The 56614-nt window shown below is 62.7% G+C and carries 50 protein-coding genes and 2 pseudogenes (1 of these 52 cut by a window edge); 23 read left to right on the top strand and 29 right to left on the bottom strand.

From position 1 onward, the window contains the following. Positions 1 to 2388, bottom strand: partial view of a bifunctional proline dehydrogenase/L-glutamate gamma-semialdehyde dehydrogenase PutA gene (putA, locus tag IVB48_RS24135; RefSeq protein ID WP_247403623.1) — the 5' portion only. It extends 624 nt beyond the left edge of the window; only the first 2388 of its 3012 coding nucleotides appear in the window; it begins with the start codon at positions 2386 to 2388; its stop codon lies beyond the left edge, outside the window. Positions 2389 to 2502: 114 nt separating this feature from the next. Between putA and IVB48_RS24130 the strand changes: the two genes are divergently transcribed. Continuing rightward, on the top strand, positions 2503 to 2964 hold the full coding sequence (locus IVB48_RS24130) for an Lrp/AsnC ligand binding domain-containing protein (protein ID WP_007596520.1): 462 nt from the start codon (positions 2503 to 2505) through the stop codon (positions 2962 to 2964). 171 nt (positions 2965 to 3135) lie between these two features. On the opposite strand, the gene IVB48_RS24125 is transcribed toward IVB48_RS24130, so the two are convergent. From IVB48_RS24125 to IVB48_RS24110, 4 genes are all read right to left on the bottom strand, one after another. Continuing rightward, positions 3136 to 3336 carry a cold shock domain-containing protein gene (locus tag IVB48_RS24125; protein ID WP_007596519.1) on the bottom strand — a complete coding sequence of 67 codons (201 nt, stop codon included), beginning with the start codon at positions 3334 to 3336 and terminating at the stop codon, positions 3136 to 3138. A gap of 208 nt (positions 3337 to 3544) precedes the next feature. Next, positions 3545 to 3853: a sulfite:cytochrome C oxidoreductase subunit B gene (locus IVB48_RS24120; RefSeq protein ID WP_027565235.1), complete on the bottom strand. Its 309-nt coding sequence runs from the start codon at positions 3851 to 3853 to the stop codon at positions 3545 to 3547. 11 nt (positions 3854 to 3864) lie between these two features. Then, positions 3865 to 5064, bottom strand: a complete 1200-nt coding sequence (locus tag IVB48_RS24115; protein WP_247403621.1) for a molybdopterin-dependent oxidoreductase — start codon at positions 5062 to 5064, stop codon at positions 3865 to 3867. Between the two features lie 135 nt (positions 5065 to 5199). Continuing rightward, positions 5200 to 6933 carry an adenylate/guanylate cyclase domain-containing protein gene (locus IVB48_RS24110; protein ID WP_247403619.1) on the bottom strand — a complete coding sequence of 578 codons (1734 nt, stop codon included), beginning with the start codon at positions 6931 to 6933 and terminating at the stop codon, positions 5200 to 5202. Between the two features lie 298 nt (positions 6934 to 7231). Here IVB48_RS24110 and IVB48_RS24105 point away from each other — a divergent pair, with 298 nt between their 5' ends. Beyond that, positions 7232 to 8896 (top strand): glycosyltransferase family 39 protein, encoded by a 1665-nt coding sequence (locus IVB48_RS24105; protein WP_247404356.1) that lies wholly within the window; start codon positions 7232 to 7234, stop codon positions 8894 to 8896. Here IVB48_RS24105 and IVB48_RS24100 read toward each other — a convergent pair. Further along, complete coding sequence (locus IVB48_RS24100; protein ID WP_247403618.1) at positions 8805 to 9833, bottom strand: TIGR01620 family protein; 1029 nt, start codon at positions 9831 to 9833, stop codon at positions 8805 to 8807. The two genes, IVB48_RS24105 and IVB48_RS24100, sit on opposite strands and share 92 nt — an antisense overlap. Continuing rightward, positions 9830 to 11299 (bottom strand): YcjX family protein, encoded by a 1470-nt coding sequence (locus IVB48_RS24095; protein WP_027565230.1) that lies wholly within the window; start codon positions 11297 to 11299, stop codon positions 9830 to 9832. Before IVB48_RS24095 ends, IVB48_RS24100 begins: the two co-directional genes overlap by 4 nt. A 178-nt stretch (positions 11300 to 11477) precedes the next feature. Here IVB48_RS24095 and IVB48_RS24090 point away from each other — a divergent pair, with 178 nt between their 5' ends. Further along, positions 11478 to 12173, top strand: a complete 696-nt coding sequence (locus tag IVB48_RS24090) for a hemolysin III family protein (RefSeq protein ID WP_027565229.1) — start codon at positions 11478 to 11480, stop codon at positions 12171 to 12173. Between the two features lie 53 nt (positions 12174 to 12226). Then, positions 12227 to 13021 (top strand): SDR family oxidoreductase, encoded by a 795-nt coding sequence (locus tag IVB48_RS24085; protein WP_247358072.1) that lies wholly within the window; start codon positions 12227 to 12229, stop codon positions 13019 to 13021. 175 nt (positions 13022 to 13196) lie between these two features. On the opposite strand, the gene mdlC is transcribed toward IVB48_RS24085, so the two are convergent. From mdlC to IVB48_RS24065, 4 genes are all read right to left on the bottom strand, one after another. Beyond that, complete coding sequence (gene mdlC / locus IVB48_RS24080) at positions 13197 to 14819, bottom strand: benzoylformate decarboxylase (protein ID WP_247403616.1); 1623 nt, start codon at positions 14817 to 14819, stop codon at positions 13197 to 13199. 138 nt (positions 14820 to 14957) lie between these two features. Next, positions 14958 to 15806, bottom strand: coding sequence for a MaoC family dehydratase N-terminal domain-containing protein (locus tag IVB48_RS24075; RefSeq protein ID WP_247403614.1), 849 nt, complete (start codon positions 15804 to 15806; stop codon positions 14958 to 14960). Then, positions 15803 to 16924, bottom strand: a complete 1122-nt coding sequence (locus IVB48_RS24070) for a CaiB/BaiF CoA-transferase family protein (RefSeq protein WP_247403612.1) — start codon at positions 16922 to 16924, stop codon at positions 15803 to 15805. The genes IVB48_RS24075 and IVB48_RS24070 overlap by 4 nt, the downstream gene beginning before the upstream one ends. Before the next feature lie 9 nt (positions 16925 to 16933). After that, positions 16934 to 18103 (bottom strand): acyl-CoA dehydrogenase family protein, encoded by a 1170-nt coding sequence (locus IVB48_RS24065; protein WP_247403607.1) that lies wholly within the window; start codon positions 18101 to 18103, stop codon positions 16934 to 16936. A 124-nt stretch (positions 18104 to 18227) separates the two neighbouring features. On the opposite strand from IVB48_RS24065, the gene IVB48_RS24060 reads away from it, so the two are divergent. Beyond that, a complete protein-coding gene (locus IVB48_RS24060; protein WP_027565224.1) occupies positions 18228 to 19148 on the top strand; it encodes a LysR substrate-binding domain-containing protein in 921 nt (306 codons plus the stop codon). Between the two features lie 226 nt (positions 19149 to 19374). Here IVB48_RS24060 and IVB48_RS24055 read toward each other — a convergent pair whose 3' ends face one another. Both IVB48_RS24055 and IVB48_RS24050 read right to left on the bottom strand, forming a co-directional pair. Next, on the bottom strand, positions 19375 to 20649 hold the full coding sequence (locus tag IVB48_RS24055) for a cytochrome P450 (protein WP_247403605.1): 1275 nt from the start codon (positions 20647 to 20649) through the stop codon (positions 19375 to 19377). Between the two features lie 92 nt (positions 20650 to 20741). Next, the gene (locus tag IVB48_RS24050; RefSeq protein WP_247403604.1) at positions 20742 to 22007 is read right to left on the bottom strand and encodes a cytochrome P450; all 1266 of its coding nucleotides are present in this window, start codon (positions 22005 to 22007) and stop codon (positions 20742 to 20744) included. Positions 22008 to 22377: 370 nt separating this feature from the next. Between IVB48_RS24050 and IVB48_RS24045 the strand changes: the two genes are divergently transcribed. From IVB48_RS24045 to IVB48_RS24035, 3 genes are all read left to right on the top strand, one after another. Then, positions 22378 to 23532 (top strand): YjgN family protein, encoded by a 1155-nt coding sequence (locus IVB48_RS24045; protein ID WP_247358077.1) that lies wholly within the window; start codon positions 22378 to 22380, stop codon positions 23530 to 23532. A gap of 3 nt (positions 23533 to 23535) precedes the next feature. Beyond that, positions 23536 to 24642, top strand: coding sequence for a M48 family metallopeptidase (locus IVB48_RS24040; protein WP_247403602.1), 1107 nt, complete (start codon positions 23536 to 23538; stop codon positions 24640 to 24642). 101 nt (positions 24643 to 24743) lie between these two features. After that, positions 24744 to 25235, top strand: a complete 492-nt coding sequence (locus IVB48_RS24035; RefSeq protein WP_247403599.1) for a DUF305 domain-containing protein — start codon at positions 24744 to 24746, stop codon at positions 25233 to 25235. A gap of 15 nt (positions 25236 to 25250) precedes the next feature. On the opposite strand, the gene IVB48_RS24030 is transcribed toward IVB48_RS24035, so the two are convergent. The 4 genes from IVB48_RS24030 to IVB48_RS24015 all read right to left on the bottom strand — a co-directional run bounded on the left by IVB48_RS24030 (position 25251) and on the right by IVB48_RS24015 (position 28725). Continuing rightward, positions 25251 to 25460, bottom strand: coding sequence for a hypothetical protein (locus tag IVB48_RS24030; RefSeq protein ID WP_027565218.1), 210 nt, complete (start codon positions 25458 to 25460; stop codon positions 25251 to 25253). A 78-nt stretch (positions 25461 to 25538) separates the two neighbouring features. Beyond that, positions 25539 to 26168: a uracil phosphoribosyltransferase gene (gene upp / locus IVB48_RS24025; protein ID WP_027520210.1), complete on the bottom strand. Its 630-nt coding sequence runs from the start codon at positions 26166 to 26168 to the stop codon at positions 25539 to 25541. A 54-nt stretch (positions 26169 to 26222) separates the two neighbouring features. Further along, the gene (locus IVB48_RS24020; RefSeq protein ID WP_247403596.1) at positions 26223 to 27461 is read right to left on the bottom strand and encodes a URC4/urg3 family protein; all 1239 of its coding nucleotides are present in this window, start codon (positions 27459 to 27461) and stop codon (positions 26223 to 26225) included. A 7-nt stretch (positions 27462 to 27468) separates the two neighbouring features. Continuing rightward, entirely contained in the window at positions 27469 to 28725 is a 1257-nt protein-coding gene (locus IVB48_RS24015) for a GTP cyclohydrolase II (RefSeq protein ID WP_007614497.1), read from the bottom strand. 387 nt (positions 28726 to 29112) lie between these two features. On the opposite strand from IVB48_RS24015, the gene IVB48_RS24010 reads away from it, so the two are divergent. Together IVB48_RS24010 and IVB48_RS24005 are read left to right on the top strand one after the other, a co-directional pair. After that, positions 29113 to 30240, top strand: coding sequence for a threonine synthase (locus tag IVB48_RS24010; protein WP_247403591.1), 1128 nt, complete (start codon positions 29113 to 29115; stop codon positions 30238 to 30240). Between the two features lie 103 nt (positions 30241 to 30343). Next, a complete protein-coding gene (locus IVB48_RS24005) occupies positions 30344 to 31150 on the top strand; it encodes a class I SAM-dependent methyltransferase (protein ID WP_247403588.1) in 807 nt (268 codons plus the stop codon). Positions 31151 to 31185: 35 nt separating this feature from the next. On the opposite strand, the gene IVB48_RS24000 is transcribed toward IVB48_RS24005, so the two are convergent. Together IVB48_RS24000 and IVB48_RS23995 are read right to left on the bottom strand one after the other, a co-directional pair. Then, positions 31186 to 32001 (bottom strand): DUF2927 domain-containing protein, encoded by an 816-nt coding sequence (locus tag IVB48_RS24000; RefSeq protein ID WP_247403585.1) that lies wholly within the window; start codon positions 31999 to 32001, stop codon positions 31186 to 31188. Between the two features lie 69 nt (positions 32002 to 32070). Next, positions 32071 to 32649, bottom strand: a complete 579-nt coding sequence (locus tag IVB48_RS23995) for a L,D-transpeptidase (RefSeq protein WP_027565212.1) — start codon at positions 32647 to 32649, stop codon at positions 32071 to 32073. 257 nt (positions 32650 to 32906) lie between these two features. Between IVB48_RS23995 and IVB48_RS23990 the strand changes: the two genes are divergently transcribed. Both IVB48_RS23990 and IVB48_RS23985 read left to right on the top strand, forming a co-directional pair. Then, positions 32907 to 34454 (top strand): acetolactate synthase large subunit, encoded by a 1548-nt coding sequence (locus IVB48_RS23990; RefSeq protein ID WP_247282446.1) that lies wholly within the window; start codon positions 32907 to 32909, stop codon positions 34452 to 34454. A 37-nt stretch (positions 34455 to 34491) separates the two neighbouring features. Next, the gene (locus IVB48_RS23985; protein WP_247403582.1) at positions 34492 to 35010 is read left to right on the top strand and encodes a hypothetical protein; all 519 of its coding nucleotides are present in this window, start codon (positions 34492 to 34494) and stop codon (positions 35008 to 35010) included. Positions 35011 to 35055: 45 nt separating this feature from the next. Here the strand turns inward: IVB48_RS23985 and IVB48_RS23980 are convergent, their stop codons facing one another. From IVB48_RS23980 to IVB48_RS23965, 4 genes are all read right to left on the bottom strand, one after another. Further along, positions 35056 to 35622 (bottom strand): hypothetical protein, encoded by a 567-nt coding sequence (locus IVB48_RS23980; RefSeq protein WP_247403579.1) that lies wholly within the window; start codon positions 35620 to 35622, stop codon positions 35056 to 35058. Between the two features lie 22 nt (positions 35623 to 35644). Next, positions 35645 to 37246: a hypothetical protein gene (locus tag IVB48_RS23975; RefSeq protein ID WP_247403576.1), complete on the bottom strand. Its 1602-nt coding sequence runs from the start codon at positions 37244 to 37246 to the stop codon at positions 35645 to 35647. A 263-nt stretch (positions 37247 to 37509) separates the two neighbouring features. Beyond that, a complete protein-coding gene (locus IVB48_RS23970; RefSeq protein WP_247403573.1) occupies positions 37510 to 39045 on the bottom strand; it encodes a heme peroxidase family protein in 1536 nt (511 codons plus the stop codon). Between the two features lie 323 nt (positions 39046 to 39368). After that, a complete protein-coding gene (locus tag IVB48_RS23965) occupies positions 39369 to 39602 on the bottom strand; it encodes a DUF3551 domain-containing protein (RefSeq protein ID WP_247403568.1) in 234 nt (77 codons plus the stop codon). A gap of 270 nt (positions 39603 to 39872) precedes the next feature. Between IVB48_RS23965 and IVB48_RS23960 the strand changes: the two genes are divergently transcribed. The 5 genes from IVB48_RS23960 to IVB48_RS23940 all read left to right on the top strand — a co-directional run bounded on the left by IVB48_RS23960 (position 39873) and on the right by IVB48_RS23940 (position 44228). Beyond that, positions 39873 to 40229: a hypothetical protein gene (locus tag IVB48_RS23960; RefSeq protein WP_247403565.1), complete on the top strand. Its 357-nt coding sequence runs from the start codon at positions 39873 to 39875 to the stop codon at positions 40227 to 40229. A 168-nt stretch (positions 40230 to 40397) separates the two neighbouring features. Next, entirely contained in the window at positions 40398 to 40913 is a 516-nt protein-coding gene (locus IVB48_RS23955; RefSeq protein ID WP_247403562.1) for a hypothetical protein, read from the top strand. A gap of 40 nt (positions 40914 to 40953) precedes the next feature. After that, complete coding sequence (gene greA, locus IVB48_RS23950; RefSeq protein ID WP_247403559.1) at positions 40954 to 41436, top strand: transcription elongation factor GreA; 483 nt, start codon at positions 40954 to 40956, stop codon at positions 41434 to 41436. Between the two features lie 54 nt (positions 41437 to 41490). Further along, positions 41491 to 42168: a hypothetical protein gene (locus IVB48_RS23945; protein ID WP_247403558.1), complete on the top strand. Its 678-nt coding sequence runs from the start codon at positions 41491 to 41493 to the stop codon at positions 42166 to 42168. Positions 42169 to 42869: 701 nt separating this feature from the next. Beyond that, positions 42870 to 44228, top strand: coding sequence for an integrase arm-type DNA-binding domain-containing protein (locus IVB48_RS23940; RefSeq protein WP_247348859.1), 1359 nt, complete (start codon positions 42870 to 42872; stop codon positions 44226 to 44228). Here the strand turns inward: IVB48_RS23940 and IVB48_RS23935 are convergent. Beyond that, the gene (locus IVB48_RS23935; protein WP_247348817.1) at positions 44173 to 44499 is read right to left on the bottom strand and encodes a hypothetical protein; all 327 of its coding nucleotides are present in this window, start codon (positions 44497 to 44499) and stop codon (positions 44173 to 44175) included. The genes IVB48_RS23940 and IVB48_RS23935 overlap by 56 nt on opposite strands. An 827-nt stretch (positions 44500 to 45326) precedes the next feature. Here IVB48_RS23935 and IVB48_RS23930 point away from each other — a divergent pair. From IVB48_RS23930 to IVB48_RS23915, 4 genes and pseudogenes are all read left to right on the top strand, one after another. Further along, entirely contained in the window at positions 45327 to 45638 is a 312-nt protein-coding gene (locus tag IVB48_RS23930) for a helix-turn-helix transcriptional regulator (protein WP_247348820.1), read from the top strand. After that, positions 45631 to 46875 (top strand): type II toxin-antitoxin system HipA family toxin, encoded by a 1245-nt coding sequence (locus IVB48_RS23925; protein WP_247348822.1) that lies wholly within the window; start codon positions 45631 to 45633, stop codon positions 46873 to 46875. The genes IVB48_RS23930 and IVB48_RS23925 overlap by 8 nt, the downstream gene beginning before the upstream one ends. A 65-nt stretch (positions 46876 to 46940) precedes the next feature. Next, a complete protein-coding gene (locus tag IVB48_RS23920) occupies positions 46941 to 48224 on the top strand; it encodes an FAD-binding oxidoreductase (protein WP_247348824.1) in 1284 nt (427 codons plus the stop codon). 437 nt (positions 48225 to 48661) lie between these two features. Then, positions 48662 to 49360, top strand: a pseudogene (locus tag IVB48_RS23915) (ornithine cyclodeaminase family protein). A gap of 943 nt (positions 49361 to 50303) precedes the next feature. Here IVB48_RS23915 and IVB48_RS23905 read toward each other — a convergent pair. Next, complete coding sequence (locus IVB48_RS23905) at positions 50304 to 50696, bottom strand: avidin/streptavidin family protein (protein ID WP_039798703.1); 393 nt, start codon at positions 50694 to 50696, stop codon at positions 50304 to 50306. Positions 50697 to 51180: 484 nt separating this feature from the next. Between IVB48_RS23905 and IVB48_RS23900 the strand changes: the two genes are divergently transcribed. Then, entirely contained in the window at positions 51181 to 51414 is a 234-nt protein-coding gene (locus tag IVB48_RS23900; RefSeq protein ID WP_247296097.1) for a hypothetical protein, read from the top strand. Here IVB48_RS23900 and IVB48_RS23895 read toward each other — a convergent pair. From IVB48_RS23895 to IVB48_RS23880, 4 genes are all read right to left on the bottom strand, one after another. After that, positions 51409 to 51807: a hypothetical protein gene (locus IVB48_RS23895; protein WP_247348826.1), complete on the bottom strand. Its 399-nt coding sequence runs from the start codon at positions 51805 to 51807 to the stop codon at positions 51409 to 51411. The two genes, IVB48_RS23900 and IVB48_RS23895, sit on opposite strands and share 6 nt — an antisense overlap. Positions 51808 to 52257: 450 nt before the next feature. Beyond that, positions 52258 to 52767, bottom strand: coding sequence for a GNAT family N-acetyltransferase (locus IVB48_RS23890; protein ID WP_247403553.1), 510 nt, complete (start codon positions 52765 to 52767; stop codon positions 52258 to 52260). A gap of 71 nt (positions 52768 to 52838) precedes the next feature. Next, a complete protein-coding gene (locus IVB48_RS23885) occupies positions 52839 to 54053 on the bottom strand; it encodes a hypothetical protein (protein ID WP_247348829.1) in 1215 nt (404 codons plus the stop codon). Continuing rightward, the gene (locus IVB48_RS23880; protein WP_247403551.1) at positions 54050 to 55522 is read right to left on the bottom strand and encodes a coproporphyrinogen-III oxidase family protein; all 1473 of its coding nucleotides are present in this window, start codon (positions 55520 to 55522) and stop codon (positions 54050 to 54052) included. Before IVB48_RS23880 ends, IVB48_RS23885 begins: the two co-directional genes overlap by 4 nt. Before the next feature lie 915 nt (positions 55523 to 56437). On the opposite strand from IVB48_RS23880, the pseudogene IVB48_RS23875 reads away from it, so the two are divergent. Then, positions 56438 to 56614: pseudogene (locus tag IVB48_RS23875) on the top strand (IS3 family transposase); the annotation flags it as partial.

Below are 56614 nucleotides of genomic sequence, written 5' to 3'. Positions count from 1 at the left end.
GCAGCGCTGGCCGGCGGAACGAAACGCCGAGGTGACGACATCGTCTGCGACCTGCTCCGGCAACGCAGTCGCATCCGCGATCATGGTGTTGATGCCGCCGGTCTCCGCGATCAGCGGCACGATTGGCCCGTCCTTGGCAGCCAGCGCTCGGTTGATGCTGCGCGCGACCTCGGTCGAGCCGGTGAAGACGATTCCGGCGATATCGGGGTGCGCGGCCAGCGCGGCGCCGGCGCGGCCGTCGCCGGCGACGAGGTGCAGCGCGGTTGCGGGGATGCCGGCCTCGTGCAGCAGCCGCACCGCCTCGACCGCGATGCGCGGGGTCTGCTCCGCGGGCTTGGCCACCACGCTGTTACCGGCCATCAGCGCGGCCGTGACCTGGCCGAGGAAGATCGCCAACGGAAAATTCCATGGCGAGATCGCGACGAAGACGCCGCGGCCGCGCATGGCCAGTGCATTGCTTTCGCCGGTCGGACCCGGCATCGCCACATCGTTGCCGAATAGCTTGCGGCCCTGCGCGGCATAATAGCGGCAGAAGTCGGTGGCCTCGCGCAGTTCCGACAGCGCATCGTCGAGCGTCTTGCCGCCCTCGCGTTGCAGCAGCGCGATAAAATGGGGCGCGCGGTTCTCCAGAAGATGCGCTGCCTGCTCCAGCGCCGCCGCGCGCGTGGCTGCGGGTGTCCGGCTCCAGGCGGCAAAGCCGGCGCGCGCTGCAGCCACTGCCGCATTGGCCTGATCCGGCCTTGCCTCAGTGACAGGTTTGAAGTCGATCGTCTCGGCCTTGACCTCGCTCAGCAACCGCTCGAGCGCGGCGCGCGCGCCGAATTCGACGCCGCGCGAATTGCGCCGTTCCGGCGCGAACAGATCGCCCGGCAGCGGAATTTTCGGATGGGACGCCTGCTGCGGCCGGACGACGGCATCCGCCGGGCGTTGCAACAGCGCCGTAACCGGCACGCGGTAATCGGACGCCTGTGCCACGAAGGAGGAGTTGGCTCCGTTCTCCAACAGTCGCCGCACCAGATAAGCGAGCAGGTCGCGATGGCTGCCGACCGGGGCGTAGGTGCGGTAGGCGATTTCGGGGTGATCCTTGGCGAGCTGCTCGTAGAGCGCCTCGCCCATGCCATGCAGGCGCTGAAATTCGAAGCCGCCGTTGACGCCGGCAAGCTCCAGCACGGTCGCGACGCTCAGCGCGTTGTGGGTGGCGAATTGCGGGAAGATCCGTGGCCGCAGACTCAACAGCTTTTGAGCGCAGGCGACGTAGTTCAGATCCGTCATCGCCTTGCGGGTGAACACGGGATAGCCGTCGAGCCCGCGCTCCTGCGCGCGCTTGATCTCGGTGTCCCAATAGGCGCCCTTGACCAGCCGCACCATCAGCTTGCGATGATGCGCGCGGGCGAGCGCATCGACATAGTCGATCACGTCGCCGGCGCGCTTCTGGTAAGCCTGAATCGCGAGGCCAAATCCGTCCCAACCGGCAAGCGAGGGATCGGCGAGCGTTGACGCGATCACGTCGAGCGACAATTCCAGCCGGTCGGCTTCCTCGGCATCGACGGTGAAGTTGAGATCATGGGCCTTGGCGCGCTGCGCCAGGTCCAGCAGTTGCGGCACCAGCTCGGCCATCACGCGGTCGCGGCTGATCGCCTCGAAGCGCGGATGCAGCGCCGAGAGCTTGACGGAGATGCCGGGCCGGTCGGGCAGGGGATGGTTGCCGGCCGCCTTGCCGATCGTCTCGATGGCACTGGCATAGGCGTCGAAATAGCGCCTGGCGTCGGTGGCGGTGCGGGCGCCTTCGCCGAGCATGTCGAAGGAATAGCGCGCCCTCTCGCCGGAGCGCGGCCGGGCTCGCTCCAGGGCCTGCGCGATGGTCTCCCCCAGCACGAAATGATTGGCCATCAGCCGCATCGCCTGGCGCGTGGCGGTGCGCACGGCCGGTGCGCCCAGCCGCTTCACCAGCCGGCCGATGGTGCCGCCGGGCGTCTCGCCGGGCTGGATCACCCGCGCCGAGAGGCCCAACGCCCAGGCCGAGGCGTTGACCAGGAACGCCGTGGATTTGGTCTCGTGGTGGATGAAGTCGCCCTCGCCGAGCTTGTCCTCGATGAACTGGTCGGCGGTGCGCGCGTCCGGCACGCGCAGCAGCGCCTCCGCCAGCACCATCAAAGCGAGGCCTTCCTTGGTCGAGAGCGCGAACTCCCGCAGCATGTCCTCTACCCCGCCAAGACCGCCGCCAAGCCGATCGTCGCGCTTGCGGATGGCTTCGATCAGCCGTGTCGCGGTGCGATCGATCCGCGCCTCCTGCGGCGGGCCGAGATGCGCAGACGGCAAAAGGCGCGCGGCGATATCGGCATCATCGGGCGTGTAGGTTGCGGAGAAGGGAGGCGGAATGTTCGGCATGGCGTGTCCTGTGGCTCCAATCCAGGATAATGCCGGCGTTACCTTAGCTCGATAGACAATTTAGCTGATCTGGCTTAGGAAATGAAGCCTCGCAACTATTTGGCCTCATAAAGCATGGAATTAGATCGAACAGACCGGAAGATCCTCTCGATTTTGCAGCAGGACGGGCGAATCGCCAATGTCGAGCTCGCGGAACGCATCGGGCTGTCGCCGACCTCGATTGGCGAACGGCTGAAGCGTTTGCAGCGAGAGGGCTTTATCGAGGGCTATGGGGCGCGGCTCAACCCGCACCGGCTCGGCCTTGGGCTCCTGGTGTTCGTCGAAGTGCTGCTCGACAAGACCACGCCTGATAATTTCGAGCGTTTTGCCCGCGCGGTGAAACTCGCGCCCGAGGTGCTGGAGTGTCACATGGTTGCCGGCGGCTTCGACTATCTTGTGAAGGCGCGGCTGGCAGACATGACCGCGTATCGGCGCTTCCTCGGCGAGACCTTGCTGTCGATGCCCGGCGTGCGCGAAACGCGAACCTATGCGGTGATGGAAGAGATCAAGCGCGACGCACCATTGCCGGTGGACTAACGAAGTGCTGTCGCGATTGTCATTGCTGTGGCGTTGAACGGGCGATCTTCGCGGGACAAATAGTTCTCCGTGTGCAATCGCAACGCCTGTCGTCGAATGCACTGACCGTCTTCTGAAATTTTCTTGGCCCGGCTCCCAGATCGATCCGGGAGTTAGCGAAAGCCGCCGGGCTTATACTTTGAGGTTCTCTGCGGAGCTTTTGCCTCGGTTTGCGATCTCTTCATATTCCACCGTCTGTCCTTCGTTCAGGGACGACAGACCGGCTTTCTGCACTGCCGAGATATGCACGAACACATCCTTGCCGCCCGACGCAGGCTGGATAAATCCATAACCCTTCGTCGGGTTGAACCACTTGACCGTACCTTTAGCCATCACGACTTCTCCGCGGGTCTTCCTCCGAGATCGCGAACCGCCAGTCCCCGCCAACCGGCCGGTTCGGTCCTAATACGATACGCGGAATGTGGCTGGCTTGGTAGCTCAAACCACATCCGCCTTTCGCCGAATTCCGCTCAACTTCGCGGCGTTTTTGCCGGATTTGCCCGTTTCGCGGTCACTTGGTCCGCGCGCCGCGTGCCATCCGTCAATAAGTCGCGGCCAGATAATCGACGATCTTGCCGACATCGGCATCGTCGATCGGCGCGCCATAGACCTTGATCATCTTGGTGACCTCGGCCTGCCAGAAACCTTTCTTGTCCTTCATCGGCGGCTGCGTGTTGATGTAGTCGGCGGAGTGGCAGGCGCTGCAATTGCCCTGCACGACTTCAAGATTGGGCCCGGGCTTGAACGCCGCGACCTCATCGGGGGTCTTGTAATTGACCGGTGCTGCAAGTGCAGAACCCACCACGGCGGCGAGCGCGAGCGAAATGGCGAGAAGAGCGGTGCGCTGCATGATCATTCCCCTCAAGCCACGGTGACGCGAACGGTTTCGACGACGTTGCGCAAGTAACCCGCCGGATTCCAGCGCGGCGTATCCGGCTGGGTTTCGCCGCCATTGCCAGTGGCGCGCACCTTGAGCTCGTGAGAGCCCGCCGCGAGCTTCACCGGCAGCGTCCATTCACGGAATGAGTATTTGCCGAGATCCTTGCCGAGCTTGGCGCCGGTCCAGGTCTTGCCGCCGTCGGTGGAGACCGCGACCTCCTTGATACCCTTGCCGCCGTCGAAGGCGATGCCGCGCAGCGTCGTGCCGCCTGCTTTCAGCTTGGCTCCGTCGGGGACGCTGGTGATGAAGGAGCGGATGGTGAAGCGGTTGATCGGGATCGTCGCCTTCGGTGCGGTGCCCGGCTCGACCGCATTGTTCGGCGTGTCCGGAATGCGATAGGCCGACTTCATCCAGAAGCCGTCATAGACATTGTCGATGACGGTGATCTCGTTGAGGTGCTTGACCCAATAGGTGCCGAAATAGCCGGGCACGATCAGGCGCAGCGGAAAGCCGTTGAGGAACGGCAGGTCCTCGCCGTTCATGCCATAGGCGAGCATCACCTCGCCGTCGCTGGCGTGATCGATATCGAGCGCCTTGACGAAATCGGGCGTCTTGTCGCTGACCGGACCGTCCATGCCGTTGAAGGTGACCTGCTTGGCGCCGCTCTGCACGCCCGCCATCGCCAGCACCGCCTTCAGCGGCACGCCGCGCCAGCGCGCATTGCCCATCGCGCCGTTGGCGAGCTGGCCGCCGGCCACCCGCGGATCCAGGAAGCCGCGGCTGTTGCCGGAGCACTGGTTGACGGCGACGATCTCGGTCGCCTTCATCTTCCTGATGTCCTTCAGCGACAGCTTGAGCGGCTTGTCGACCTTGCCCTTGACCTCGAGGGTGAACTTGTCGGGGTCGAGACTGTAGGGCAGGTCGGAAAGGTGATAGCGCACGAAGAACGCGTTATTCGGCGTGATCGGGCCGTCGTTGAAGACCGCGAATGGCGTCTCGAGCTGCGGCGGGCGGCTGGTCAGGCCGATCATCGGCCGCTTCTGCGGATATTTCACCAAAGGTCGTTCGCCATTGGCGAAGGGCAGGGCGACGGTGTCGAGTGCCAGCGCTTTGGTCGAGTTCAGTGCAGTCGCAACAGCGGCAAGGCCCGCTCCTTTGAGCAGGTCGCGTCGATCGAACATGTGGTCTCCTCCCGGAGCTTCTCGGTGGATCACGGTCATCACCGCGATCTCGCACTCATCTGTCGCAACGACTCAGTTGAAGTCAATTCGTGCTTTCGCAGCAGGCCCATGCCGTTGCGTTGCAGCAAGCCGGTGTTACGCCGCGACGCGTTCGCCGTGGTCGACGAGTGCCGACAGCGCCCTCGCGTCCGCGACGACGCGCACGGCCATCGGTTCGTCGCGGCCGCGGATCGCGACCTCCTGCTGCGGCAGCGCATCGTCGGCAAGGCCCGCGGTGCGGCGGACTTCCTCCGAGACGATCGCTTCGCAGGCCAGTGTCTTGGTCATGTCCTGGAGGCGGGCCGCGACGTTGACGGCATCGCCCAGCGCCGTGAATACGATGTGATCGCGATAGCCGATGTCGCCGATGATGACCTCGCCGCCATGGATGCCGATGCCGAACCGGATCGGCTGACGCAGATCGTGGCTCAGGAGCTCGTTCAGATCGTCGATTTGCCTGGCGATGCCAGCGGCGGCCTTCAGCGCCTGCCGGCAGGCCTCTTGCGGATCGGCGCTCAGTCCGAACAGCGCCAGCATGCCGTCGCCGACGAACTGGTTCGGCTGGCCGCCATTCTCGATCACGGCCTGCGACACGGCGCCGAGGAAGCGGTTGACGATGAACACGGTGTCGAACGGCAGCCGCTTCTCGGCCAGCTGCGTCGAGCCGCGCATGTCCACGAACAGGCTGACGAGATAGCGCTCCTGGCCGATTCTGGCGGGCGTCGAGGCCTGTGTGCTCGCCGTCAGGGTATGCGCGGTGAAGAGCTGGAAGAAGGAGAGATCCGACGTCGGCCGCAGCTGGCAGGCGAGCCTGATCGAGGGGTCGCTGGTGCCGACGCGGGTGAGCACGAACGCCTCGCGCTGCGACGGCTCGGGCAGGGCGTCATGATCGCCGATGATGCGGATGCGACAGGTCGAGCAGCGGGCGCGGCCGCCGCAGACGCTGGCATGCGGCACATTGTGGCGCAGGCTCGCCTCCAGCACGGAGAGGCCCTTTGGGACGCGCACCGTCTTGCCGTTGCCGTAGGACAGCGCGATCATGCCACCACGTCGTTCGCGCAAGGCCCGCACGCCGCGTGCGGCCAGCGCCAAGGCGAGCAATCCGAGATAACCGGCGGTGAGGCCGCCGGTGATGCGGTCGAGCGTCGTGGCCTCGGCAGCCGTGCCGACCTGGCGGCGCGTGAGATTGTGCGTCCGCCATTCCCCGTCGTCGGCCTCGACCTCGACGCTGCGGCCACCCTGGTAGACACCCAGCAGCGACAGCGTCGGGATCAGCACGGCCGCCGCGAGCAGATAGGGCGCCGCGCGCGTGAAGAACGGTTTGAGACGAAGCCAGAAATAGATGCCGATGCAGCCGTGCACCCAGGCAATGAGAAGCAGGATCGTCATCGTCCAGATACGGTTCGACGCGACGAAGAACAGATAGAGTTCCTGCGGATAGAGCTTTTGGTGCCCGTACAGCGTCTGGCCGAGCCGCACGCCGATCACATGCCCCATGACCAGCGCGGGGATGCTCAAGCCCAGCACGAGCTGCAGCGGCTCGACCGTCCGCCAGCGGAACTGCCGGCGCTGATACAGTGCATAGATGCCGAGCCCCATATGCGTGAGCGCCGCCGTGTAGAACGTGATCGCAACCGGCAGGAACTGCCAGAACAGCGTGTGGTAGTAGACCCCGATCTCCATGGCATCGACCGAGATGTTGCCGAGCGCATGGTTGAGGAAATGGCTGACCACATAGGCGAACAGAATGACGCCGCAGACCAGCCGCACCTGGCGCACGCTGATGGCGCGGAAAAGCTCGGAAAATCGTGAGGATGCGGTTGCGGCCATGATTCTGTTGTATCAGTTCATGAAGGAGAACAGCTAGCGTCGCGTTTAATTCCGGGGATGGCCAGCTTGCGGGATCACATCCGCGGCAGGGTGACGAAATCGTAGGGCGGGCAAAGGCGCCTTGGCGCCGTGCCCACCAATCGGCACGTGTGGTGGGCACGCTTCGCTTTGCCCACCCAACAGTCTCCTCGTCGGGGCTGGGATCGCGACAGCGGAATAGGTCGATCCGTTCCCAACATTGACTCCCCCTCCCAGGTTGGCGAAAAGCGCCGCCGTGACGACAGCTCCCGACATCACGATGCCCCCCGTAGGCGCGGCGCGCCGGCCGCTCGTCATGGCCGCGGCGATCATTGCTGCGATGACGCTGCTGCGCATGGTCTACGCCTCCGCCATCGAGCTGCGTACGGACGAGGCCTATTACTGGACGTGGTCGCAGGAGACGGCGCTCAGCTTCCTGGATCATCCCCCCGGCATCGCCTGGCTGATCCGGTTCGGCACCGCGATCTTCGGCGACACCTCGCTCGGTGTGCGCTTCGGCGGCATCGTCGCGATGCTGGTGACGCAGCTCCTGCTCGCCGATATCGTCCGCCGCCTCACCCATGATGTGCGCGCCGTCGTGCTCGCGGTGCTGATGCCGGAGGCCGCGCTCTATTACGGCCTGCTAATGGCCAAGGTCGCGCCCGATGTCGCCATGATCCCGTTTGCGGTGGCGATGATGTGGTGCCTGGTGCGGCTTGCGCAGGGCGGCGATCGCCGCTGGTGGCTCGCGGCCGGCCTGTTCGCCGGGCTGGCGATGTTGTCGAAGTTTACCGTGATCATGTTCGCGCCAGCGGTTGCCGCCTTTCTGCTGGTGCCGGATTGGCGCTGGCGCTGGCTGCGCAGCCCCTATCCGTATCTCGCGGTCCTGATCGCAATCGCCGTATTCTCGCCCGTCCTGATCTGGAACGTGCAACACGACTGGGCCGCGATCCGCTTTCAGGGCGTGCGCGCCACCACCAGCTACGGCATCTCGCTCCGCACCTTCGGCGACTACATCGGCCTGCAATTCGGACTGGTCGGCTTCGTCATGCTGCCGGTGGTGCTGGCGGGGGTGGTGATGACGGCGTGGCGCGGCTATCGCACGCGCGAGCCGGTCGCGATTTTGTTGTCGACCGCGGTCCTGGTGCCGTTTCTCTATTTCCTCGCGAAATCCCTGACCCTCCGCGTCGGCGACACCTGGCCGATGTTCATGTGGCCGGTGGGTTTCGCCGCCGCCGCTGTCAACCTCACCATGCTGTCGGGCGAAGGAAGATCGGCGCGGATGGTCAGGGCGTCGCTGTTCTGGGCCAACACGGCAGTGGTCTCGGGCATCGCCTTTGTCGTCATCGTGTTCTTCTATTACGTCGCCGCGCCCTGGAATTTGCTCGGCAAGATCGATCCGGTCGGCGCTGAATCCGGCTACGAGCAGGTCGCCGCGCGCGCACAGGCCGCATTGGACGAGACCGGCGCGACCTGGATCGCCACGACGGACTACCGCACCTATGCCATGATGCGCTGGCTGTTCAGGGGCCGCGTGCCCGTGATCGAGATCAACGAGCGCGGCCGCTTCCAGGACTTTCGTGATCCCGGCATGGATCGGATCAAGGGCCACGCCGGCATTTATGTCGGACGCGAGCCGGACAACCGCTCATCGCTGTGGGAGAACATCCCCGCCAGGCGCGAGTCGCTTGGTCAAGTCGAACGCCGCTGGCGCGGTCTCGTGATGGACAATTATGTGCTGGAGAAGCTCTCAGGCTGGACGCCGGAGCTGTCGCCGCCGACGAACTCGCCGCTGTTCCAGTGGCGCGTGCTGGCTTTCGTCTCCCCGCAAGCGTGGGACGGCAAACAGAATGCTACTCCTCCTCTTCCTTCTTCCGCAGCAGATCCGTGGCGAGATCCGACAGCTTCGGCGGCGGCAGTGCCGCGAACGGCAGCGGCCGGGTGACGTCGATCGCGGCGAGGCCCAGCCGCGCCGTCAGCAATCCATTCAGCATGCCTTCGCCCAGCCGCTGCGACAGCTTCGCCGCAATGCCGTGGCCGAGCATCTGCTGCACCAGGCTGTCGCTCGCCGCCATGCCGCCGGTGATGGCGAGATGGGCGATGACGTGGCGGAGCAGGCGGATCATGCCGAGTGCGCCGGGGCGGCCGCCATAGAGAAAAGCGAGCTGGCGGATCAGGCGCAGCGACGCCACGAACACGAACAACACGTCGATCAACGCGCGCGGCGAGACCGCCGTGACGATCGAGACCTTCTGCGCGGCTGACGACACCAGCCGCCGCGCCTCGATGTCCAGCGGCGACATCAATTCGCGCTCGGCGAGCCGGATCATGTCGGCGCCGTCGATGATCTCCCCGGCGTGGCTCTCCAGTGCGGCACGGGCGCGCGCGAGCTGCGGGTTCTGATGTGCGATCTTGAGCAGATCCTGCACGATGATTCGGCTCTCCTTGCGATCGTCGCTGGCAAGAACAGCGGCCGCGCGCTGATGTAGCTTTTCGATCGTTGCCAGCCGCGCCAGCCCGAACGCCTCGCGTCCGGTCACCACCGCGAGCGCAAGCGCGGTGACGAAGGCAAGCGCCAGTCCGACGAAGCCGAGGCTTTCGCTGCGCGCAAACAGATCCTCGATCAGACGGACGACGCCGAGTCCGACCCCGAGCAGCGTCAGCCCGGCAACGCCGGACCAGAACAATGTGCCCCAGGGAAAGCCGCGCCGCGCCGGAAGCGCCGTTGCGATCGACACCGGCAAATTCGCCGGATCGGGCTCCGGCGTGATCTGGATGGTGGTGCGGCCGAGCCGGGTCGTCTCGTCGGCTTCGGTGACGACAACACCGGGGTCGTCGAGCCGGAAGGTTGCCGGCCGCCGTGACTTTGATCGGTCGTTCATGACAATTTGTCTCCGATCAGGAACTGCAAGGCACGGTCGAGGCGGATGTGAGGCAGCGCCGGCTGGTCGGCGCCCTCGCGTTCGAGCTTTGGCGGGCGGAAGCGCAGGAAGCGAAAATCGCTTCTGTCGGCGGCCTCGGTCGAGAGCCCGCGGAACGCATCGGTGCCGTTGAACAGCGGCTCGGGATCGAGCGGCAGGTCGCCCGGAAAGGTTGCCACCTCGGTGTTACCGTCGAAGAACTCGCCGCCGGCGCTTTCGCCCGCGGCCGGCGTTCCCAAAATCGACGGCAATTTGTCACGGCCATGCGCGACCTGGGCCTCGCGCGTGGCGCGGACGGCGGCGAGCGCGACGACGTCGATCGCAGCGCCGGTAGTTTCCGCGCGCGCAACCGCGTGGGTGACTGCGCGGCGCAGCACGGCCTCGAGCCGGTCATGGCTGGAATGATGCAGATGATCCGCCTTGGTCGCCGCGAACAGAACGCGGTCGATCCGCGGCCGGAACAGGCCGGAGAGGATCGTGCTGCGGCCGATGTTGAAGCAGTCGAGAATGCCCGCGAGTGCGGCTTCGAGATCGTGCAGCGCTTCGGGGCCGGCGTTGAACGCGGCGAGCGCGTCGGCCAGCACGATCTGGCGATCGAGCCGGGCAAAATGATCGCGGAAGAACGGCCGCACCACGACGTCCTTGTAGGCCTCGTAGCGACGTACCATCATCGCCCACAGCGATCCCTCCGGCGCCTGGCCGCCCGCGGGCACGTCGAGCGGCGCAAAGGTCAGCGCCGGTGTGTCGGCGAGATTGCCCGGCATCAGGAAGCGGCCGGGCGGCAGCAGGCTCATCGCAAACCGCTCGTCGCGGCAGCCTTGCAAATAGCCCCTAAAGAGCTTTGCGGCCGTGAGCGTCGCCTGCTCGTCCTCGCGCGCCTCGGGCTTGAGCGTTGCGAGATGCGCGTGCCAGTCCGCGGCCAGATGGACGCGCGGCGCCTCGCGCGACAACGCAAGGCTTTCGGCCGACCATTGCTCAAAACTCTTTTGAAGCAGCGGCAGGTCGAGCAGCCACTCGCCGGGATAGTCGACGATGTCGAGCGTCAGCGTGCGGTCGGCGCCGTTCGGGCGCTGGTAGTCGATGACGAGCCTGAGCTCGCTGATGTCGACAGTCGAGCTCGGCCAGCGCCGCTCCTCGATCAGCGCGCGCAAATGGCTCTCATAGGCAAAGCGCGGCACGGCGTCGTCCGGCTGTGGCGCCAGATGCGCCCGCGCGATCCGCCCGGATGAATAGGCCTCGAATACCGGAAACCGCCCACCGCGCGTCAGACCGTGGATCAGCGCGGTGATGAACACCGTCTTGCCGGCCCGCGACAGGCCTGTGACCCCGAGCCGCACCGTCGGGTTGAAGAAGTGCCCGCCATAGTCGATCAGCGCCCTCGCCGACAACCGCGCTTCTTCGACCATATCCTGGAAACTGAATGCCATTTGAACGTTAAGTGATCTCGGCGGCAGAAAATGTGTGACCGATCACAAAAGTGGCAATTGCGTGGGGAAAATCAAGCTTCATACTTCCACCTCCTTTGTCGGCAAATCACCCGTTTGAACGACGCGCCGGTCCCGAAACACCCATACAAGAGGGTATTGTCTCACCTTGCGGATTGCCATGACCGTCTTCCAACTGAAACAGCTCGCATCCTCCTCCGTCCACGCAGCCGCCGACGCGGTCGGCTGGCATTACGACCGCGCCGAGCTGATCGCAGACGGCGTGATCCACGCGATCGGCGTGCTCTGCGGCATCATTGCCGCGACCGTGCTGGTGGTGCTGACGGTGCTCTTTGCCGACGCGACCGACATCGTCGGCGTCACGATCTACGTCGCCGGCCTGCTCTCGATGCTGGTGTTGTCGGCGACCTATAATCTCTGGCCGGTCTCGCCGGCCAAATGGCTGCTGCGGCGCTTCGACCATTCGGCGATCTATCTCCTGATCGCGGCGACCTACACGCCATTCATCCTGGAGGTGAAGGACAGTGGGGTCGCGCTGGTGCTGCTCGCCGGCGTCTGGTGCGTGGCACTCCTCGGCATCGTGCTGAAACTTCTCTACCCTGGGCGGTTCGACCGCGTCGCGGTCGGCATCTACCTCGCGATGGGCTGGAGCGGCATCATGCTCTACGATTCCGTGGTCAAGGCGCTGCCTGCGCTGGTGCTGGGCTTCATCCTTGCGGGTGGACTGCTCTACAGCTTTGGCGTGATCTTCCATGCCTGGCGGCGGCTGCGCTTCCAGAATGCGATCTGGCACGGCTTTGTCTTGGCCGGCGCGGCGTGCCATTATACCGCGGTGCTCGACCTCGTGTTGAGCTGAGCAAGCTCCGCGAAGCGGAATAAGCCCAAACGGTAGACAAGAGGAGACGTCGCATGCAGGTGACCGGCAAGGTCGTGGTCGTCACGGGCGGCGCCAACGGCATCGGCAAGGCGCTGTGCGAGGCGTTTCACAAGGCTGGTGCCGCCAAGGTCGTCGTCGCCGACATGGACGCGGACAATGCGCGGGCGGTCGCAGCCACGGTGGATGGCGCGGCCTTCAAATGCGATGTCGCGCAGGAAAAGGATATTTCCCACGTCATTGAGGAGACCGAGCGGCAGTTCGGCCCGATCGAATTGTTCTGCTCCAATGCCGGCATCGGCGGCGGCTTCGACCCGATGTCGGTCAATGCCGGCGGCGCCTCGGACGAGCCTTGGCAGCGCAGCTGGGCTATCCACGTCATGGCGCATGTCTATGCGGCGCGGCATCTGATCCCGCGCATGAAGGCGCGCGGCGGCGGCTATTTCCTCAACACGATCTCGGCCGCGGGACTGCTGTCGCAGGTCGGCAGTCCGGCTTACTCCACCACCAAACATGCCGCGGTCGGCTTTGCCGAAAATCTCGCGATCTCTCACAAGGCGCACAACATCCGTGTCTCGATCCTCTGCCCCCAGGGCGTCGATACCAACATGCTGCGCTCGATTCCCAAGGGCCCGCAATCCGGCGACGGCGACCTCTCGCCCGAGCAGGTCGCCAAGGACGTGCTCGCCGGCCTCGAACAGGAGACGTTCCTGATCCTGCCGCACCCGCAGGTGCTCGGCTACATGCGCAAGAAGACCGAGAATTACGACCGCTGGATCGGCGGCATGGCCAAGATCCAGGCCAGGATGCGCGACGAGTTCGGGACGTAGGGAAGAGGCGCGCCACGACCTCCGGTGTCGTCCTGGCGAAGGCCAGGACCCATACCGCGAGGTCTACCGACCTTGCCGTGGTAGCAGTACCGAGCGACAAGTCTTCGCCAAACTACTCCCTGGGGTAATGGGTCCTGGCTTTCGCCAGGACGACGGCATGAAGCGCAGTGCGCCCCTAATGCTTCTGCCCGTACAGCACCGGCACCGCCGAATCCACGATCACCTCGACCAGGCTGGTCCCTTCGAATGCCATCCCGCGCTTGAGCGCTTCGCCCAGCTCGGCCGCCTTGCTCACCCGCACCGCGTGGCAACCCATGCCCTCGGCGAGCCGGACGAAATCGATCCCCGGCAGCTCCAGTCCCGGCACGTTCCTCACCTGCATCACCTGGCTGAACGAGCGCATCGCGCCGTAGCCGGAATTGTTGATGACGATGACGGTGAGTGGCAGCTTGCGCTGGACGGCGGTCCAGAGTGCCTGGATCGAATACATCGCCGAGCCGTCGCCGATCAGGCACACCGTGCGGCTGTTCGGCTTGCCGAGTGCCATGCCGACCGCGGCCGGCAGCGAGTAGCCGAGGCCTCCGCTCGCCATGGTGTAAAAACTATCCTGGCCGCGCATCGGCATGAACTTTTGCATCGCCGGCCGGTGCGAGGGGATTTCCTCGACCAGCGACGCGCCGTCCGGCATCGCCTGCGACAGCGAATGCAGCAGGAATTCGACCGGCAGTGGATCGGCGGCCTGCGGCGCCGGCGGCAGCGTTCGCCGCTTCGGTGCTGCGCGCTTGCTCTCCGGCAAGAGGTCGAGCAGCATCGCGAGCGCCGGCTTCATCGTCGCGATGATGCTGGTTCCGACCGGCGTCACCGCTGCGGCATCCGCGTCATCGGTGATCTGAAAGATCGTCGCGCCGCCATCGAAGATCGCGGCGTGGCCTTCGACGTGAAAGGTGAACACCGGCGCGCCGATCACGACGACGAGGTCGTGCTCGCGTAGCGCGTCTGACAATTGCGCCGGCGAGGCATGCAGGAAGCCCGCGAACTGAGGATGGCGTTCCGGGAACGAGCAGCGCGCCGAAAACGGGCTGACCCATACGCTGGCCCTGGCCTTCTCGGCCACGCGCACCATCAGGTCGACCGCGCCGGCACGATCGACACCGGGGCCGACGACGAGGGCAGGGTGCTTGGCTGAACCGAGCGCGGTGACCAGCGCCTTCATCGCGTCAGCCTCAGGCGCCATCTCGCGGCTGACCTTGCGGGCTTCGATGGGAGCTGCCGCATGCGCCCAATCGTCGACCGGGATCGAGACGAAAGTCGGCCCGCAGGGCGGCTGCATCGCGGTGTAATAGGCGCGCGCGATGGCGGCCGGCACGTCCTCGGGCCGCGCCGGCTCGACGCTGTATTTCACATAAGGCCGCGGGAATTCGGACGCACGCTCCGCATACAGGAATGCCTGCAGCGGCAGGATCGAGCGCGCCTGCTGGCCCGCGGTGATCACCAGCGGCGTCTGGTTGCGATGCGCGGTATAGATGTTGCCGAGCGCGTTGCCGACGCCGGCGGCCGAATGCAGATTGACGAAGCCGGCATTGCGCGTCGCCTGCGCGTAGCCGTCGGCCATGCCGACCGCGGACGCTTCCTGAAGCGCGAGCACGTAGTCGATGTCGTCGGGCCAGTCGCTCAGGAACGGCAGCTCGGTCGAGCCGGGGTTGCCGAACACGCGTCTGATGCCGAAGGAGCGCAGCAGGTCGAGTGTCGCCTGCTTGACGGTGACGGATTTGCTGCCGCTCTTGCCGTTCTTCGCCATGGTTTCCGTTCCCTGATGTTTATCGGCGCTGCTAACCTAGCCGTCATTGCGAGCGCAGCGAAGCAATCCAGAATGCCGCCGCGGTGACAGTCTGGATTGCTTCGTCGCTTCGCTCCTCGCAATGACGAGGAGAGACTATCACCACACCGCCGTCCCCTTCATCGTCGGCTGCCCCTCCGCGTTCGCGGTCCACAGCTCCATGCCATCAGCGGTCTCGTTGGCGTTGATGGAGAACTCGCTGCCCTCGAACAGCGGCTGCACGCCGCGATAGGTGAACTTCTTCGGAGCCTTGCCGCCGCGCAGCTTCGCGGCCATCTCGATGATGAACGTTGCCTGCAACGGCCCGTGGAAGATCAGGCCCGGATAGCCCTCGACCTTGGTGACGTAGTCGCGGTCGTAATGGATGCGGTGGCCGTTGAAGGTCAGCGCGGAATATCGAAACAGCAGCACGGGGTCGGAGACATGGGTCTCGCGATGCTGCGCCTTGGGCGGCGGAGCCGGCGCCTTTGCCGTCGCGGACGTGGTCGTCATCTCGCGATAAACGATGTCCTGCCGCTCGCGGATGGCGATGCCGCGCGGCGACGAGATGCCGTGCTCGACCGAGACGAAGCACAGCGTGCCGGTCGATCCCGTCTTCACCTGCACGTCCGCAATGCGCGAGCTCCGCGTCGATTCATCGCCGACGCGCAGCGGCTGCAGGAACTCGATCTCGCCGCCGGCCCACATCCGGCGCGGCAGCGGCACCGGCGGCAGGAAGCCGCCGCGGGTGGGGTGGCCGTCGGGGCCGAGCATCGACATCGGAAACACCGGCTGCGCCAGGCACCAATGCACCGTGAACGGCGCCGCATCGCCAATCTTGGGCGCGCCGACCTCCTGGAACAGCGTCGCGCGCAGGCCCTTGACGAGCTGCGCGGTGACGGTGTCGGTTGCCTCTTCGCTGCGGCCGATCCATTGCCTGAGATGATCGATGTCGAGCTTCTCGGTCATGACGCCTCGCTCTTGTTATTCTTCGATTGGGGATTTTCGCCGATCGCGGGCACGGCACCATAGTTGCGCGTCTCGCCGACAATGATCGGCGCCGGCGCGGGATAGCTGACACGTCCCTGCGGCGTGTCGACCTCGATGCGGCGCAGATGCGGATGCTTGGTGAGGTCGGCCATGGTGTTGACCTCGGCAAAGGCGATGTCGGCGTCGGACAGCCGCCTCAGCAGCTCATCGCGCGTCATCTTGCCGAAGGCATCCGCGACCGTCTTGTCGGTGAAGTCGCGGTTGCGTACGCGCTCGACCATGTTGGCAACGCGGGAATCGGCGGGCAGATTCGGCTGGTCCAGCACTTTTGCGCAAAGCGTCTTCCACTCGCGCTCGCTCTGGATCGAGATCAGGATGTCCTTGCCGTCGCTGGACGTGAACACGCCGTAGGGTGCGATCGAGGGATGGCGCAGGCCCATGCGCTTGGGCGGATTGCCGGCCTCGGAGTTGAGCAGCGGCACGGTGCACCAGTCCGCCATCACGTCGAACATGGAGATGCGGATGTCGGCGCCCTTGCCGGTGCGTCCGCGCCCGATCAGCGCCTCCAGGATCGCCGCATGCGCGGTGGCGCCGGTCGCGACATCGACGATGGACATGCCGACGCGCGAGGCGCCGTCGGGATTGCCTGTGATCGAGGCAAGGCCGCTCTCGGCCTGGATCAGGAGGTCGTAGGCCTTGCGGTGCGCATAGGGGCCCTCGTCGCCATAGCCGGTGATCGTGCACGAGATCAGTTTTGGATAGTCCTTCAGCAGCCGCTCGCGCGAAAAGCCGAGCTTGTCCATCGAGCCCGGCTTGAGATTCTGGATCAGCACGTCGGCGCTTGCGATCAGTCGCTCCAGCTCGGCGCAGCCTTCCTTGGTGGCGAGATCGACCACCGCCGATTGCTTGCCGCGGTTGAGCCACACGAAGTAGCTGCTCTGGCCCTTGGCCGCCGCGTCATAGCCGCGGGCGAAATCGCCTTCGGGCCGCTCGATCTTGATGACTTCCGCGCCGGCATCCGCCAGCCGCGACGAGCAGAACGGGGCCGCCACCGCCTGCTCGACCGCGATCACCCTGATCCCGTCAAGTGCTCCCATGGTGCTGCCTCAGTACGAGCGGGGCATGCCGAGCACGTGCTCGGCGATGAAGGACAGCACGAGGTTGGTCGAGATCGGCGCCACCTGATAGAGCCGCGTCTCGCGGAATTTGCGCTCGACGTCGTACTCCTCGGCAAAGCCGAAGCCGCCATGGGTCTGGACGCAGGCATTCGCCGCTTCCCACGACGCATCGGCCGCGAGCATTTTTGCCATGTTGGCCTCCGCGCCGCAGTCGAGCCCGGCCTCGTATTTGCGCGTCGCTTCCTTCACCATCAATTCGGCCGCGCGCATCGCGGCGTAGGCCTTGGCGATCGGGAACTGGATGCCTTGGTTCTGGCCGATCGGCCGGCCGAAAACGCTGCGCTCCTTGGCGTAGTTGGTGGCCTTGGCGATGAACCATTTGGCATCGCCGACGCATTCGGCCGCGATCAGGATGCGCTCGGCATTCATGCCGGAGAGGATGTAGCGAAAGCCCTTGCCCTCTTCGCCGATCAGATTCTCCGCCGGCACCTTCATGTCGGTAAAGAACACTTCGGTGGTGGCGTGGTTCATCATGGTGCGGATCGGGCGGATCTCAAGGCCCTTGTTCTTGGCCTCGCGCATGTCGACGATGAACACCGAAAGTCCATCCGTGCGCTTCTTGACCTGGTCCTTCGGCGTGGTGCGCGCCAGCAGGAGCATCAGGTCGGAATGTTCGGCGCGGCTGGTCCAGATCTTCTGGCCGTTGACGACGTAGCCGGCATTGCCGTCCTTGCGCGCGAAGGTCTTCAGCGAGGTGGTGTCGGTGCCGCTGGTCGGCTCGGTGACGCCGAAGGCCTGCAGCCGCAATTCGCCGCTCGCGACCTTCGGTAGGTATTTTGCCTTCTGCTCGTCATTGCCGTGCCGCAGCACGGTGCCCATCGTGTACATCTGGGCGTGGCAGCCGCCGCCGTTGCAGCCCGCGCGCTGGATCTCTTCGAGGATCGCGGCGGCCGCAGAAAGCTTCAGGCCCGCGCCGCCATATTCCTCGGGGATCAGCACCGAGAGATAGCCGGCCTCGGTCAGCGCGTCGACGAAAGCCTTGGGGTAGGCCATCTCACGGTCGAGCTTGCGCCAGTATTCGCCGGGAAACTGCGCGCAGAGCTTTGCGACGGCTTCGCGGATGTCGGTGTGATCTTCGGTGTGGTGTTCTTCACTCATGGGGTTTCCCGTATGTGCGGCAGTTAAGATAACGCCGGCCGATCCTCTGGCGTTGTGAAAACAATGCCAGCCCCCTATGCTCATTTGCTATAGCGTATGGAGTAGCCTTCCAGGATTGGCAAGCATGGATTTCCGTCAGCTCAGGACCTTCAGTTGCGTGGCGGAGCTCGGCAGCCTCTCCAAGGCATCCGACACGTTGCGTGTGGCGCAGCCGGCGCTCTCCAGGCAGATCAAGCTCCTGGAACACGAACTGCGTACGGAATTGTTCACCCGCAACGGCCGCGGCATGGTGCTCACGGATGCCGGCCGCCTGTTGCTGGCGCGCACCTCCGGCATCGTGCGGCAGATCGACCAGATCCGCGACGACATCCAGTCGTCCAAGGGGCCGCCGTCCGGCCAGGTCGTGCTCGGCCTGGTCCCGACCGTGAGCTGCGTGCTGTCGGCGCGCTTCGCGCGGCGCTGCGTCGAGAAATTTCCCGGCATTTCGCTGCGCATCGTCGAGAGCTACAGCGGCCATCTCGTCGAATGGCTGCACCGCGGCGAGATGGATCTCGCCATCCTCTACGGCCGCTCCGCCGATCTGCATCTCAACGTGGAGAGCCTCGGTCGCGACAACATCGTCGCGGTGGGTCCGCGCGGCTGCGGCCTCGCGCGCAAGAAGAGCGTCGATGTCGGCTGGCTGCTGCGGCAACGGCTGGTGCTGCCCAGTCATTCCCACGGCCTCCGTGCGCTGATCGAGCATGCGGCGGCCCAGCGCAAGATCAAGCTCAACGTCCAGCTCGAAGCGGATTCGTTCCGCGTGCTCACGAGTCTCGTCGAGGAAGGCCTCGGCTTCGCGCTGCTGCCGCCCTCGTCGGTCCACGGCGAGGTCGCGGACGGGCGGCTGGAAACCGCTGTCGTCTCGAAGCCGATGACGCGCGAGCTCATATTCGCCTCTCCGATCGACCGTCCGGTCTCGACGGCCTCGGTTGCAGTCACCGCCCTCCTGCGCGAGGAAGTCGCCGCCTGCCGCAAGGAAGGCGTGTGGGACATCAGGTTGAGTTAGATGTGCCGGTGTCGTAGACCAGTCGCGCGCGATCTCGCCTTCGCATCTGGCGCGAGCTGTCATGCCGGAATTTTATAGCCGGGTATTCCCGCGTTCACCGCTGGGGCCCCGAGGCGCACAAGTCGCCGAAACCTCGTCATTGCGAGCGCAGCGAAGCAATCCAGGAATCCCTCCGCGGTTACGAGTCTGGATTGCTTCGCTGCGCTCGCAATGACGGAGGATGAGCCTACCCCGAAATCCTCACCGGCAGCGACTCATATCCCTTGATGAAGCTCGAATAGATCCGCTTGGGCTCGCCGACCACCTCGATCCGGTCGAAGCGCTTCAGCATCTCTTCCCAGACGATCTTGAGCTGGAGCTCGGCAAGCCGCATGCCGACGCAGCGGTGGATGCCGAAGCCGAAGGAGAGGTGGGTGCGCGGCCGCGGGCGATCGATGACGAACTCGTTCGGCCTCTCGAACATCTCCTCGTCGCGGTTGCCGGAGACGTACCACATCACGACGCGGTCGCCCTTCTTGATGTGCTTGCCGCCAACTTCAGTGTCCTGCAGTGCGGTGCGCCGCATATGCGCGAGCGGGGTCTGCCAGCGGATCACTTCGGGCACCATGGAATCGATCAGTTCCGGGTTGGCGCGCAGCCTGTCGTACTGCTCCGGGTTCTCGTTCAGCGCTAGCACCGAGCCCGTCATGGTATTGCGCGTGGTATCGTTGCCGCCGACGATGAGCAGGATGATGTTGCCCATGAGATTGTCGGGATCCATGAACCGCGTGGCGTCGTTGTGCGCCATCAGCGACAACAAATCGTTGCGCGGGGCGGAGTTGACGCGCTCGTTCCAGAGCTTGGACATGTAGGCGTAGCATTCATCCATCTCGCGACGGCGCTCTTCGGCCGAAGCCACGATGCCGCTCTTGGGCAGCGCGGTCGCGACATCGGACCAGCGCGTCAGCTTGCGCCGTTCTTCCCAGGGAAAGTCGAACAGGGTGGCGAGCATCTGCGTCGTCAGCTCGATCGAGACCCGCTCGACGAAATTGAAGGTCTCGTTGCGCGGCAGATTGTCCAGCACGGTCTGCGAGCGTTGGCGGATCAGTTTCGCCAGCTCGTCCAGATGCGTCGGCGTGAACATCGGCGACACCGTCTTGCGCTGCGACGAATGACGCGGCTGGTCCATGGCGATGAAGCTCGGCCAGTCATAACCTTCCGGCACGTCGCGGATCCCGATGCCGCCGAGCGTTGAATCGGAGGAGAACAGGCCGTGGTTGGTGTCGACATGCATGATGTCGTTGTACTTCACCACCGACCAATACGGCTCGATCGGCGCGTTGGTGCAGTAATGCACCGGCTCTTCCTTGCGCAGCCGCTCGAACCACGGCCACAGGGTGTCGTCCTGGAACAGCCTGGGCGCGCCCGGGTGGATCTGCGCCAGTGGGGTCGCATAGGCCTCCTCGCGCGCCCTGCGCATGCGTTCGGCCTTGTCCACTTGAACCGGCGCTTGGATGTTCATGGTGGTTGCTCCAGTTGCTTGCTCAACCTCTCCCGCGTGCGGGAGAGGGGGCGCAGCTTCCTTGTGGACGTGTCGAAATCATCTTTGCGAATCTAAGCCGCGATCCTCACCGGCAAGGTTTCGAGACCCTTCACGAAACTCGAATAGACCCGCTTGGGTTCGCCGACCACCTCGATGTGGTCGAATCGCTTGAGGATCTCTTCCCAGATAATCTTGAGCTGGAGTTCGGCAAGCCGCAAGCCGACGCAGCGGTGGATGCCGAAGCCGAACGAGAGATGCGTGCGCGGGCGGGCGCGGTCAATGATGAATTCGTAGGGCTTTTCGATCGCGTCGGCGTCGCGGTTGCCCGAAACGTACCACATCACGACCTTGTCACCTTTCCTGATCTGCTTGCCGCGGAACTCGAAGTCCGCAAGCGCGGTGCGGCGCATATGGGCCAGCGGCGTCTGCCAGCGGATCACTTCCGGCACGAAGCTGTCGAGCAGCGCGGGGTTTTCGCGCAGCTTGCGATATTGCTCCGGATGCTGGCTGAGTGCGTCGAGCGATCCGGACATGGTGTTGCGAGTGGTGTCGTTGCCGCCGACGATCAAAAGGATGAGATTGCCAAGAAAGTTCTTCGCGTCCATGTCGCGCGTCGCGGCACCATGCGCCATCATCGACAACAGGTCGCTCTTGGGCGGCTGCTCGATGCGCTCCTTCCACAGCCGCGCGAAATAGCCCGCGCATTCCGTCAGCTCGGCCTGACGCTCGTCTTCGGTGGCGACGAGGCCGTCGGGTCCGGGAATGGTGGTCGCGATGTCCGACCAGCGCGTCAGCTTGCGCCGGTCCTCCCAGGGGAAGTCGAACAGCACGGCGAGCATCTGGGTTGTGAGCTCGATCGAGACGCGGTCGACCCAGTCGAACACCTCGCCACGCGGCAGATTGTCCAGGCACTCGGCCGAGCGCTTGCGGATGCTCAGCGCGAGATTGTCCAGATGCGTCGGCGTGAACATCGGCGCCACGGTCTTGCGCTGCGCCGCGTGACGCGGCGGGTCCATCGAGATGAAGCTCTCGCGGCGCAGTTCCGGATCGATGTCGCGGATGGTGATGCCGCCGAGCGAGGAGGCCGAGGAGAACACCGAATGATTGGTCTCGATCTCCATGATGTCGTTGTAGCGCGTCACCGACCAATACGGGCCGAACATCGAGTCCTTGCAATAGTGCACGGGATCTTCGCGGCGCAGGCGATCGAAATAGGGCCAGAACGTATCGGTCCTGAACAGCTCGGGGTCGCCCGGATCGAACTGCTCCAGCGGCAGTGACGTTGCGCGTGCGCGTAACGCGTCGAGCTTCGCCGCGCTTTCGATGGTCCCATGCATGACCGCTCTCCCTGACATGAACCGCGCGTTCTCGTTGAATTCTGCGCTGCGGTATTTGATTTGCAATTACAGCCGGTTGTCTGCGCCGGAGCAAGGGCGAGTTTTGCCACATGGGTGTGATGTAGCCCGGATGGAGCGGAGCGAAATCCGGGATTCGGTCCGCCACTGCCGCTGTCCCGGATTGCGCTGCGCTCCATCCGGGCTACGAGGCCATTGATCTAACAACGTGATCTCGCGCACGCCCTCGGCCGTGGAATCGTGCCAGAAATCGACCGGAATCGAGCTAAATCGAACCCGCCCATCTTGGGGATCGACTAATCTCTGATCTATAAGTTTGATCGAACCAGGTCCGCACCCCGAGGTTGCCGCCGTGAACGACATGCAATGGGCCCCCATCGGCTCCGAACCGTTACCCCCGCCGCTGCCGCCCACGCGGGTCGATTTCACCGGCAACCGTACCGAGTTTCGCAAATTGGTCACCAAGGGTGCCATGCTCGAGCTCGTCACCTTCGGCTTCTACCGGTTCTGGCTCGTCACCGACATCCGCCGTCATCTGTGGGCGAACACCGCGGTTGATGGCGACGCCGCCGAATATACCGGGCGGGCCAAGGAGCTCCTGGTCGGCTTCCTGTTCGCGCTCGCGATCCTGGTGCCGATCTACCTCGCTTACTTCCTTGTCGGTATCGAGTTCGAGCGCTGGCAGGGCTTTGCCTCGACGCCGCTGTTCATCAGCTTCTACGCCTTCGGTCAGTTTGCGATCTTTCGCGCGCGGCGCTATCGCCTGACGCGCACGGTCTGGCGCGGCGTGCGGTTCTGGATGGACGGATCGGGCTGGGCCTATTCGTTCCGCGCCATGCTGTGGGGCTTGCTGGTGTTCCTGACGCTCGGGCTCGCATTGCCGTGGCGCGAGGCCTCGCTCGAACGCTACAAGATGCGGCACACTCATTACGGCGATTTGCGCGGCGATTTCAAAGCCGACGGCTGGACGTTCTTCAAGCGCGCCTGGTGGCTGTGGCTGCTGAGCCCGATCGCAATGGTGATCTTTCCGCTGGCGCCGTTCTTCTATGCCGAATTCAAGGCGCGCGAGTGGCGCTGGTGGCTCGACGGCATCCGCATCGGCGACGTCAGCCTGTCCTCGCAACTGCCGCACAACGCATTCTACGGCCTGTACTGGAAAGTGATAGGCTGGTGGACGCTGCTCTCGGCCATCTTCGCCGCCTATATCGGCGGAGCGACCATGCTCGTGGTCACGCTGAGTGGTCTTTCGGTCGAGCAGGCGTTGGGGCCCGGCAATGCCGGCAAGAGCATCCCGACACTGGTGATGATGGTCATCGGCTACCTTGCTCTCGCCCTGGCCCTCAACATCGTCATGCGGGTCTATCTCCAGCGCGATCTCTGGGCCAAGGTGCTGGAAACGGTCGATGTGCACAACATCGCCGCAGCCGCGGATGTGCGCGGCAGCGCCGAGCTTGCCAGCGCGCTGGGCGAAGGCTTTGCCGATGGACTCGATGTTGCGGGATTCTGAGCTGTGAGTGACGTATTCGCTGAGGCCCCGGCGCAATTCTCAAAGCCGACCATCTTCTTCGACGGCGTGTCGAGCCGCAGGCGGCAGGTGACGCTGACGCTCAGTGACGCGCTCGAGATTCTCGAAGAGGGTGCGCCCGTTCGCTGGGCCTATGCCGACATCCGCCGGGCCGACAGCCCGCCTGGCATTTTGCGGCTCGCCTGCGCTTCCGCGCCGCCGCTGGCGCGGCTGGAAATCCGCGACGCTGTGCTCGCCTCAGACGTGACCGCGCGCTGCATGCGGCTCGACGACCACCAGACCTCGCGCCGTGGCGTCGCAAAGATCGTCGGCTGGTCGATGGCAGCCGCCGTCTCCATCGTCTGCGTCGTGCTGTTCGGGGTGCCGCTCGCTGCCGACCGCCTCGCGCCGCTGGTGCCGAAACCGATCGAGCGCCGTATTGGCGATGCGTCGGAGGTTCAGATGAAGACCATCTTCGGCCGCAATGCGTGCGAGGATGCGGCGGGGAAGGCGGCCTTCATCAAGCTGGTCAACCGCCTGCGCGATGCCTCGGGTCTCGACGACGATTCCATGACCGCGGGCGTACTGCCGACCCCGGTGCCGAACGCGTTCGCGCTGCCCGGCGGCAAGGTCTTCGTACTGAAGGGTCTGCTCGACAAGGCCGAAAGCCCCGACGAGCTCGCCGGCATACTCGCCCACGAGCTCGGTCATCTCAAGCATTACGACAACATGCGCGGCCTGATCTACAACGGCGGCACCTCGTTCCTGATCGGCCTGTTGTTCGGCGACGTCACCGGCTCGAGCGCCGTGATCTTCGCCTCGCGCAGCGTGGTCGAGGCGTCTTATTCGCGCGAAGCCGAGACCGCTGCGGATACCTTTGCCATCGAGATCATGCACAAGCTCGGCCGTTCGCCGAAGCCTGCAGCCGAATTGATGTTCCGCATCACCGGCAAGGAAGGCGGCGGCCTCGCGTCGATCCTGGCGAGCCATCCGCTGACCGAGGACCGCCTCGCGCGCATGACGAAGGAGGATCGCCCCGCTAGCGGCCCGCCGCTGCTGACGGATGCGGAGTGGCAGGCGCTGAAGGGGATCTGCGGCAGCGGCAAGATCTGAATCTCTTGCCGCCGACGCGTCGGCCCCGCGCCAAATCACCAATCGGCGAGGAACGATCCGTCGGGGTCTGGTTATCCCCGATAGACAGCGGGAAGTTCCTCATGGCTTACGGTCGTTTCGTCACGATGATCGCGGCTTCCACCGTGATCATGTTCGCTCTGATGTATCTCAACACCTTCGCTCTGGATCACGTCTGGTACAGCCAGACCCGGACGTGGATGGCGTTGCTGATGGGCGCGGTCATGGCCGCCGTGATGCTCGCTTTCATGTGGGGCATGTACAGGAACCGTACGGCGAACGTCGCCATTCTGGCTGCCAGCGCTGTCGTGTTTGCGGTTTCGCTCTGGCTCGTTCGTAGCCAGCAGACCGTGACCGACGTTGCCTATATGCAGGCGATGATCCCGCATCATTCCATCGCGGTTCTCACCAGCGAGCGCGCGCACATCAGGGATCCCCGAGTCCGCAAGCTGGCCGACGACATCATCGAAGCCCAGGTGCGGGAGATCGGCGAAATGGAACGGTTGATCGCCGACCTCAAGGAGAAGCCCGCGCCCGCGGATGCGAAGGATCTGCCTCCGCGGCCGCCGACCTGACGGAGCGGCCTCGTATCACTTTGCCGGGGCGGTCGGATTGGTTGAGCCCGTGGTAACGCTCGGCGCGTTGTTCGGACTGGTGGTTGTGGTCTGCGGACCGACGTCGCGTCCATTGTAGAAGAAGACGGCTGCGACTACAGCGATCACGAAGATCGCCCCGATCGCCCAGCCCACCGGGCTGTTGCGGCGTGCTCTGTCTGCTCTGCGGTCATCCTGATAGGTCATCGTGCTCTCCATGGTAGAGCAGGAAAACCTTGCGCGAGCGAAGCTGTTCCTAATGTGACGCGGTTTGCAGGCCGACGCTTATCTCGTGCCGTAGGCGCGGTCGCCGGCGTCGCCGAGGCCCGGCAGGATAAAGCCGTTCTCGTCGAGACCTTCGTCGACTGCGGCCGTCCAGATCGGGACGTCCGGATGCAGTCCGCGCAGCCGTTCGAGCCCTTCGGGGGCGGCGATCAGGCAGGCGAGGCGAATGTCCTTGGCGCCGCGCTCCTTCAGCCGGTCGATTGCGGCCACAGCCGTGTTGGCGGTCGCAACCACCGGCGTCACTACGATCGCCAGGCGTTCGCCGAGATCGGACGGCGACTTGAAGAAGTATTCGACCGCCGCAAAACTGTGCGGCTCACGATAGAGGCCGATATGTGCGACGCGCGCCGTCGGCACCAGATCCATCATGCCGTCGACGAAGGTGGTGCCGGCGCGCAGCATCGGCACGAAGACCAGCTTCTTGCCCGCGATCTTGGCCGAATGCATCGTCGCCAGCGGCGTTTCGATGACGGTATCGGCGAGCGGCAGGTCGCGCGTCACCTCGTAGCACAGGAGCATGCCGATCTCCTTGATCAGCTCCCGAAACGATTTGGTCGAAATCGATTTGTCCCGCACCAGGGTCAGCTTGTGCTGCACCAGCGGATGATCGACGATCGTGACGCCTTGCATGACGGATGCTCCTGAAATTGATCGATGCGCAATGCGATGCGTCTGGATTACGCGTTAGAAAACGGTCCCGTCGCTGATCACCTTGAGCGGCGGCGAACCGTCGGGGCGGCGCGCGAAGGCGATGGCGCGGCCCGCGGCCCAGGTGCCGCCTTCCAGAATGCTGGCGAGCGGCAATGTCTCAGGGGTGCGGCCGAGTTTGGCGCGGACCAGTTCGGCGAGCCGGTCCAGCAGCGCCACGGTCAGCGCGCGCCACTCGACGACGAGCAGGGAGTCCACCGCATGCGCACGTTCGGCGTCGGCGGCGTCGCGCAGGCGCAACACCTCGTGATCGACGAACAGGCCGCCATTGCGGTATTCGGCAAGCCCGGTCAGGCCGTCGATGTCGGTGACGTCAAACCCGGCGCGCTGGAGCGGCTCGATCAGCGAATAGCTCAGCCATTGCGACAGCTTGTGCAGGGGCACGAGGCCCGAGATCGCATCGCTGGCCTTGATTGCCGGATGGCGCCAGCAATCGCCGAGCGGAATTCCGGCAAGCTCCAGTCGCGACGGCCAGATCGGTCCGAGCTGGTTCAGCACCGCCGACAGAATCGCGGGTGCGGGAACAGCGCCGCCCTTCGCCTGTGCCGCGATGTGATCGAACAACCCGCCCGGCCGCGGCGTATCGTGCGCGCCGAACACGTCCGCGCGCTCCGTCACCAGCTTGCCCAGGCGTCGCAGCAGATCGGTCCGCCCTTCGAGCCCGAGCAGCGGATTGGCATCGCTCAGCTGAAAGGCGGAGGTGAGGGAGGCGAGGGGCAGTTTAGCAAGGATGTCCGCATCGGCCCTGAAGGGTGCGCGGGGATCGCGGGAAAAAAGACCGCTCGCGAACATGTCGAGGCTTGCAATCGCGAGTCCTTCGGATCGGCCGATGCTCCGTCCCGTCACGGCGTCGCGGTATCGCCACGCCGCACCCGCGCCGGCATCGAGCAGCACGCTGACGATGGCAAGGTCGAACTCCGCGCGTGCCCGTGCCGCGCGATCGGGCCACGGCGCCGCATCCGCAAGCCGCGCCCAGCGATCGACGCCGCCGAGCACGAAATGCCGCCAGCGCGCATGGAACGGAATCTCCAGCGTCGGATAGGCCTCGCGCGTCACGGCGAGAACGGCGTCGGCAACGCCATCCATGCGATCGAGATCGATCGTGAAATGCGTCAGCCCGTCGTTCAGGCCGATCTCGAACATCTCGCCGGCACGCGCGCGAACCGCTGCTGCGCTGAGCAGCGAACGGGCCGGCAATTCCAGAGCGTCTGCCATCAATCGATCAGTATTTTTCCAGCGAACGCCCGACCACGCCATCGACGTCCTTCTCCGGCGCGATGTCGGTGGAGTAATAGCCGGCGGCCTTCTTCGCGGCGATCTCGACATAGGCATCGGCGGGAATGAGCTCGGGCGGGATCGGCACGCGCTCGACGATGTCGATGCCCTGCGAGGTCAATGCGTCATGCTTCATGTCGCTCATCGAGAGGAAGCGGTCGATGCGCTTCAGGCCGAGCCAGTGGATGGTGTCGGGCATCAATTGCTGGAAGCGCGCGTCCTGGACGCCGGCGACGCATTCGGTGCGCTCGAAATAGGCGGCGGCGGCATCGCCGTCTTCCTGGCGCTTGCGCGCGTTGTAGACCAGGAATTTCGTGACCTCGCCGAGCGCGCGGCCTTCCTTGCGGTTGTAGATCACGAGCCCGAGCCCGCCCTCCTGCGCGCCACGCGCGGACTCCTCGATGCCGTGAATGAGGTAGGGGCGGCAGGTGCAGATGTCGGAGCCGAACACGTCGGAGCCGTTGCACTCGTCATGCACGCGGCAGGTGATCTTGGTGCGATGATCCGGCAGTTTTGTCACATCGCCGAACATGTAGACGGTGGTGCCGCCGATCGGCGGCAGAAACACCTTCATGTCCGGCCGGGTCACCAGCTCGGGGAACATGCCGGCGGTCTGCTCGAACAGCGTGCGCCGCAGCTCGGTCTCGTTGGTCGCAAAGCGCTCCGCAAGGCCCGGCAGATACCAGACCGGATCGATCGCGATCTTCACCACCGACACGCTGCCATTGGCATGCACGACGTCGCCGTCGGCGCGCAGGCGCTTGGCGGCGAGCGCCTCGCGGATCTCCGGCAGGTCCAGCCGCGCCCGCGTCACCGCGATGCTCGGTCTGATGTCGATGCCTTCGGCGATGTCCTTGCCGAAATTCTCGGCGACGAGATGCCCCCAGGGATCGAGCGCGACGATCTTGGCGGGATCGCTCCATTGCGGGAACGGCCCGATGGTCGCCGCGGGGAACGTGTTGGTGAGATCGGGCCTACGAATCGGATCGAGCGCGCCGGCGGACACCGCGAGCGCGCGGTACATCGCATACGACCCGCCATGGCTGCCGATCACGTTGCGATCCCCGGCGCGCGACACCGTGCCGATGATCGGCCCGCGGGCCCGTGCGTCGGCGGCGCCCCAGTGGATCGGGAAGGCAGCTGTCCTGCCCGGCTCCGGATGGGAGGTGAGGCGGATGTGGTCGGTACGGTTCGCGCGGCTCATGACCAAACTCCTAAAAAGCCAACGGCCCGCCGCTCGGACGGGCCTTGGCTCGTCGCGCTGCCGATGCGGAACACCGGCGGCGCGAGCTCAATCCAACATATTGTAGCGGGCAGTCGCGACAGACAAGTTAATCGTGCTGCGCGGGGCGGGGCGGCTCGCGGCCAAATTCCCGTCATCCCGCAACCCGGCAGCGCCTGCCCGAGTGCCACGCCACCGCACTGGCGGACCTCGCCGCTATCGCAGTAAGCTTATGAAGTAATTATGGTTTTCTAGTTTTCAAGAGGCGCCGCGCGGCTTGCGTGGCGGGCGTCGAGTTTCCGGACAAAACGTGTCATCAAACCAAACGCCCAGATCGCCTTTGCCCTATCGCCTGCCCGGGAGACCGCCATGTCCGCCGCTACCTACATCGACCCTCGCAACGGAAAGCTCTATCCGCTGGACCAGCCGCGCTGGTGCTCGGACGAGCGCACGCCGCTGCTGGTGACGGCGGGGGCCGGGATGTCGCGCGAGGACATCGACGGCCGCACGCGATCGCTCTGGCGCTACCGGGCGGCGCTGCCGGTCGAGATCACGACTCCGATCACGCTCGGCGAAGGCTGCACGCCGCTGGTGCAGCAGGCCTGGGGCGAGCTGCGCCCGTTCTTCAAGCTCGAATGGTTCAACCCGACCGGCAGCTTCAAGGACCGGGGCTCCGCCGTGATGCTGTCGTTCCTGCGGCAGATCGGCGTCGACGCCATTCTGGAGGATTCGTCCGGCAATGGCGGCTCATCGATGGCGGGGTTAGGTGCCGCCGGCGGCATGCGCGTGAAGATTTTGGCGCCGGCATCGACGTCGCCGGCCAAGATCGCGCAGGTCCGCGCCTATGGCGCGGCGGTGCAGCTCGTCGAGGGCCCGCGCGAGGAATCGGAGGCCGAGGCGATCCGGCAGTCGAGCCAGACCTTCTATGCCAGCCACAATTGGCAGCCGTTCTTTCTCGAAGGCACCAAGTCGCTCGCCTATGAGATCTGGGAAGATTTCGGCTTTCGCGCCCCGGACAACGTCATCGTGCCCGTCGGCGCCGGCAGCTCTCTGCTCGGTTGCGCCTTTGGTTTCCGTGAGCTGTTGAAAGCCGGCCAGATCACCAGGCTGCCGCGCCTGTTTGCGGCGCAGCCGCTCAATTGCTCGCCGATCGATGCGAGCTTCAAGGCGGGCGTCGACACGCCTGTTGCGCGCGAGGTCAACAAGACCATCGCCGAAGGCACCGCGATCAAGCATCCGCTGCGCCTGCGCGAGATCATCGGCGCCTTGCGCGAGAGCGGCGGCGGCACCGTCGCACTCACCGAGGATGAGATCGTCGCAGCGCTGCGGCGCCTTGCGCGGCAGGGCCTGTTCGCCGAGCCGACCAGCGCCAGTGCTGCCGCCGCGCTGGACAAACTATCCGCCACCGGTGCCATCAAGGCGAACGAGACCACGGTCGCCGTCCTCACCGGCACCGGCCTCAAGGCTGCGACCATCGTCGCCGATCTCGTGCAATAGGAGCGCCAAGGAGGCGAAGCCGTCGCCGTCATGGGACCGCGTTGAACCTTTGGCATCCGTCGTCAGCCTCATGAAGGCCGACATCGAGCGAAGGGAGAGTTCCATGCCCGATCAAGACCCGTTTGCTGGTTTCAAGGCCGTCCAGAAGGAAGCCTGGTCGCTGTTCACGCCGATGGAAGTGTTCACGACCCCCTCGGCCGCCAAGCTCGTGAGCTTCGCCGGAGTCGCGACCGGCCAAAGGCTGCTCGACGTCGGATGCGGCACCGGCGTTGCCGCGATCACGGCGGCGCGCCGCGGTGCGAAGGTCAGGGGCCTCGACCTGTCGCCGGTCCTGATCGATCGCGCCCGCGAGCACGCGCAGCTGGCGAACCTCGATGTCGACTTCGCCGAAGGCGACGCCGAAAGCCTGCCCTATGGCGACAACGAGTTCGACGTGGTGCTCAGCCAGTTCGGCCATATGTTCGCGCCGCGTCCCGAGGTCGCCATCGGCGAGATGCTGCGCGTGCTGAAGCCCGGCGGCACCATCGCCTTCTCCACCTGGCCGCCGCATCTCTATGTCGGACGGATGTTCGCGCTGATCGGCCGCCATCTGCCGCCGCCCGAGGGCGTGGCATCACCGGTGTCGTGGGGCGATCCCAAGATCGTCGCCGAACGTCTCGCAGGGAAAGCGAAGGACATCGCCTTCGACATGGACATCATGACGCCGTCCGCACTCAGCCCGCAGCATTTCCGCCGCACCATGGAAACGACGATCGGGCCTTTGATCAAGCTCATTGCCCAGTACAAGGACGAACCGGACAGGCTGCGGAGTTTTCGCAACGAGTTCGAGGCGCTGATTTCCGAATATTACGACGGAAGCAACAACGTGATGCGCCAGCAATTTTTGATGTCGAAGGCGAGGAAGGTGTGACTGCTTTCTCTTCTCCCTTGCGGGGGAAGAGCGCCTCATTCCTTCAGATCGTTCACACGCCTCACCCAAATGCGCACATCGGTGAGCACGCCGGGCAGCACCGCCTTGACCTCCTGTATGGTCATGCCGGCCTTGATGCGGGGATCGTAGAGCAGGTTGAGGATGTACTGGTCGTAGACGTCGAAATAGCCCATCGAGACGTTGTCGTTGAACATGGTCCAGGGCACGCTCGCGGTGTCGTTGATCGGGCCGAGCGATTGCAGCAGCTCCTCATAGGCGCAGTCGAGGAAGGTGAAATCGCCGTTGTCGACCGTGAGGATGACGTCGGAATGCTCGATCTCGAAATTGTCGTTCTTGCGGAAGCCGGACAGGCATTGCGGATCGAGCGAGGTGCGGATCTCGCGGGCCTTCTCCGCACCGTAGAAGCTTGAGATGGTGCGGAACAGATCGCGGTCGCGCACGAGCTTCACCCGCACATTCGCGGCCTCGCTGCTGTCGATCATGGCGATGTCGAGATGCTGCACGTGCTTGCCGATGTCGGCTACGACTTTCGCGAGCTGCGCCTTGCGGTCGGCGCGGTCGCTCTCGGCGAACACGCGCACCGGTCCGTCGAACTTGCGGATGCGGTCGACGCGGCCGGCAAGATGGTATTCGGCGCCGAACGCCGTCTTGAGAAAGCCATCGACGATTTCGCCGTCGGTAAAGCTCTTCTTCTCGGCGCGCTGGCGCGAGGCGATCGCGGGCAATTCGCCCGCGACGGCGATGGTAGCGGTGTCAGGGGCAAACGCGACGGTGGCGAGCGCCAGCAGGGCGATGCGAAAGCCGGACAAAGACGGGGCCAATGCGCTCATTGCCAGGCGACGCTGCCGTATTCGGAACCGACGCACAAGACCGCATATCCACGCGCCCGCCGGTTCCTGCTAGTTGTTCAGCACGACCACAGTGGTGCCGACGCCGACGCGGCCGTAGAGGTCAGTGACATCGTCGTTGGTCATGCGGAAGCAGCCCGAGGACACCGCCTGGCCGATCGTCTCCGGCTCGTTGGAGCCGTGGATGCGGTAGAGCGTCGAGCCCAGATACATCGCGCGCGCGCCGAGCGGATTCTCGACGCCGCCCTTCATGTGACGCGGCAGGTCCGGCCGGCGGGCCAGCATCTGCGACGGCGGCGTCCAGTCCGGCCATTCCTTCTTGGCGGTGATCCTGTGCACGCCGCCCCAGCGGAAGCCGTCGCGGCCGACGCCGATGCCGTAACGCAGGGCCTGACCGTTCTGGAGCACCAGATAGAGCCGGCGCTCCGAGGTGTTCACCACGATCGTGCCGGGGGCGTAATTGCCGTTGTACATGACGGTGGTGCGGGGAACCGGGCTCGAGCCGCCGCGGAAGAAATTCGGGCCGCCGCCCATGATGTCGCGGGAGTCGAACTCCTCGGCGAAGGCGCCGCCGGCGGTCGCCGACAGCAGTGCGATGGCGGCAATCGGCGCGGCAAAAAACCGGATCATTGTTTCCCCCAGCAAAAAAATCGATTCAACTGAGGTCACAGGCCATATTTGCGAGCTTTCCGCAAGCCACGGCACCGTGAGGGAGGCATCCTTAATGAATGGCGTTACCAAATCGGCAACCATGCCAATTTGCCGGAAAGCATTAGCCAAACGGGCGCATCGCAGGGCGGCGATGCCGGCTATTGCTTTGACGAGACGAGCGAACAATGATTGATCGGACGGATTGTTGGAACATTGCCGGTTGCGGGAGCTGACGGATGAACGGTGCGGAAAGTCTGGTGCGGACGATGGTCAAGGGCGGGGTCGACGTCTGCTTCTCCAACCCCGGCACCTCCGAGATGCATTTTGTCGCAGCGCTCGACCGCGTGCCCGGCATGCGTTGCGTGCTCGGCCTGTTCGAAGGCGTGGTGACCGGCGCCGCCGACGGCTATTTCCGCATGAAGGGCACGCCGGCCTCGACGCTGCTGCATCTCGGTCCCGGCCTCGCCAACGGCCTTGCCAATCTGCACAATGCCAAGAAGGCGAATTCCGGCATCGTCAACATCGTCGGCCAGCATGCCGTCTACCACATCGGCTACAACGCGCCGCTGACCTCCGACATCGAGGGCCTGGCCCGGCCGATGTCGTCCTGGGTCCGGACCTCGCCGAACTCCAAATCGGTCGCCGCCGATGGTGCCGCGGCGATCGCCGCCGCCAAGAGCGCGCCGCCGCAGATCGCGACCCTGATCCTGCCCGCCGACACCGCCTGGAACGAAGCGGACGGCATCGCCGAGGTTCCGGCCGAGCAGCAGCGCGCGAGCTATTCGCCGCAGGCGGTCGAGCAGGCCGCCAAGATCCTGCATGGCGACGGCGAGGGCACGCTGCTGCTGATGACCGGCAGTGCGCTGAGCGAGCAGGGCCTGGCGCTGGCCGAGCGTATCGCCGCCAAGACCGGCTGCACCGTGATGGGCCCGACCTTCCGTCCCAGGATGGCGCGCGGCCGCGGCCGCTTCTCGATCGATCGCATCCACTACGTGATCGACAACGCGCTGCAGATGCTGGCGAGGTTCCGCCATATCGTGCTGGTCGAGTCCGACGATCCCGTGGCGTTCTTCGCCTATCCGAACAAGCCGAGCATCCTCAAGCCCGAGGGCTGCGACGTGCATCGCATGACCTCCTGGGGTGAGAATTCGGTCGCGGCGCTGGAAGCGCTCGCCGGCGCGGTGAAGGCCAGCGCGAAGGACGTCAAGCCGCAGGCCGCGGCCGAGCTGCTCAAGCCGACCGGCGCATTGACCCACGCCTCGATCGCCCAGTCGATCGCCTATGCGATTCCCGAGAATGCGATCCTGGTCGACGAATCCCTCACCACCGGGCGCGCCTTCTTCCCGCCGACCGCGGCGGCTGCTCCGCATGACTGGCTCCAGAACATGGGCGGCTCGATCGGCTTCTCGACGCCGCTCTCGATCGGCGCCGCGATCGCCTGCCCGGATCGCAAGGTGATCTGCATGGTCGGCGACGGCAGTGCGATGTACACGATCCAGTCGCTGTGGACGCAGGCGAGAGAAAACCTCAACATCGTCACCATCGTGTTCGCCAATCGCATCTACCAGATCCTGCGCGGCGAGTTCGACAATGTCGGCGCTGGCGAGCCCGGCCAGCGTGCCAACGACATGCTTCGGCTCGACCGGCCGACGCTGGATTTCGTGGCGCTGGCCAAGGGCATGGGCGTGCCCGGCCGCGCCGTCACCAACGCGGACGAGTTCAACAAGGCGCTGGCCGAGGCCGTCGCCGAGCCCGGACCGCGGCTGATCGAAGTCCAGATGTAGGGCACCGCATCAGGAGCGCCGAGGGCCCGGAGGCAAGATGCAGACCGAGCTGAACAAGGTGATCGCGGCGCTCCGGGACTTCTACGCCCACGAAGCATTCCTGTTCGCGAAGGACATCGGCGAGCGTGCCATCACGCACCGCTTCGCCGTGCATCTGGAGAAGCAATTCTCCGGCTGGTCGGTCGACTGCAACTACGACCGGCTCGGCGAGCGTACGCTGCATCTGCCGCACGGCACCATCATCTCGACCGATGATCATCTGGGCAAGTCGATCTACCCTGACGTCGTCGTGCATCAGCGCGAGATCCCGAACAATTTGCTGACCGTGGAGATCCGCAAGGCGAGCAATCACACCGCACTCGACCACGACCAGCACAAGCTGATGGCGCTGACCGATGCGCATGTCTGGTTCGCGTATTGGATCGGCGTGCTGCTGGTGCTGGACAAGGACCATGTGACGATCTCGGAAGTCTATGTCAGCGGCGTCCTCGATCAGCCGATGTCGCGCTGGTTCGCGACGCGGCTGGAGGAGATCGGCCTGAGGGCTGCGCGGTAAGGCGCGTGCCGAGATTGTCGCCTTTAATTCAGCTATTGCTTTGAGTCATAACCCAAGCGCGATCTCAGCCCATTTCAGCATGCGGTCGCTATTGAGGAATGACAGCACTGCCGGCTCCAGTGACGCGGTCGCGCCCGGTGCGAGCAAAGCCGTCGCGGCCACCATGTCGCAGCGTTGATTGAAGGCGAGTGAGAGCGCGACCTTCGGGTTCCCCTCAACGCGATATGCCCGGCTGCGGCCGCGCATCGGACCGACGACGATCTCTCGGCCGGCAGCCGTCGGTGTTGCCTTCCCAATCAGCGCCAGGTCGCCCATCTGTTCGAGGTCGCCGTCGTCGGCAACGCCGGTGGCGCAATTGCAAAAGCCGAGCTTGGGGCGAACGTAGAGCTGGACCTCGCCGCCGCAATCTTCGGCCTTGCAGCGAAACGCCTTTCCTTTCCCCCAGGGATCCGCGCCGAAAGGCCAGTCGATTTCCGTCCACACCGGGCGGACCTCGCCGGAGGCCGCTGTTGCGCCTGCCGGTTCGCCGGATCGCAATATCCAGAGCGCTGCGGCTGCACAGAGCAGCGCACTGGCTGCGCTGATTGCAACGAATTTGCTTGTCAGGCGCATGGAAGTTGCCGCGGCACCTTTGCTAATTCTGAGCCATCAACTTTCGTGCGGCCGCGAGGTCTTCCCGAGATGAGTCGCCATTTCTCGCCGTTTCGACGACTTTGGCGTAATACTGGCGGGCCTTCACAGTATCCCCCGCTTTCTCGGCCGCGTGAGCGGCGCCGATCGTCGCGCCAAAGCGGTTCGGCTCCTTGCGCATCGTGCTTTCGAACGCGACCAATGCCTCCGTCGCCATGCCGCGTTCGAGCAGCATGGTCCCGTAAAGCTCGCGTGCGGGGGCAAGCGGACCCGGCGTCACGATGGATTTTTCGGTCTTGTCTTCGGCATCGGCGGCAAGGCGCATCGCTTCCAACGCATCCGCCTGTTTCCCCAAGGCGTTGAGCTGCCAGGCTGTAGCGACCTGCCGCTGAATGTCCACGATTTCGGCCCAATAAGCGTCCTTGTCCTGCTGCAGCTTGTCCCGCAACTCCGCCAGCTTGGCGATGTCCGCCGTTGCCGCGTCTGCATTGCCGGAGCGCGCGGCGCCAAGGGCGCGGGCGAAATAGGTGATGGCGTCGACATAGGCAAACCGGCTCGGCTCGACCTTCAGCGCGGCAGCACCCTGCCAATCACCGCGCTCGACCATATAGCGCGCTTGGCTGGCCGCGATCGCGTAGGGACCGGCGCGGACGGCCGGCGCATAGCCAGTGGTCGCAATCATGTCCGCGATGACGTCGCTGGCTCGGCTGTCCTGCGCAAGCTGGAGCAGCGCGTAGACCATATAGTCGTCGGCATGCAGCTGCTCGCTGGGGTCCTTGCCCTCCTTGGCAGCCTTGGCGGAACGGCTATTGGCGTCAATGGATTCGTTCCAGTAGCCTACGCGCGTGAAGATGTGCGACGGCATATGCAAGGCGTGCGGTGCCGCCGGCGCGATCTCGGAGTAGCGCTTGGCAGCGTCGAGTCCTTGCCCTGCGATCGCCGGATAGTCATAGAGATGGATCAGGTAATGCGCGACGCCGGGATGCCGCGGCTGGCGCTTGAAGATCGGCTCCAGGATAGCGGCGCCCTTGAGCTGGTTGGCATAGGACTTGTCGTTTGGTGACGCCGTGACATTCAGCGTGATGGCGTAGGCGATCTGCGCCTCGTCATCATCGGGATAGCGCGCGGCGACGGCTTCGGTTGCCTTGAGATAGGACTGCGCGCGCTGGCCAAACGTCGTCTTTTCGTCGCCCGAATAGAAGGCCAGCAGCGCGTCGATATAGTCACGTTCGCGTTCGCTCTTGGCGCCGAGTGCCTTGGCCTTCTGCAGCGCGGCGAGACCTCCGGTGAGGTTTTCCTTCGGCGCGGCAAAATGCGGATTGTACAGCAGGCTCAGGGCAATGCCCCAATAGGCGATCGCGCATTCCGGATCGGCCTGCAGCGTCTCCTCGAAAATTTCCTTTGCGGGCCGGTACCAGAACGAGTGCTGATAACGCATCCCGCGATCAAAGCGGCGCTGCGCCACCTCGTTGCAGGAGGTCTGGAAGTGCACCTTGCCAAATTGCTCATCGGCCCCGTCCTCCGCGCGTGCGGCAGGCGTGCCGGAAATCGAGCCTAGGGTAGCGAGGGCGAGAAGAGAAATGGTTCTCAAGGCGAGCGCGCGCATCGGCCCCTCCGTTTTCTGTTCAGAATAAATCTGGTCAGATGGCGCCGATAAAACCGAGGGCGCCGAAGTTCGTACTGCTGAGATTGGCAATGGCAACTGCGTTGCTAAAGGATTTCTCCATTCGACATGCGAGTCAACAGGAAGCGGACAGATTTGCGTTAGGGAAGCACGCCTGCCAGGATCCATCCGCCCGCGCGTCGAGGGGAGTGGGCCAAAAGGCCGCTCGCACGACGAGCGGCCTTGCATCATCGTCCCTCATCCGCTCAATGCAGCGGATCGCCTTGGCCGAGCGCGTAGGCGACGAGGTCCTTCAGCGCGAACCCGGAGCCGGTCACCGGCGTCCATTGCGGGTCGAGCGACAGCACGGAGGAATTATCTCCGAACATCATGCCGAGGAAGACCTCGGCGACGATGCGACCGCCGACCGGTCCGAGCTGCGGTGTCCTGACCGTGGCGGGCCCGCCGGTGGCGGGGATTGCCATGTCCGTCGCGTTTTGCCGCGCCTCGGCGAGGATGTAGGCCCACAGCGGGCAGTTGTCGGCAAACACGCCGTTCGCGATGGTCGCGATCTTGACTTGCGGATCGCCCGTCCCGGGCTCGTCGACCGCCTTGCCGATGATGATGTCGTCGTCGCTCAGCGGCGTCAGGTTCATCGCCCTGGCGACGGCCTGGCCCGACGGCAGCCCGAGCCGCCAGCTGCGCTCGAGATTGCGCAGCGCGAGCGACGCCGGATTGGAGGCGACTTCCGGCGGCAGCTTGCGCAGCGGGTCCACCAGCGAGGCATCGATGCGATAGGCGAACTGCAGCCGCCTCTTGTGGTCGGGATTGGTGTCGTCGTCCTCGACGCCATAGGGGCGCGTGTCGAGATCGATGAAGCGGCCCCAGTCCATGGCACGTCCCGGTCCCATCGCACGGAAGCCGGTCAGTGCGTTGTGGTCGGGATTGTTGGGATCGGGGAAGATCTGCAGCAGCATGTTGGCCGCGTCGTTGAGCCGGTAGCCGGGGCGGATCATGGAGTGCCCGAGCCGGTAGGCCGCGACCGAGAACTCGACCGGCATGAACGGATAGGTCTTCCAATGGTAGTAAGCGAGCTTGCTGCGGTCGTAGTGACCTGCGGTCTTCAGCTCGTCCAGCACGCTGGCGTGGACGATGCGCGGCAGGAAGTCGTTCAGCACCACGTACTGATAGTGGAATCGAACGCGCTGCTGCACGTCTTCGAACGACAGGCTGTCATTGTCGTCGACCATGCGGTTGTGAAAGCGCAGCATCAAGGCCTGGAATTGCGAGACGATGCTGTTCTCGTCGTTGCGGGGATCGCCGATCAGCGCGCGGCCCTTGAAGCGCGGCAGGTCGACCGCATCGGGCACGCCCGCGCCCGTGACCTTCTCGCCGAGCCGGAACTTGATGCCGTCATACATGTAGGGCTGGTCGTTCGGACCGCGGCCGTAGACATTGTCCATGTCGAGCGACGGCGTGCGGAAGTCGACGAGCCCGTCGGGATCCTGCTGCTTGGTCAGAGAGCTGACCGGATCGAAGGTGATGTCGTGGTCGACGAACTGGCCGAAATAAGTGTAGAGCGAAGGAATGCCGCTCTCTTCCGCGTCCGGCCCGTCCTTCGGCCCGTCGAAGCCGGCGATCATCTTGTCGGCGAGCGCCGACAGGTTTGCAATCGTGCCGGAATCGTTCGGGCCAAATCTGGCCGGTGCGAGCTTGCGGAACATGCGGCCGAAGCGGCCTTGCGAAAGCGGCGAACGCGTTGCGTTCAGACCGCGCGGAACAATTGCGTGGCGGCTGCTCATTGAAACACCTTCCTGAAAAGTCGGATGAAACCGTTCGGGCTCAAGTTTCTCGCGCTGGGGTTTGCAGCCTAGGCGCGATTACGCCTGCCACGAGCGAGATGGATCACAATTGCCCAGCATCGAAATTTTCGGTAGGTGCGGCTTTCCCGCAAGCCACGGCTGCGCATCGTGAATTGCTTCGTGGCGATGACGGATAACATTCTCGTCATCGACGGACGCAGGCGGGTTCGCACAGTTTCAATTCGCCGAGGCGTCGGCGAAATGGATCGGTTTCACGCAAAAATGTGGCGGCGCGCGCGTCATGCGCGCACGCCGCCAATTCGTCAGTAGTCGCGCTGCTGCGAGAACGCGTAGCGCGGGTTGATGCCACAATAGGACGACGTGCCGGACGCGGTGGCGAGGCACTGCTGATAGCTGGCAAACTGGCAATTGCCGGGGTAACCCCACGAGCGGCCCTGGATGCAATATCGATCGTTCGCAGGATGTGTCTGGGCTGCCGGGGATGCTACGGCCATCAAGGCCGCGAGCGACGCGAGAGTGAGGATGGTGCGACGCATTTCAGTCTCCTTCGAGAATGAGTGGATGGGACTATCAGCCGAGGTCTATGTTCCAGGAGTTCGTCTGATGATGCATGGTCGTGCCTGCGTTGGTGTCATCGGAATGCCTTGCGTTCGCGATGAGGTACATCATGACGCAGCCGGCCGCCCGCAATGTGATCTCGGCCACAGTTCACGACGAGTTTCCGGCCTATCGTAACCGTACTTGCATACGTCGATCCCCGAGGCCTACGCTTGCCTCATTCGGATCGGGAATTTTTGGAGGTTTTGATGCAAAGATCATATTTGGTCGCTGCGACGGCAGCGCTGGCGCTTCTCATGCAAACGCCGTTCGCGCTGGCCCAGAGCGCACCAGCCGCCGGTGCCCCTGCAGCGACAAATACTGCGCCGGAGAGGATAACAATGCCGAATGCAGCCACCGAGACCCCCGGCCAGCCGACGGACTCCAAGAAGGGGGCGCCGAGGCAGCAGCCGGCGAGCCAGCAGCCGGCGAGGAAGCAACCGGCGAGGAAGATGACCCGGCAGCAGGAACTCGATTATTCGATGGACAACGGCACCGTGCCCGCGCGTTACCGCAGCCGGGTGCCCAAGGAATACCAGCAATATGTTCCGTTCGAAAAGCAGTGACGGATCGCACGGTGGCAAGACCTGATCAGGCGTCGTGCCGCCGGTGCCATCGAGGGAGAGCCTTGAAGAAGGCCTCGGCCAAGCGGGGCCGACCACACATACGTAGTGGCGGCCTGCCGGAGGGGTGTTAGACTGGGCCAAAGCCTTGTGGGGAGACTTGGGGGAGTAATGAGTGACGACGTGAGGGATGCTGGCCTTGTGGCCATGATCAGCAGCATCCTGGGAGGCAACAAGCGCGCCGCAGAAAGTGTCGCGCCGCCGCCCCTCATCGAGGTTCCGCCGCCGACAGCGCCGACGAACGGATTTGAGCTGGTCGAGCTGCCCGCCGCCGATACGCCGCCGGCCAAGCTCGAGAACAACACGGAGAATAATTCCGAGGACGCTCCCAATCCGGCGACGGCCGCTGCGAAGCCGGTCGAGCCGCCGGCGAAGATCGCCACGACGCCTGATGGCAAGCAGTTGCTGCCTGCTGAAGCGATCGCCGATCTCGTCCTGGGTGAGCTGCGCAAGCTCGACAATTTTCCGGCGACCGGTGCCTCCGTGACGGTCTATGGTTACAGGCACTGGAATGCGATGATCACCTTCGCGCCGTTCTCGACCACGTTCCGGCATGCCACGCGGTTCCGCCAGGCCATGCCGGACATCGTCTTCAAGCTGCGCCGTTTTGTCGAACTTGAGATATGATCGTGGCCGTGAGCCCGAACAGTTCGACAGGATTTTCGACTTGAGCGTTGCCTTTACCAAAGAAGAGAGCGCGGAAACCGCCGCCGAGACGCTGTTGCCGGATCGGCCGATCTCGCCGCATCCGAACCTCGTGACGGAAGCGGGCTTGCAGGCGCTGCAAAGACAGCTTCAGGACGCGCGCGAGGCCTATGAAGCCGCGCAGGCCATCGAGGACGTCAACGAAAAGCGCCGGCAATCGGCGGTGCCCTTGCGTGATGCCCGCTATCTCACCGAACGGCTGCGCACGGCGCAGGTCGTTCCCGCCCCAGCCTCGACCGACACCGTCGCCTTCGGCAGCACGGTGACCTTCAGCCGCGCCGATGGCCGCGTGCAAACCTATCGCATCGTCGGCGAGGACGAAGCCGACCCCAAGGCCGGCACGATCTCGTTCGTGGCGCCGGTGGCAAAGTCGTTGATGGGGAAGGCGGTCGGGGATGTCGTGGGGTCGGGTGCGCAGGAGATCGAGATTTTGTCGATTGGGTAGGGGACGTTTATCGATGGTTTCCGCTGTGTCCGCGCAACAACGCCCGATAGCTGGATGAGGCGGTTTCTGTCGGGGGCGTTGCCGTTTTACGCGCTGGCCGGGTTGGCCATGTGCATGTACCTCGTCCTGTACAGGACAAACCTCTTCGACCTGAACGCCATCGTCCAGGATGCGACCGGTTCGGCGTGGTTTCCGGCCTTCATATTCGTCTGCGTGCTGCTGGAGGCGGTCTTCCCGTATTTTGGCTATTTCCCCGGAACCGCTCTTATCCTGATGTCCGTGGCGCTCAATCCGAAGCCCGCGGACGTCTCCGTTTTTATCGTGGCGTGGCTGGCTATCATCGTCGGCGCCGTCCTGAGTTACGGGCAGGCTCGTTTTTTCAGACCGCTGTTGCAGCGGGTTGCCTCAAAGGCGGCACTGAACCGGTGTGAGACCCTCCTCGACGCCTACGGTCCTTACGCGCGCATTGCCCTGTTCGTTCATCCCAACGCCTGCGCGATGTATTTCACGGCACTCGGACTTCTCGGCCGTAACCTGACGCGCGAGCTCGCCTATCTCGGCGTGGGCGCAGCAGCTTCCGTGGGCGTTCTGTTCGTCGTCGTGACCAAACTCGTGTCGTCCGTAGGCACCACCGACGACGGGGAATTGCAGCTGCTGCTGGCCGCAGCACTGGTCGCCATCGGGACCCTGGTCGGTCTGTACGCAGCCTGGCGGCCGGTGCGGGCGGCTTGAAGCTCGAGGTGGCGTGCGCGTCAGCCGGCGCGGTCTCACTCCTTGCTCCGTCATTGCGAGCGCAGCGAAGCAATCCAGTCTGTCTCCACGGAAAGACTCTGGATTGCTTCGCTACGCTCGCAATGACGAGGGGAGATCATGCGCAAAACAAAAAGCTGATGCGCAAAGGCGATGACCTAATACTTCCCGCTCAGGCCACCGCGACGATGCCATCATGCCGGTGTTTTGCCCGGCAAGTCAAACCGATTTCGGAAAAATAGTATGGTTGTAACCCATTGGTCCGACTGGGGTCGGCTACTGTGCATGGGGTTGTTTTCGACATTTTCGATTGAGGCGGTCCCGACACGCCTGCAGGCGTCGACGATGGGGCCGCAATCAGCAGGGTCCAGGAAGGTGGATGGTGGGCGCACAAGGGATCGAACCTTGGACCTCTCCCGTGTGAACCACAACTGGTGGACTGTAGCCAACCTAATCCAGCCATAGTTTTATTGCAAAAGTCCTTGTAAGGTAAGGACTTGTTGCCATATTGGACCATCCGTGGCCTGGGTTGGCCTTACCACATGTTGTATGTCCCTGCTGTGCCCTTCGGAGGATTTCCCTTAGGGCACATTAACTGGGAACGCGAAGGCAATGGCTTGTGGTCCATTTCTTCTAGGATCGCCGCGACCCGTCTCAGGGCGCAAGGAGCGAGAGCACAAACGATGGAAAAGAGTAAAGAATCTCTCAGAGCTGAAGGAACGACGAACTACCTGAGACTCACTGACGCGGCCATCCGTGCGGCGACGCTGCCGCCGGGCAAATCGCAGCACTATCTGCACGACACAGAGCAGCCGGGGCTCGCGATCAGGATGCGCGCGACGGGTGGCAGGACCTGGGTCTTCATGTTCACGAAGCCTGGGACGAAAGGCACCCAACGCAAGACGCTGGGTGCATGGCCCAAATTCAATGAGAAGGCCGCGCGCAGGGCCGCCACCGTCGTCGCTGGGGAGGTGGTCATTGGGATCGATCCCAATGAGGGCAAGCGCGAGGCGAAGCGGCAAGCGCTGGCCGAGCGGCAGTGCACGACACTGGCGACCTTGATCGTTGAAGATGGCCCCTACGAAATGTCCCTGACCGGGCGCCAGGTCGTCAACTGGAAACCGGCTATGTCGGCACTCCGACGCGGTCTGAAAGATCATTTCGACCTCGCCATCGCCGAGCTCACGCGACGGCAAATCATGGCGGCGGTGGACAGGATCGGCAAGACCGGCAAGCGCGGCGCAGCAAAGGACTTGCGCAAGCACACGCACACGTTCCTCGAATGGTGCGTCGGCGAAGGCTACGTCGAGCACAACGTGCTCGCCGGCTATCGCGTGCCCAAGGAGACGCGCGCGCAGCGGGTCGGGCGCCGAACGAAGGGCCGGGCGCTGCTCGACGAGGAGATCATCAAAGTCTGGCACGCATCCGGCAAGCTTGGGACGTTTGGGCTATTGACACGAATGTGCCTACTTGGCGGCCCGCGCCGCAGCGAGCCAGCCATGATCGAGTGGCAAAATCACGTCATGGATGACCGCATCACTTTCGAGGCAGCATGGACCAAGATGGGCGTTTACCACGACGTGCCGCGTACCCACCTCGTTGAGGAGGTGCTTACGGCCGCAAAACATTTCCAGCGTGCGACGTCGGACTATGTCTTCCCGTCACCGAAGACCGGCGGCCAGATGTCGGGCTTCACAAACTTGGTCGACCGCCTGGTCAAGGAAGCGGGTGTCGCCAAGTTCACAATGCATGACTTAAGGCGCAGCTTGCGAACCATCATGTCACGCTGCGGCTATGACAACGAAATCCAGCGGTTGTGTGTCGGGCAAAAGCCGCGCGGGATCGATCAGGTCTACAATCACGACGAACAGTGGATCATCCGCAAGATGGCGTTCGAAGCTGCTCATGACTACATCGCGGAGTTGGTCGGCGCTAAACGGGGAGGCAAGGTCGTGCGCCTGCAGCGGACGAATCCGCTCGATCCCATCAAGGCCGAATTGCTTGGCCGTCTTCGCGAGCATTATGCGGCTGCAACGACTTAGTTGTCTCATCGCGTCCGGCCAGATAGTCGCGCACCGCATCAACTCGGTAAAGCGGGCGGCCATCGACGTAGCGCCATTTCAGCGGGTGGTTCGGATTGCGCCGCCATAGCTCCAGGGCTCCAGGCGTGCGCCGGATCACGGCGGCCGTTTCTAATGCCGTTAAGTTTGAGCTGCCCGGCAGCGAATCGATATCGAACGTCGCGGGCGGCGGCATGCCGCGATTCTTCCGAGGTCGCTTCATGGTGCGGAGCGTCTCCTTCAAGTGGCCCATCGTCAACTCTCACGATTGAAGCGAGCGAGGCTCTTGTGTATTCGCCTGGTCGCTTCTTGGGCGGGGACGTCAAGAGAATCAACGCAGTCGTCGAACTTTCCCTGTCGAGTGCCGCCGATTTGACCATCATGCTCCGGTTGATGTTGCATAGGAACACGTTAATTGCGCGTCGTAGGATTGGATATCAACGCGAATAGAAGAAAAGTTGCTGGTAGCTAGCCGAGACCACTCCGCTCGCATTGCGGCCCTGCGAGTGGCCACGTCAGCGGCCCGGTCACGCCCGCAGGCTATTGGCCGTCATGGGAAGCATGTCGAAGAATGAAAAACGAATTGATAGGTAGTTCGACGCTTCGTAGCTACATCGAGGCGGGCCGGCGGACATCGGAATTGATTTGGCAATACGGACTTGCTTGGCGCCAAAGGCGCCTCACGGAAACGACTCGGCACGACGCCACTAGGACGGCGCGTCATGGAAGAACTTCGATGATCCATCTACCGACCGCTTTCAACTGGCGTTCCATAAAAGCGACGCACCGCGGTCCAGGATCGGGTTCGTTCCCTGGCTGCCATTCCTATGCGCCCAATGCACGCGAGCGCCATGGGAATCTGTGTCAACCTGGCGATAAGATCTGGCTCCTTCATCGCGTCAGGCGCATTAGCCCCAAGGGCCATTCTGGCAGCAGAGTCAACAGTTTAGACGACAATGCCGCTGGAACAAGATATGTTTAAGGATCATTATCGATAAGAAGATCTGTTCACGTTTCGCTTGACTGCGATCTGCGATCTGTTTACATATCATTTCGGGGTTAATGATCCGGGAACATATCATGGCTTCGGCTCCAAGCCCGCTGCTCGAGGAACTTGGCCTGCACTTTCGCAGAGCGCGAAGGGCTGCTGGCCTGTCCCAGGAGCAAGTCGCCCTCCGGGCGAACATTAGCAGGCCCCGCTATCGCGACATTGAAACGGGTGCCGCTGCAGCGCGCGCAACGACACTCGTCAACGTTGCTCGCGCCCTTGGCATGGAAATGATGCTGATTCCGCAAGCGATGGTACCGGCTATTCAATCAATGCTGCAGCCAGCTACGGGCGATGATGACCATCCTGCGTTCACGTCAGATGTTGAGGAGGAGCATGAATAAGCCTGTCCTCGCGGCTGAACGTATCCAATCGCTCGACATCTCATTAAACGATCTTGCCGTCGGCACGCTCGTGCGAACGCCGGGCGACTACAGCGCATTCAATCTCTTGCCCGCGTATCGGAGCTTGAACGACCCTCCGATTTTCAGCCTGTCGCTTCGCTCGGCGGATGGCAGCCTCCGCCGGGATCCCAAACCCATACGCGGCGCGCTGCCGCCGTTCTTCGCGAACTTGCTGCCCGAAGAGAAACTGCGCGAAGCAATGGAAAAGCACCACGCAGCGTCAGTAAGACCTGGAAACGACTTCGATCTCTTGGCAGCACTGGGGACAAATCTACCGGGAGCGGTACGAGCGTTGCCGAGCGACGGCGTTCCCGTTCTGGCCGGGCCAGAATCAGAAGGCAAGAAGAAGGCGCGCTTTTCGCTCGCCGGTGTCCAGATGAAGCTCTCCGTCATCAAAAATACCGGAAAAGAAGGGGGGATCACGCTGGCCGTCGACGATGAGCAAGGGCAGTACATCGCGAAATTTCCCTCCCTCACCCACATTGGGCTTTCGGAAAACGAATTCGCGATCCTAGCCTTAGCGGAAGCGCTAGGGATGGAAGTGCCTGCACGTGAGCTCGTCGAAAAGACGGATTTCGCCGGCATTCCGGAAGAGTTTAACACCATGTCCACGGGCAAAGTGCTTCTTGTCCGTCGCTTCGATCGCGGTGCCGATGCAGCGCGCGTGCATATGGAGGACTTTGCACAGGTCTTCGGCCGCTATCCGTCCGAGAAATATACCGGTGCGGCGTATCACAATATCGCGGCCGCGCTGAACAGCGGTGTCTCGTTCGATTCCGCGATCGAATTTGTCCGTCGTCTTGCGCTCACCGCGATCACCGGCAATGGCGACATGCATCTCAAGAATTGGTCGTTACTGTATCCTGGAGACGGACGGAGGCCTACGTTGGCGCCAATCTACGACGTGCTCTCAACAATTTCGTATATCCCGAAAGATGGTCTAGCATTGAGCCTTGCGGGCGAAAAGTCATTCAAGGCCCTGACTCCAGAGCGCTGGCGCAATTTCGCGAACCGCAGCCGTCTTCCAGAGGGGGCAGTGGTGACGGCTGTAGCTGAGACCGCGGCGGCCGTGCGCGACAGGTGGTCAGTTCTTCCAGAACGCGACGTCGTGCCTGGGCAGGTTCTCGAACGGATCGATGCACATATCGACGAAATGGTACCCATCCTTGACCCTTAGGCGCGGCACTGATTGCAGCACGACCTGGGCTGATCAAGAACCAAGAATAGTATGAGGATTGCTGGATGCGAAACAATTCAGCATCACATGGATTGTGGGCTCTCACCGCGCCACCGGCGCCAGACACTGTTTCCCTCGCCAGTGACACCGCAGCGGATGTGATCGTGATTGGCGCTGGATATACCGGGCTGTCGTCTGCACTTCATCTCGCCGAAGGAGGGGCGCGCGTCGCGCTGTTGGAGGCGTCCGAAATTGGGTTCGGCGGTTCGGGCCGGAACGTCGGTCTGGTTAACGCGGGCATGTGGGTGATGCCTGACACCCTTCCGGATACGCTCGGCGTCCCGTTCGGCGAACGGTTGATTGAACAACTCGGCCGTGGACCGCAAAAGGTGTTCGACCTCATCCAAAAGCATGGCATCGAATGTGAAGTGGAACGTGCCGGTACCCTGCATTGTGCCGTCGGACGTAAGGGCTTGCAAGAGATCGAGGCCCGCGCCGAACAGTGGCAGAAGCGTGGCGCCCCTGTCGTAGTGCTAAATGCAGATGAGACACGCAGGAAAGTCGGCGGTGGCGAATACAGCGGGGCGCTGCTCGATAAGCGCGCCGGGACGATACAGCCGCTGGCCTATGTGCACGGTCTAGCGAGAGCCGCGCTTGCAGCGGGGGCTAGGATATTCACACAGAGCGAGGCTGTTACTGCGCAACACAACGGCCTGCGCTGGAGGATTAGCACAGAAAGCGGATCGGTAGATGCGGAATGGGTGATCGTTGCGACGGATGCCTATGCTAAAGGACTTTGGTCGCAGGTACGGCAGGAGCAGATCCATCTGCCCTACTTCAACTTTGCTACAGGTTCTCTGCCGGATGGTCTGAGGAAGTCGATCCTGCCTGAACGGCAGGGAGCGTGGGACACTCGAGAGGTCCTCTCTTCATTTCGCTTGGATCGCTCCGGGCGCCTCGTGTTTGGCAGTGTTGGTGCCCTTGAGGGTATTGGCGCATCCGTTCACCGGGCATGGGCTCAGAGATCGTTGCGCAAGCTGTTTCCGGGACTTCAGCATGTCGAGTTTGAAACCGGCTGGTTCGGCATGATTGGAATGACCTCGAACAACCTGCCGCGCTTTCACGAGCTCGACCGCAACGTCGTTGCTTTCAGCGGTTACAACGGTCGCGGCATCGCACCTGGCACAGTCTTTGGCAGTGTGTTGGCTTCGTACGTTCTGGGTCAGATCGCGGAGAACGATCTTCCGCTGCCGGTCACTGCCGTTGAACGGCGACGCTTTCGTGCCGCGCGGGAAGCCTTCTACATCGCGGGGTCCCAACTTGTTCACCTAATGGATACCCGGTTCTGATTACTCAAACGAGTTCGCCAAGTATGGGACTGTCATCGGCATGCTCATGACTCAACTTCGCGCTCCGACGGCCATTGACCTCGATCTGTTGCTACGAGGCGAGAGATTTTGTGTTCTGTACGTTCAGTCGAGCTTCACACGGAATTTAAACGCTGGCGACGGCCTCTTTGGCGGCGGTATAGACCGTGCTGTCATCGAGCGACGGGTGCTAAACTCGTCCGAACTTCGAATGAAAACGAGGAAATCATGTCGCGTTATTTCTCCGCCCAGAGGTAGATGCCGGCCTCGACTATCCCAGGTTGATCGATGCCTTAAGCGAAGCCGTCCGGCGCGGCGGAGAAGCGATGCCAGTGCGGCAGAGCTATAATGTTGGTACCGCTGCAAGCCCAGGTCGTCTCCTGACAATGCCGGCTTGAGAGCGGGGCAAGGCACTCGGCGTGAAGCTGGTGACCGTGTTTCCGAAGAGCGGGGCATGCGGTCTCCCTGCCTTTCCTCGCTTTACATGCTGTTCGACGGCAACCGGCCGGCCGCGCGCAATGATCGATGGCGAAACACTCACTAATCGGCGTACAGCCGCCGCCTCCGCGCTCGCATCACGACATCTCTCACGCCCCGACAGCCGCACGCTGCTGCTGATTGTAACCGGCCTGCTCGCCTCCTATTTGGCCGTTGCCCATCGCGCAGTTAGGCCGATTGAAGCCGTGCTGGTCTGGGGATGCAATGCGCAACGTGTCCAAGCTCTCGCGGACACGCTTGAGCATCAGGGTCTCAAGGCGAAACCGGCTGCTGATCTGACGGACGCTCTCTCGGTGGCGGACATCGTTAGCTGCGCCACCACGTCACGTGAGCCGCTGATCGTAGGCCAGCACCTCAGGCCAGGAACACATCTCGATCTCGTCGGCGCATTCACGCCAGAAATGCGTGGACCGACGACGATGCTGTTTGCCGCAGCCGCGTGTTCGTAGATACTATGCGGGTGCCCCCAGGCCGGTGGGACGCCTCAATGATTTGTGGGGGATCTTCATGAGTTAACCAATGGTTTGAAGTCTGGCCGCCTTTCGCAGCAAGAGATCACTCTCTTCAAGTCTGTTGGGGCCGCAATCGAAGATCTTGCGGCTGCGAATCTTCTTACATGAGAAATAATGGTTTTGAAAAAACACGAGATCGCGTATTAACACTGATGTGCGCCTTCATGCGAGGTTGCCGACTCTGAAGTGTTTCGCCGAAGTCAGATCGAGGCATGTAAGCGCGAAGAATGCTGACGCCCTAGGCGAATCACTGTTGACGCATCATGTAGCTGATAGCGCGAATCATCCTGTACGCAGATTTTCTGCCGATACCTCGCCTGAGCTGCCAGTCTTGATCTCGAACCTGATCAAGGCCCCCTCTGCAAGACGGTATAGCCGGCCTTCTCGACCGCCCTATGTGCACGAAAACGTCGGCTCCGCCATCATCCAGCTTGATAAATCCATAGCCTGGGTCGCGTTTAACCACTTTACGATGCCAGTTGTCACTAAGTATCTCCAATTCCAAATGACGGGATCTACCTAATGGCTAGAGAGGGATCAAGTCCGTACTCGTTGCGAACGTGCGATCTTGTCGCCGCGCAACATGAACCGGCAATAGCAAGCAGCTTCGCGGAACGGTTAGACTGAGCGCGCCCTTGGCTACTTCCGGCGGCGAAGCCTGCGAATCGCGCTGTGTGAGAATTCTGGGTATCGAGAGCTGAAAATTCACGTCGTCAACCAAACTCAGGCAACGCGACCGCCGCAGATATTAGCGGCATCTGCCGGAGCCCGCGCTCGGCTTCAAAACAAGGACCTGAAAAGTAACGGTAGTGCACGGATCTGCCCGCGATTCGGACGCAAATTCAGAATGTCCTTTCGGATTTCGGGAGAGGCCCTTTGATGTTTTTTCCGGGCCGTTCGGCACGACTTGCCGGCTGTCCAGCATCGAAGCTGATCCTGGACAGGCCAGTGCTCCACGAAGGCGAGCCCACATTTCCCGAAGAGACGCAGCCAAAAACTCGCGAGAGTGAGTTTCCAATCTAAGGTCACGACAGAGCAAGAAGATTGAAAACTACCATACGCGCGTGAATGTATCGGCACCCTTCAACTTGCCGGGCTTGCCGTTCTTGTCAACGTAGAACAGCGTCCATGAGGTCGGCATTTGAGACCCGTTGAGCTTTCCAACCCACCGGGTGAAGGAATTGCACTGGGCAAAGGTAACAACAAAATACAAGCCAGCAGGGCTAACGGCTCCCGATGCAGGATATGGAATGCCCTGGCACGCAAACCCTTGAGCATGGTTTGTGAAAGTCCCTTGTATTGCCCCGCTATTGGCGGACCAAACAAAAAGTTCTGAACCTCGTTCATTCTTCCAGTACGAGGGGGCAGGAAGCCCCTGTGCGATGGCCTCGGCGGAAAGGAAGAAGGAATGGGCGAGCAGCAAGAGTCCCAGAAGTCTCTTCATATTGAAGCCCCAAAAGAGGTCACTTAAAGGTCGCAACGTGGATCATCTAGCGTGATACAACTTGAGGTCATATTCACTGCCATTATCTCGCGTTCGGCATAGGAATGCGGCGCATATACTCGAAATCGCGCTGGATCGCGGCGTAGCCGACCCTGTCGAGCCCTCGGCGCTTCTCATCCTCGAATCGGTTCGCCTGGGCGGCCGAGCGCCGAACCGGTGCTCGGTTATTTTGATGTGCCACGCCTGTGGTCGTCGGAGGAGATGCGGAGAGTAGAGGTCATTGTCCACGAGCTGTATCGGATCGGGCAATCCGCGCCAGGACTCCGACGCGATCGAATGAGCTGCGCCGGGCAATGGGGAACCCACGGCCATCGACAGCGCGGGCGCACCGAGGCCGATCGAGCAGAAAGACGGCGCCTAACAAGGACAAACGCTGCTAATCGCCATGGTTGCAATGGTAAAGTTCCCACTGACTGGGGGCAACATGGTTAAGGCATTTCGCAATACGGTCATGGCACTTACTTTTATGGGAGTTGCCGGCTGCAACATGTTTTGGAATTTCATGAATGACTATATGGTCTGCGGCCTTGCGCTGGCGGCTTCAGTGACAGCAGGCTTTTGCGTTGAGCGCATCTTCATCGAGCGGTCCCGTCGGGAGATGATCCGCCTCTACGGCGCGGACTGGCATTCGGCGGAGAACCGACAGCTCGACTCATGAACGTAACCCGTCGCCCGCCGTCATTTTCATCATCCAATTGTTCGCATTCGACCCGAGGAGCCTGGCCCGATCGAGCCTGGCCCGATGATTAAACCGGTCCATCCATTCCGGTTCGCTCGCATCGAGCGCCTGCGAGAGCTGCTTGAACGAGACTACCGAATGGTAGTTGACCCGAATACGGGCGTGAGCACCACGAAGCTGGTGAGACACGATCCGCAGCTGCTTGATGCAGGTTTGGTACTCGATCGTGATCCAGAAGGGTGCGAGCTGGGTCCTTGGTCGAGAGCCTGCGAGCGCTACGGCACGCAACCGGTCGATACGCCCGAGTAGCATCACGATCTGGAAGGGCGACCACCACAAGCTGGTAGGGGGCGATTGGACGCGCCCGTGCATCCACCACCCGCATCGCCAAGAGCGGACTTTTGGATTCCATACGCAACAGAATGTTGCGGTTGAATCGAGGTGGATTTGTATGCCGGCTGGCAAGGCTCACGTCGCGAGCCCACGACACTCCAGAGCGTCTTCGCCTATCCGCCGCTGGCGCACCGTATCAGCTCTCGTTTTGAATGCAACGCTGGCTCGGCCAGACGTGAGTTTGTGCGTGCGTTCGAGGCCTATCGGTCGCGAAACCTTCACGTCCTTGTCAGCTACAGTGACACGATTCATTCCGATCGCAGATCTCGCGAAGCTCAATGAGAAAGTCCTCGCGGATGATACGGTTGTATCTGAGCGCATTCCACGTCATTCCCAAGGAGCGAGATTGGGCATTTCGGCTAGTCAGGGGGCAAGTGATTGAATTTGTGCTCGTTGCGCGTCCGTAGAGCTTCACTGGATTGTCCGGTCTCACAACCTCATTTGCTCAGCGGGGGTCATTCCTGGCCAAATGAGCCGCTTCTCGTAGAAGATCACTGCATATCCGTGCAACATCCCTTCCCTGCGGCGAACATAGCCAGCGCTCTCATAAAGTCTTTGGGCCCCTACTTGGATCGTTGTTGTATCGAGCATTATCCACTTGAAACCGAGAGCAACAGCTCGCGACTCCAATTCACGAAGAACCCTCCTTCCAAACCCTCGTCGCTGAAAGACGGGGTCGACCCGCATACGTTTTAGTTCTGCGATATCATCATCAAAAGGTTTCAGCCCACCCATGGCAGCGAACCGGGGACCAATATGCGCAACTACGAAGTCACCGCCCGAGGCGATGTATACTTCCCCGATATTGCGTAAATCATCCTCCCAAGCCCCTTCCGGGCCACACACACCAACATCCTGCGATGCGCTTCTGTGCAGATGCCATGCATCATCGCTATCCCCGGACTCGAACCGACGAAGGATCAGTTCGTCTTGAGACATCGACTATTACCTCTCGACCGGTGGCGGACGCCTGCGCCTTTGTTTTTAGCCACGCAGAGACCACCGTCGGCTTACGGGCGCGCCTCTGTCAACAGCCGCTGAGAAAGGACAGCCTCAACACTTTCCGATACCTCAACTCCGACAACTGGACGACCCGGCTCAACCGTATATTTTAAGGCCGTACTACGATGCATCCGGGTAAACCGATCCAGTGCACAAACACAGGACGTGCGCAGCGTTCCGATTTCGCCGCCGTGATGCTCCACGACTGGCGAAATGGTCGCAACCCTGGGAAAGTCCGCTTTCCCCTTTAGCCAACCTGGCTTGAGCGGTGCACTCCCTTTACCTGACGACAGCCAGCGGAATACCTCGTGAATGCATCTCTGCGGATAATATTCGGACAGCCGGTACAGATCCCTATAAAATTGCGGTTTCTGGTGGAAGAGTTCTTCACCGACCAGTAGCACCGAGACCGCCACGATACGGGCCGAGAAGCGGCCGCTTGGACCAAGCGTATTCTTATAAGGATTCTTTCCGTAAAACACACGAAATTGGCCAAATAAGTCCGGCGACATATGTTCATAAAAGCGCGTCAGAACATTGTTTGCTGACTCAAGGCGCTCCAGGCATGTCGCAAGACATTGCCCCGCATCCACGTCGGCCACATCACGCAACTTGAGCAGAGCGTCCATTGCTGACTGCAATTCGCTCTCGATGATCTGGTGGCCCAAGCAAAAATCTCGCTCCTCCACGCCGGCCGCGCCGAGGCAGTATACGCGTGGATCGTTCTGCAGCGGATTCGTAAGGATCATATCTTCATAGGAGAGGACCTCAATGCCAGGCCGCCGTTGACAAGTCGAGCGCGCAAGGCGGATCAGTACCTCTCCCACCGTCAGCTCGGCGTCCACGGGATGAAGGCCGGCAAACGCAGACATCTGATAAGCACAATTTACAAGATATTGGATGTCTGTCTTAGCGATCTCGAAGTCCGACTGCGGCAGACTTAGCAGCTGCGCTTCATAGTCCGCCTCCGCAATCAGCGCGTTGATATTACGCCCAAGAGCCTTAACCGCTTCATCTGGTCGTTCACTGCATTTGATCTCCGCAATGCAGTGCGGCAGTTGATCGGCGACAAAATTGCTGACAAGCCCAAGCGGGCGTTCTCGCTGCCGGCGATCAATGCTATCGGACAGATGCGAAAATATCTCCTCCGCCTGGCAGGGCGAGCCTTGCGGGGTGGAAACGGAAAAAGGAGCGACCATAAATGAGCGCGCACGCGACTTCATCGAAACGCAACTTGCATTTCGGCACTTGACCCGTATCGTGCGGCCGGTGAGTAATCGTGCTTTTCGAGCAGATCAGTTCGTTTGTCTCTTATCCTACTGTCGTTGTACGCGACCCGCTCGAGTATATTGTTCGAGAAAAATAGGAGCGATACGGCGCCCGAATTGATAGTGCCGGCGGCAGTTAGCGAAAGCAGGCCGTTTGAAATGCAGATGAGTCCTGCCGCGTTCAAGAGTTCAAGCTCGCGGCCAAAGCATTTCTCGATCGACACCCCAAACTCCCGCTCGAAGCGGGAGAGCAACACCCCACTGCTTCGCAGGGCAAACATTACCGTTCTGCGCATGAGATCATCTTGCGACAGGACAACACCCTTCCACACAGGCTTCTCGCCCGCCTCAACCCTATATAGGTAGCGATCTAAATCTGCCTCGTTATAGAACTGGCACTGGCTCATGTAACCAAACCCGGCAACCCCAAACGGGACCAGATTATTGTCGTTCCAGGAATCGTATTTGCGGCTCTGTTGAATTGAGTGCGGCTGCGACTGCTTACTCCAATAGAAAATCGGCCCATGGCGATAGCCGAGTTTCGTGAGGATGTGCTCGGCCATAAAATGCATGATAATGCGCTCCTTAGCCCCGGCAAATTGATATCGTCCGCTAGCCAAATGGCGGGCTACGGGGTCTGTAGATTTAAACATCAATGGGAATACATTGAACTTCTCTATTCCCATATCCAGTAAGCCGATAAGTGAGTCGTACCAGCTCCGGAGCGTTTGCTGCGGCAACCCATACATGAGATCAAGCGACAGATTCTGAACGCCCATCTCATTCAGTAACTTTACGAGTTGTACTACCTCGTCCACGTGGTGCCCGCGGTTCAATATGCGTAAAATGCTCGGATCTAAACTCTGAACGCCCAATACGAAGCGGTTTACGCCGGCTCTAAGCAGTGTGGATATGCGATCTGCAGCGTCCACTTGCTTTGCAAGAGAGGGATGCAATTCGAAACTCACTTCCGACTTAGACAAGTCAAAGCGCCGGCTAATCATGCCAAATAGCGTTTCGAGTTGACGGTTGGTTAAGAACGAGGGAGTGCCGCCTCCAAAAAAAGCAGTCTCAACAGCTCTGCCACCCAGCGCTGCGTCCGACCAACTCATCTCTTTATCTAAAGCCGCCAGATAGCGCTCCACTCGCCCGGAAGATGGATTGATTTCCTTGGCGAAGTGGCAAAAGGTACAATACTGATCACAGAAGGGCATGTGAAAATAGAGATCAATTGACGACGAAACCTGAAGCAACAACTTTTCGGCATTCAGGTCGCCCATTGCCTTGAGAGGCGGATATGTGCCGACAAGATAATCGTTGTGCATGTCAAGGTGCAAATTCCGTGACCTCAACATGTCAAGGTTAATGTCGTACGAGCGGTCGATCGCGAATTCCAAGGCCTCGGAATAGGACGGCGCACGCATTTTTTTAAACTCCTCTAGCTTTCTTGTGAAGGCAAGGCCCGATGGCAGCTTCGTTGCTCGTGTCACATCGCGCTCTTAAGCTCGGGCTCGTTACTGAAGTCGTGCATTTCGATCAGACGCGGATTTGTCGGCTCCTACTCGAGGCAACCACCGTAGAGCAGGCCGAGTGTCGCCATCCGCTCGGGGACACGCGGGATGATTATGGTTCGGCGAGGAAGACAAATGCCGTGGCCGAGGCCGAATGTCCTTCGGGCGGTGCGAAACGGCACCGAGGAAAGACTTCAGGCGCTGAGGAGTGCGAATACTGCTGGAGAAAATGGTGCTCCACCTTCGAGTGTGACCCGCGCCGGGCCGGGTCGGGCGCCGAGCTCGATCTGCTCCAGCGTGCCATTGAACAACTACTGTCCGCTCCCCTCTTCGACAGGAAGCGGCCATTGCTCGAGACCAAGCTTGATTTGGTTTCCTCCCGGTCCGACGCCAACATTCGCATGCCGCTGCATGCATTCGACACAGAGCCGCCCAAACGTGTCACACTGGTTCGGATTTGCTCGGGAGTAAGCGCGCTCAATGCTAGTCGTGTCTGGTGGTCTTGACAGTTACCCGACGCGAAGAACGACAGCGGCATCCGCGAGGGACGCGGCAAAGCTTTAGGCGGGACCGCACTCAATAGCGCAGGTCCAAGGCATTGAGTCGAGCAAGTTTCATATGAACTCCTGGGCCGGCGAATGCGAGATCGTCACGGTCGTGCGGATCCATTTACGGTGTCCCAGCAATACACGTGCCACTAAAGACATTTGCGAGCCTGGCTTGAAGAGGGCAAAACCATGTGCTTCGTGTCCACTGACGGAATACTCGCGCCTCAGTGTGAACCGCCCCGGGTTTGCCGGAGGCTCCAACTCCTGAGAGGATGGAGCCATGACGAGCAGGACGACAAACAAGTTTTCACCCGAGGTCCGGACCCGAGCGGTTCGGATGGTTCTGGATCACGCCAGCGAGCACCCGTCACGCTGGGCGGCAGTGATGTCGATCGCGGCCAAGATCGGCTGCACGCCGCAGACGCTGCATGACTGGGTCAAGAAGGCCGAGATCGAT

The sequence above is a fragment of the Bradyrhizobium sp. 76 genome (genome assembly GCF_023073025.1).
GTDB lineage: Bacteria > Pseudomonadota > Alphaproteobacteria > Rhizobiales > Xanthobacteraceae > Bradyrhizobium.
This window is presented reverse-complemented; position numbering and strand designations above follow the sequence as displayed.

Coding starts and splice junctions, on each gene's coding strand:
- IVB48_RS24130 (WP_007596520.1), top strand. CDS start 2,503: ATGGAATTAGATCGAACAGACCGGAAGATCCTCTCGATTTTGCAGCAG.
- IVB48_RS24125 (WP_007596519.1), bottom strand. CDS start 3,336: ATGGCTAAAGGTACGGTCAAGTGGTTCAACCCGACGAAGGGTTATGGA.
- IVB48_RS24120 (WP_027565235.1), bottom strand. CDS start 3,853: ATGCAGCGCACCGCTCTTCTCGCCATTTCGCTCGCGCTCGCCGCCGTG.
- IVB48_RS24115 (WP_247403621.1), bottom strand. CDS start 5,064: ATGTTCGATCGACGCGACCTGCTCAAAGGAGCGGGCCTTGCCGCTGTT.
- IVB48_RS24110 (WP_247403619.1), bottom strand. CDS start 6,933: ATGGCCGCAACCGCATCCTCACGATTTTCCGAGCTTTTCCGCGCCATC.
- IVB48_RS24105 (WP_247404356.1), top strand. CDS start 7,232: ATGCCCCCCGTAGGCGCGGCGCGCCGGCCGCTCGTCATGGCCGCGGCG.
- IVB48_RS24100 (WP_247403618.1), bottom strand. CDS start 9,833: ATGAACGACCGATCAAAGTCACGGCGGCCGGCAACCTTCCGGCTCGAC.
- IVB48_RS24095 (WP_027565230.1), bottom strand. CDS start 11,299: ATGGCATTCAGTTTCCAGGATATGGTCGAAGAAGCGCGGTTGTCGGCG.
- IVB48_RS24090 (WP_027565229.1), top strand. CDS start 11,478: ATGACCGTCTTCCAACTGAAACAGCTCGCATCCTCCTCCGTCCACGCA.
- IVB48_RS24085 (WP_247358072.1), top strand. CDS start 12,227: ATGCAGGTGACCGGCAAGGTCGTGGTCGTCACGGGCGGCGCCAACGGC.
- mdlC (WP_247403616.1), bottom strand. CDS start 14,819: ATGGCGAAGAACGGCAAGAGCGGCAGCAAATCCGTCACCGTCAAGCAG.
- IVB48_RS24075 (WP_247403614.1), bottom strand. CDS start 15,806: ATGACCGAGAAGCTCGACATCGATCATCTCAGGCAATGGATCGGCCGC.
- IVB48_RS24070 (WP_247403612.1), bottom strand. CDS start 16,924: ATGGGAGCACTTGACGGGATCAGGGTGATCGCGGTCGAGCAGGCGGTG.
- IVB48_RS24065 (WP_247403607.1), bottom strand. CDS start 18,103: ATGAGTGAAGAACACCACACCGAAGATCACACCGACATCCGCGAAGCC.
- IVB48_RS24060 (WP_027565224.1), top strand. CDS start 18,228: ATGGATTTCCGTCAGCTCAGGACCTTCAGTTGCGTGGCGGAGCTCGGC.
- IVB48_RS24055 (WP_247403605.1), bottom strand. CDS start 20,649: ATGAACATCCAAGCGCCGGTTCAAGTGGACAAGGCCGAACGCATGCGC.
- IVB48_RS24050 (WP_247403604.1), bottom strand. CDS start 22,007: ATGCATGGGACCATCGAAAGCGCGGCGAAGCTCGACGCGTTACGCGCA.
- IVB48_RS24035 (WP_247403599.1), top strand. CDS start 24,744: ATGGCTTACGGTCGTTTCGTCACGATGATCGCGGCTTCCACCGTGATC.
- IVB48_RS24030 (WP_027565218.1), bottom strand. CDS start 25,460: ATGACCTATCAGGATGACCGCAGAGCAGACAGAGCACGCCGCAACAGC.
- upp (WP_027520210.1), bottom strand. CDS start 26,168: ATGCAAGGCGTCACGATCGTCGATCATCCGCTGGTGCAGCACAAGCTG.
- IVB48_RS24020 (WP_247403596.1), bottom strand. CDS start 27,461: ATGGCAGACGCTCTGGAATTGCCGGCCCGTTCGCTGCTCAGCGCAGCA.
- IVB48_RS24015 (WP_007614497.1), bottom strand. CDS start 28,725: ATGAGCCGCGCGAACCGTACCGACCACATCCGCCTCACCTCCCATCCG.
- IVB48_RS24010 (WP_247403591.1), top strand. CDS start 29,113: ATGTCCGCCGCTACCTACATCGACCCTCGCAACGGAAAGCTCTATCCG.
- IVB48_RS24005 (WP_247403588.1), top strand. CDS start 30,344: ATGCCCGATCAAGACCCGTTTGCTGGTTTCAAGGCCGTCCAGAAGGAA.
- IVB48_RS24000 (WP_247403585.1), bottom strand. CDS start 32,001: ATGAGCGCATTGGCCCCGTCTTTGTCCGGCTTTCGCATCGCCCTGCTG.
- IVB48_RS23995 (WP_027565212.1), bottom strand. CDS start 32,649: ATGATCCGGTTTTTTGCCGCGCCGATTGCCGCCATCGCACTGCTGTCG.
- IVB48_RS23990 (WP_247282446.1), top strand. CDS start 32,907: ATGAACGGTGCGGAAAGTCTGGTGCGGACGATGGTCAAGGGCGGGGTC.
- IVB48_RS23985 (WP_247403582.1), top strand. CDS start 34,492: ATGCAGACCGAGCTGAACAAGGTGATCGCGGCGCTCCGGGACTTCTAC.
- IVB48_RS23980 (WP_247403579.1), bottom strand. CDS start 35,622: ATGCGCCTGACAAGCAAATTCGTTGCAATCAGCGCAGCCAGTGCGCTG.
- IVB48_RS23975 (WP_247403576.1), bottom strand. CDS start 37,246: ATGCGCGCGCTCGCCTTGAGAACCATTTCTCTTCTCGCCCTCGCTACC.
- IVB48_RS23970 (WP_247403573.1), bottom strand. CDS start 39,045: ATGAGCAGCCGCCACGCAATTGTTCCGCGCGGTCTGAACGCAACGCGT.
- IVB48_RS23965 (WP_247403568.1), bottom strand. CDS start 39,602: ATGCGTCGCACCATCCTCACTCTCGCGTCGCTCGCGGCCTTGATGGCC.
- IVB48_RS23960 (WP_247403565.1), top strand. CDS start 39,873: ATGCAAAGATCATATTTGGTCGCTGCGACGGCAGCGCTGGCGCTTCTC.
- IVB48_RS23955 (WP_247403562.1), top strand. CDS start 40,398: ATGAGTGACGACGTGAGGGATGCTGGCCTTGTGGCCATGATCAGCAGC.
- IVB48_RS23945 (WP_247403558.1), top strand. CDS start 41,491: ATGAGGCGGTTTCTGTCGGGGGCGTTGCCGTTTTACGCGCTGGCCGGG.
- IVB48_RS23940 (WP_247348859.1), top strand. CDS start 42,870: ATGGAAAAGAGTAAAGAATCTCTCAGAGCTGAAGGAACGACGAACTAC.
- IVB48_RS23935 (WP_247348817.1), bottom strand. CDS start 44,499: ATGGGCCACTTGAAGGAGACGCTCCGCACCATGAAGCGACCTCGGAAG.
- IVB48_RS23930 (WP_247348820.1), top strand. CDS start 45,327: ATGGCTTCGGCTCCAAGCCCGCTGCTCGAGGAACTTGGCCTGCACTTT.
- IVB48_RS23925 (WP_247348822.1), top strand. CDS start 45,631: ATGAATAAGCCTGTCCTCGCGGCTGAACGTATCCAATCGCTCGACATC.
- IVB48_RS23920 (WP_247348824.1), top strand. CDS start 46,941: ATGCGAAACAATTCAGCATCACATGGATTGTGGGCTCTCACCGCGCCA.
- IVB48_RS23905 (WP_039798703.1), bottom strand. CDS start 50,696: ATGAAGAGACTTCTGGGACTCTTGCTGCTCGCCCATTCCTTCTTCCTT.
- IVB48_RS23900 (WP_247296097.1), top strand. CDS start 51,181: ATGGTTAAGGCATTTCGCAATACGGTCATGGCACTTACTTTTATGGGA.
- IVB48_RS23895 (WP_247348826.1), bottom strand. CDS start 51,807: ATGCACGGGCGCGTCCAATCGCCCCCTACCAGCTTGTGGTGGTCGCCC.
- IVB48_RS23890 (WP_247403553.1), bottom strand. CDS start 52,767: ATGTCTCAAGACGAACTGATCCTTCGTCGGTTCGAGTCCGGGGATAGC.
- IVB48_RS23885 (WP_247348829.1), bottom strand. CDS start 54,053: ATGAAGTCGCGTGCGCGCTCATTTATGGTCGCTCCTTTTTCCGTTTCC.
- IVB48_RS23880 (WP_247403551.1), bottom strand. CDS start 55,522: ATGCGTGCGCCGTCCTATTCCGAGGCCTTGGAATTCGCGATCGACCGC.